Source organism: Deinococcus alpinitundrae, from assembly GCF_009982895.1.
GTDB classification, from domain to species: domain Bacteria; phylum Deinococcota; class Deinococci; order Deinococcales; family Deinococcaceae; genus Deinococcus; species Deinococcus alpinitundrae.
This window is the reverse complement of the sequence record NZ_WXZL01000018.1, coordinates 1-54,777: the sequence shown is the minus strand read 5'-3', so window position 1 is coordinate 54,777 and position 54,777 is coordinate 1. Positions and strand designations below refer to the sequence as shown.

The 54,777-nt window shown below is 66.0% G+C and carries 56 protein-coding genes and 2 pseudogenes (1 of these 58 only partly in view); 25 read left to right on the top strand and 33 right to left on the bottom strand.

Features of this window, described 5'->3' with window-relative positions:
* The 3 genes from GUI70_RS15755 to GUI70_RS15745 all read left to right on the top strand — a co-directional run.
* Window positions 1-257: the 3' portion of a GNAT family N-acetyltransferase gene (locus GUI70_RS15755; RefSeq protein WP_202630501.1), read on the top strand. The gene continues 130 nt to the left of window position 1, outside the view; the window shows 257 of its 387 coding nt (coding positions 131-387); the start codon falls outside the window, past its left edge; it ends in the stop codon at window positions 255-257.
* A gap of 75 nt (window positions 258-332) precedes the next feature.
* Window positions 333-1,094, top strand: a complete 762-nt coding sequence (locus tag GUI70_RS15750; protein ID WP_161883272.1) for an electron transfer flavoprotein subunit beta/FixA family protein — start codon at window positions 333-335, stop codon at window positions 1,092-1,094.
* A complete protein-coding gene (locus GUI70_RS15745; RefSeq protein WP_161883271.1) occupies window positions 1,091-2,041 on the top strand; it encodes an electron transfer flavoprotein subunit alpha/FixB family protein in 951 nt (316 codons plus the stop codon). Before GUI70_RS15750 ends, GUI70_RS15745 begins: the two co-directional genes overlap by 4 nt.
* A gap of 61 nt (window positions 2,042-2,102) precedes the next feature.
* On the opposite strand, the gene GUI70_RS15740 is transcribed toward GUI70_RS15745, so the two are convergent.
* Entirely contained in the window at window positions 2,103-2,720 is a 618-nt protein-coding gene (locus GUI70_RS15740; protein WP_161883270.1) for a dihydrofolate reductase family protein, read from the bottom strand.
* A gap of 191 nt (window positions 2,721-2,911) precedes the next feature.
* On the opposite strand from GUI70_RS15740, the gene GUI70_RS15735 reads away from it, so the two are divergent.
* Window positions 2,912-3,541 (top strand): phospholipase A2, encoded by a 630-nt coding sequence (locus GUI70_RS15735; RefSeq protein ID WP_161883269.1) that lies wholly within the window; start codon window positions 2,912-2,914, stop codon window positions 3,539-3,541.
* 52 nt (window positions 3,542-3,593) lie between these two features.
* Window positions 3,594-3,872: a hypothetical protein gene (locus GUI70_RS15730; RefSeq protein WP_161883268.1), complete on the top strand. Its 279-nt coding sequence runs from the start codon at window positions 3,594-3,596 to the stop codon at window positions 3,870-3,872.
* Here the strand turns inward: GUI70_RS15730 and GUI70_RS15725 are convergent.
* Entirely contained in the window at window positions 3,869-4,588 is a 720-nt protein-coding gene (locus tag GUI70_RS15725; RefSeq protein WP_161883267.1) for a YkgJ family cysteine cluster protein, read from the bottom strand. The genes GUI70_RS15730 and GUI70_RS15725 overlap by 4 nt on opposite strands.
* Window positions 4,589-4,721: 133 nt before the next feature.
* Between GUI70_RS15725 and GUI70_RS15720 the strand changes: the two genes are divergently transcribed.
* From GUI70_RS15720 to GUI70_RS15710, 3 genes are all read left to right on the top strand, one after another.
* Window positions 4,722-5,270 (top strand): RNA polymerase sigma factor, encoded by a 549-nt coding sequence (locus GUI70_RS15720; RefSeq protein WP_161883266.1) that lies wholly within the window; start codon window positions 4,722-4,724, stop codon window positions 5,268-5,270.
* Complete coding sequence (locus GUI70_RS15715; protein ID WP_161883265.1) at window positions 5,267-5,992, top strand: hypothetical protein; 726 nt, start codon at window positions 5,267-5,269, stop codon at window positions 5,990-5,992. The genes GUI70_RS15720 and GUI70_RS15715 overlap by 4 nt, the downstream gene beginning before the upstream one ends.
* An 87-nt stretch (window positions 5,993-6,079) precedes the next feature.
* Window positions 6,080-6,799, top strand: coding sequence for a hypothetical protein (locus GUI70_RS15710; RefSeq protein WP_161883264.1), 720 nt, complete (start codon window positions 6,080-6,082; stop codon window positions 6,797-6,799).
* Between the two features lie 79 nt (window positions 6,800-6,878).
* Here GUI70_RS15710 and GUI70_RS15705 read toward each other — a convergent pair whose 3' ends face one another.
* On the bottom strand, window positions 6,879-7,298 hold the full coding sequence (locus GUI70_RS15705; RefSeq protein ID WP_161883263.1) for a pyridoxamine 5'-phosphate oxidase family protein: 420 nt from the start codon (window positions 7,296-7,298) through the stop codon (window positions 6,879-6,881).
* Window positions 7,299-7,513: 215 nt separating this feature from the next.
* Between GUI70_RS15705 and GUI70_RS15700 the strand changes: the two genes are divergently transcribed.
* Window positions 7,514-8,017 carry a hypothetical protein gene (locus GUI70_RS15700; RefSeq protein WP_161883262.1) on the top strand — a complete coding sequence of 168 codons (504 nt, stop codon included), beginning with the start codon at window positions 7,514-7,516 and terminating at the stop codon, window positions 8,015-8,017.
* A 68-nt stretch (window positions 8,018-8,085) separates the two neighbouring features.
* Here GUI70_RS15700 and infB read toward each other — a convergent pair whose 3' ends face one another.
* From infB to rimP, 4 genes are all read right to left on the bottom strand, one after another.
* Window positions 8,086-9,903, bottom strand: a complete 1,818-nt coding sequence (gene infB / locus GUI70_RS15695) for a translation initiation factor IF-2 (protein WP_161883261.1) — start codon at window positions 9,901-9,903, stop codon at window positions 8,086-8,088.
* Window positions 9,904-9,955: 52 nt separating this feature from the next.
* Window positions 9,956-10,207, bottom strand: a complete 252-nt coding sequence (locus GUI70_RS15690) for a DUF448 domain-containing protein (RefSeq protein WP_272952886.1) — start codon at window positions 10,205-10,207, stop codon at window positions 9,956-9,958.
* Between the two features lie 63 nt (window positions 10,208-10,270).
* A complete protein-coding gene (gene nusA / locus GUI70_RS15685; RefSeq protein ID WP_161883260.1) occupies window positions 10,271-11,464 on the bottom strand; it encodes a transcription termination factor NusA in 1,194 nt (397 codons plus the stop codon).
* A gap of 70 nt (window positions 11,465-11,534) precedes the next feature.
* Window positions 11,535-11,990: a ribosome maturation factor RimP gene (gene rimP, locus GUI70_RS15680; RefSeq protein WP_161883259.1), complete on the bottom strand. Its 456-nt coding sequence runs from the start codon at window positions 11,988-11,990 to the stop codon at window positions 11,535-11,537.
* A gap of 224 nt (window positions 11,991-12,214) precedes the next feature.
* On the opposite strand from rimP, the gene ispG reads away from it, so the two are divergent.
* The 3 genes from ispG (at window position 12,215) to GUI70_RS15665 (ending at window position 14,516) form a co-directional block, all read left to right on the top strand.
* Window positions 12,215-13,456 (top strand): flavodoxin-dependent (E)-4-hydroxy-3-methylbut-2-enyl-diphosphate synthase, encoded by a 1,242-nt coding sequence (gene ispG / locus GUI70_RS15675; RefSeq protein ID WP_161883258.1) that lies wholly within the window; start codon window positions 12,215-12,217, stop codon window positions 13,454-13,456.
* A gap of 172 nt (window positions 13,457-13,628) precedes the next feature.
* Entirely contained in the window at window positions 13,629-14,081 is a 453-nt protein-coding gene (locus GUI70_RS15670; protein ID WP_161883257.1) for a hypothetical protein, read from the top strand.
* Between the two features lie 33 nt (window positions 14,082-14,114).
* Entirely contained in the window at window positions 14,115-14,516 is a 402-nt protein-coding gene (locus GUI70_RS15665; RefSeq protein ID WP_161883256.1) for a DUF4259 domain-containing protein, read from the top strand.
* Window positions 14,517-14,583: 67 nt separating this feature from the next.
* On the opposite strand, the gene msrQ is transcribed toward GUI70_RS15665, so the two are convergent.
* Both msrQ and msrP read right to left on the bottom strand, forming a co-directional pair.
* Window positions 14,584-15,279: a protein-methionine-sulfoxide reductase heme-binding subunit MsrQ gene (gene msrQ, locus GUI70_RS15660; RefSeq protein WP_161883255.1), complete on the bottom strand. Its 696-nt coding sequence runs from the start codon at window positions 15,277-15,279 to the stop codon at window positions 14,584-14,586.
* A gap of 4 nt (window positions 15,280-15,283) precedes the next feature.
* Window positions 15,284-16,267, bottom strand: coding sequence for a protein-methionine-sulfoxide reductase catalytic subunit MsrP (gene msrP / locus GUI70_RS15655; RefSeq protein WP_161883254.1), 984 nt, complete (start codon window positions 16,265-16,267; stop codon window positions 15,284-15,286).
* Window positions 16,268-16,522: 255 nt separating this feature from the next.
* On the opposite strand from msrP, the gene map reads away from it, so the two are divergent.
* A complete protein-coding gene (map, locus tag GUI70_RS15650) occupies window positions 16,523-17,284 on the top strand; it encodes a type I methionyl aminopeptidase (RefSeq protein WP_161883253.1) in 762 nt (253 codons plus the stop codon).
* 79 nt (window positions 17,285-17,363) lie between these two features.
* Here the strand turns inward: map and GUI70_RS15645 are convergent, their stop codons facing one another.
* The 4 genes from GUI70_RS15645 to GUI70_RS15630 all read right to left on the bottom strand — a co-directional run bounded on the left by GUI70_RS15645 (window position 17,364) and on the right by GUI70_RS15630 (window position 22,861).
* The gene (locus GUI70_RS15645) at window positions 17,364-17,969 is read right to left on the bottom strand and encodes a hypothetical protein (RefSeq protein ID WP_161883252.1); all 606 of its coding nucleotides are present in this window, start codon (window positions 17,967-17,969) and stop codon (window positions 17,364-17,366) included.
* On the bottom strand, window positions 17,966-21,163 hold the full coding sequence (uvrA, locus tag GUI70_RS15640; RefSeq protein WP_237724969.1) for an excinuclease ABC subunit UvrA: 3,198 nt from the start codon (window positions 21,161-21,163) through the stop codon (window positions 17,966-17,968). Before uvrA ends, GUI70_RS15645 begins: the two co-directional genes overlap by 4 nt.
* Window positions 21,164-21,366: 203 nt before the next feature.
* On the bottom strand, window positions 21,367-22,203 hold the full coding sequence (locus GUI70_RS15635) for a hypothetical protein (protein WP_161883251.1): 837 nt from the start codon (window positions 22,201-22,203) through the stop codon (window positions 21,367-21,369).
* Window positions 22,204-22,237: 34 nt separating this feature from the next.
* On the bottom strand, window positions 22,238-22,861 hold the full coding sequence (locus GUI70_RS15630) for a winged helix-turn-helix domain-containing protein (protein WP_161883250.1): 624 nt from the start codon (window positions 22,859-22,861) through the stop codon (window positions 22,238-22,240).
* A 74-nt stretch (window positions 22,862-22,935) separates the two neighbouring features.
* Between GUI70_RS15630 and GUI70_RS15625 the strand changes: the two genes are divergently transcribed.
* From GUI70_RS15625 to GUI70_RS15615, 3 genes are all read left to right on the top strand, one after another.
* Window positions 22,936-24,150, top strand: a complete 1,215-nt coding sequence (locus tag GUI70_RS15625) for an MFS transporter (protein ID WP_161883249.1) — start codon at window positions 22,936-22,938, stop codon at window positions 24,148-24,150.
* A gap of 53 nt (window positions 24,151-24,203) precedes the next feature.
* Window positions 24,204-24,998 carry a TrmH family RNA methyltransferase gene (locus GUI70_RS15620; RefSeq protein ID WP_161883248.1) on the top strand — a complete coding sequence of 265 codons (795 nt, stop codon included), beginning with the start codon at window positions 24,204-24,206 and terminating at the stop codon, window positions 24,996-24,998.
* Between the two features lie 64 nt (window positions 24,999-25,062).
* Entirely contained in the window at window positions 25,063-26,202 is a 1,140-nt protein-coding gene (locus GUI70_RS15615; protein ID WP_161883247.1) for a hypothetical protein, read from the top strand.
* 98 nt (window positions 26,203-26,300) lie between these two features.
* On the opposite strand, the gene GUI70_RS15610 is transcribed toward GUI70_RS15615, so the two are convergent.
* The 3 genes from GUI70_RS15610 to rapZ all read right to left on the bottom strand — a co-directional run bounded on the left by GUI70_RS15610 (window position 26,301) and on the right by rapZ (window position 28,877).
* The gene (locus GUI70_RS15610) at window positions 26,301-26,540 is read right to left on the bottom strand and encodes a hypothetical protein (RefSeq protein WP_161883246.1); all 240 of its coding nucleotides are present in this window, start codon (window positions 26,538-26,540) and stop codon (window positions 26,301-26,303) included.
* 73 nt (window positions 26,541-26,613) lie between these two features.
* Window positions 26,614-28,029 carry a gluconeogenesis factor YvcK family protein gene (locus tag GUI70_RS15605; RefSeq protein WP_438503493.1) on the bottom strand — a complete coding sequence of 472 codons (1,416 nt, stop codon included), beginning with the start codon at window positions 28,027-28,029 and terminating at the stop codon, window positions 26,614-26,616.
* A 2-nt stretch (window positions 28,030-28,031) separates the two neighbouring features.
* A complete protein-coding gene (gene rapZ, locus GUI70_RS15600) occupies window positions 28,032-28,877 on the bottom strand; it encodes an RNase adapter RapZ (protein ID WP_161883245.1) in 846 nt (281 codons plus the stop codon).
* Between the two features lie 88 nt (window positions 28,878-28,965).
* Between rapZ and GUI70_RS15595 the strand changes: the two genes are divergently transcribed.
* A complete protein-coding gene (locus GUI70_RS15595; protein ID WP_161883244.1) occupies window positions 28,966-29,865 on the top strand; it encodes an SIS domain-containing protein in 900 nt (299 codons plus the stop codon).
* Between the two features lie 10 nt (window positions 29,866-29,875).
* Here the strand turns inward: GUI70_RS15595 and GUI70_RS15590 are convergent, their stop codons facing one another.
* Window positions 29,876-30,364: a hypothetical protein gene (locus GUI70_RS15590; protein WP_161883243.1), complete on the bottom strand. Its 489-nt coding sequence runs from the start codon at window positions 30,362-30,364 to the stop codon at window positions 29,876-29,878.
* 242 nt (window positions 30,365-30,606) lie between these two features.
* Here GUI70_RS15590 and GUI70_RS15585 point away from each other — a divergent pair, with 242 nt between their 5' ends.
* A complete protein-coding gene (locus GUI70_RS15585; protein ID WP_161883242.1) occupies window positions 30,607-32,613 on the top strand; it encodes a DNA topoisomerase subunit B in 2,007 nt (668 codons plus the stop codon).
* 82 nt (window positions 32,614-32,695) lie between these two features.
* On the opposite strand, the gene GUI70_RS15580 is transcribed toward GUI70_RS15585, so the two are convergent.
* From GUI70_RS15580 to mntE, 7 genes are all read right to left on the bottom strand, one after another.
* Window positions 32,696-33,181, bottom strand: coding sequence for a fasciclin domain-containing protein (locus GUI70_RS15580; protein ID WP_161883241.1), 486 nt, complete (start codon window positions 33,179-33,181; stop codon window positions 32,696-32,698).
* A gap of 277 nt (window positions 33,182-33,458) precedes the next feature.
* Window positions 33,459-34,979 (bottom strand): glycine--tRNA ligase, encoded by a 1,521-nt coding sequence (locus tag GUI70_RS15575; protein WP_161883240.1) that lies wholly within the window; start codon window positions 34,977-34,979, stop codon window positions 33,459-33,461.
* A 288-nt stretch (window positions 34,980-35,267) separates the two neighbouring features.
* Window positions 35,268-35,681, bottom strand: a complete 414-nt coding sequence (locus GUI70_RS15570; RefSeq protein WP_161883239.1) for a hypothetical protein — start codon at window positions 35,679-35,681, stop codon at window positions 35,268-35,270.
* A 271-nt stretch (window positions 35,682-35,952) separates the two neighbouring features.
* Window positions 35,953-36,684 (bottom strand): ethanolamine ammonia-lyase subunit EutC, encoded by a 732-nt coding sequence (eutC, locus tag GUI70_RS15565; RefSeq protein WP_161883238.1) that lies wholly within the window; start codon window positions 36,682-36,684, stop codon window positions 35,953-35,955.
* Complete coding sequence (locus GUI70_RS15560; protein ID WP_161883237.1) at window positions 36,681-38,063, bottom strand: ethanolamine ammonia-lyase subunit EutB; 1,383 nt, start codon at window positions 38,061-38,063, stop codon at window positions 36,681-36,683. The genes eutC and GUI70_RS15560 overlap by 4 nt, the downstream gene beginning before the upstream one ends.
* A 12-nt stretch (window positions 38,064-38,075) precedes the next feature.
* Window positions 38,076-38,756, bottom strand: coding sequence for a DUF6683 family protein (locus GUI70_RS15555; protein WP_161883236.1), 681 nt, complete (start codon window positions 38,754-38,756; stop codon window positions 38,076-38,078).
* A gap of 171 nt (window positions 38,757-38,927) precedes the next feature.
* Window positions 38,928-39,827 (bottom strand): manganese efflux transporter MntE, encoded by a 900-nt coding sequence (gene mntE, locus GUI70_RS15550; protein ID WP_161883235.1) that lies wholly within the window; start codon window positions 39,825-39,827, stop codon window positions 38,928-38,930.
* Window positions 39,828-40,404: 577 nt separating this feature from the next.
* Between mntE and GUI70_RS24035 the strand changes: the two genes are divergently transcribed.
* Together GUI70_RS24035 and GUI70_RS15540 are read left to right on the top strand one after the other, a co-directional pair.
* Window positions 40,405-40,551 (top strand): VOC family protein, encoded by a 147-nt coding sequence (locus GUI70_RS24035; protein WP_202630500.1) that lies wholly within the window; start codon window positions 40,405-40,407, stop codon window positions 40,549-40,551.
* A 50-nt stretch (window positions 40,552-40,601) separates the two neighbouring features.
* Entirely contained in the window at window positions 40,602-42,812 is a 2,211-nt protein-coding gene (locus GUI70_RS15540; protein WP_161883234.1) for an ATP-dependent helicase, read from the top strand.
* Here the strand turns inward: GUI70_RS15540 and GUI70_RS15535 are convergent.
* The 6 genes and pseudogenes from GUI70_RS15535 to GUI70_RS15510 form a co-directional block, all read right to left on the bottom strand.
* Window positions 42,809-43,168, bottom strand: a pseudogene (locus GUI70_RS15535) (NUDIX domain-containing protein); the annotation flags it as partial. The gene GUI70_RS15540 and the pseudogene GUI70_RS15535 overlap by 4 nt on opposite strands.
* A 172-nt stretch (window positions 43,169-43,340) precedes the next feature.
* On the bottom strand, window positions 43,341-43,877 hold the full coding sequence (locus tag GUI70_RS15530; protein WP_161883233.1) for a hypothetical protein: 537 nt from the start codon (window positions 43,875-43,877) through the stop codon (window positions 43,341-43,343).
* 45 nt (window positions 43,878-43,922) lie between these two features.
* Window positions 43,923-45,899, bottom strand: a complete 1,977-nt coding sequence (locus GUI70_RS15525) for an N-acetylmuramoyl-L-alanine amidase family protein (RefSeq protein WP_161883232.1) — start codon at window positions 45,897-45,899, stop codon at window positions 43,923-43,925.
* A 59-nt stretch (window positions 45,900-45,958) separates the two neighbouring features.
* Window positions 45,959-46,453: a hypothetical protein gene (locus tag GUI70_RS15520; protein ID WP_237724968.1), complete on the bottom strand. Its 495-nt coding sequence runs from the start codon at window positions 46,451-46,453 to the stop codon at window positions 45,959-45,961.
* Between the two features lie 51 nt (window positions 46,454-46,504).
* Complete coding sequence (locus GUI70_RS15515; protein ID WP_161883231.1) at window positions 46,505-47,701, bottom strand: amidase; 1,197 nt, start codon at window positions 47,699-47,701, stop codon at window positions 46,505-46,507.
* A complete protein-coding gene (locus GUI70_RS15510; protein ID WP_161883230.1) occupies window positions 47,698-48,207 on the bottom strand; it encodes an LEA/WHy family protein in 510 nt (169 codons plus the stop codon). Before GUI70_RS15510 ends, GUI70_RS15515 begins: the two co-directional genes overlap by 4 nt.
* A gap of 80 nt (window positions 48,208-48,287) precedes the next feature.
* Here GUI70_RS15510 and GUI70_RS15505 point away from each other — a divergent pair, with 80 nt between their 5' ends.
* The 4 genes from GUI70_RS15505 to kynU all read left to right on the top strand — a co-directional run bounded on the left by GUI70_RS15505 (window position 48,288) and on the right by kynU (window position 52,025).
* The gene (locus GUI70_RS15505) at window positions 48,288-49,334 is read left to right on the top strand and encodes a hypothetical protein (RefSeq protein ID WP_161883229.1); all 1,047 of its coding nucleotides are present in this window, start codon (window positions 48,288-48,290) and stop codon (window positions 49,332-49,334) included.
* A gap of 99 nt (window positions 49,335-49,433) precedes the next feature.
* The gene (locus tag GUI70_RS15500; protein ID WP_161883228.1) at window positions 49,434-50,108 is read left to right on the top strand and encodes an outer membrane lipoprotein carrier protein LolA; all 675 of its coding nucleotides are present in this window, start codon (window positions 49,434-49,436) and stop codon (window positions 50,106-50,108) included.
* A 64-nt stretch (window positions 50,109-50,172) separates the two neighbouring features.
* Complete coding sequence (locus tag GUI70_RS15495; RefSeq protein WP_161883227.1) at window positions 50,173-50,820, top strand: cyclase family protein; 648 nt, start codon at window positions 50,173-50,175, stop codon at window positions 50,818-50,820.
* A complete protein-coding gene (gene kynU / locus GUI70_RS15490) occupies window positions 50,817-52,025 on the top strand; it encodes a kynureninase (protein WP_237724967.1) in 1,209 nt (402 codons plus the stop codon). The genes GUI70_RS15495 and kynU overlap by 4 nt, the downstream gene beginning before the upstream one ends.
* Before the next feature lie 35 nt (window positions 52,026-52,060).
* Here kynU and GUI70_RS15485 read toward each other — a convergent pair whose 3' ends face one another.
* Window positions 52,061-52,525: an acyl-CoA thioesterase gene (locus tag GUI70_RS15485; protein ID WP_161883226.1), complete on the bottom strand. Its 465-nt coding sequence runs from the start codon at window positions 52,523-52,525 to the stop codon at window positions 52,061-52,063.
* A gap of 169 nt (window positions 52,526-52,694) precedes the next feature.
* Window positions 52,695-53,033, bottom strand: a complete 339-nt coding sequence (locus tag GUI70_RS15480) for a 4a-hydroxytetrahydrobiopterin dehydratase (RefSeq protein ID WP_161883225.1) — start codon at window positions 53,031-53,033, stop codon at window positions 52,695-52,697.
* Window positions 53,034-53,103: 70 nt separating this feature from the next.
* Between GUI70_RS15480 and gltX the strand changes: the two genes are divergently transcribed.
* The gene (gltX, locus tag GUI70_RS15475) at window positions 53,104-54,618 is read left to right on the top strand and encodes a glutamate--tRNA ligase (protein ID WP_161883224.1); all 1,515 of its coding nucleotides are present in this window, start codon (window positions 53,104-53,106) and stop codon (window positions 54,616-54,618) included.
* A 13-nt stretch (window positions 54,619-54,631) separates the two neighbouring features.
* Here gltX and GUI70_RS15470 read toward each other — a convergent pair.
* A pseudogene (locus tag GUI70_RS15470) lies at window positions 54,632-54,777 on the bottom strand (IS630 family transposase); the annotation flags it as partial.

Sequence of the window (54,777 nt, the reverse complement as noted above, 5' to 3'; positions counted from 1 at the left end):
CCTACGACGCTGCCCGGCTCGTCGGCTTCGTCAATGTGGCCTGGGACGGCGGCGTTCACGCTTTTCTGCTCGATCCCACCGCGCATCCTGAGTACCAACGCCGGGGCCTGGGCCGCGAACTGGTGGGCCGCGCCGCCGAAGAAGCCCGTGAGCGCGGGATGCACTGGCTCCACGTGGACTTCGAAGCCCACCTGACGGGCTTTTACCGTGCCTGCGGTTTCCAGGCGACCGAGGCAGGCCTGATGCGGCTGGCTTGAGAGAAGTCCGCACGAACTGCTAAACTTGGACCCAGTCTAATTTGCGAGAATGAGCGAGAACACCAAGGAGGCACCATGAAAATTCTGACCCTGATCCGGCAGGTGCCGGACGCCGAGGCCCGCGTGCGGCTGAGCGGTAACGCCGTCGACCTGGACGGCACCACCGTCGTGATGGACGGAATGGACGAGTACGGCGTGGAGGAAGCCCTGCGGCTGCGCGAGAGCGGTGCGGGCGTCGAGGAGATCGTCGCGCTGGCGATTGGCCCCAAGCGCAACGAGGACGCCCTCAGAACTGCCCTGGCGATGGGTGCGGACCGGGCGGTGCACGTGGAAACCGACGAGCGGCTCGATGCCGTGTCGCTCAGCCAGGTGGTGGCCCAGCTGGCCCAGACCGAGCAGACCGATCTGATTCTGGTGGGCGGGCAGGAAGCCGACTGGGACTCGCAGGCGCTGGGAGCCGCCACTGCCGAGCGCCTCGGCTGGCCGCAGCTCACCTGGACCAATGAACTTAAGCTCGACGGCGACAAGCTTACTGGCCGCCACGACGTGGACGAGGGCAACGAGAGCTTCGAGGCCAGCTTGCCCGCCGTCGTGACTACCCAGCAGGGCCTCAACGAGCCGCGTTACCCGACGCTGCCCAACATCATGAAGGCCAAGAAAAAAGAACTCCGCAAGGACGATCTGGCGACCTACGGTGCGCAGTCCAGGGTCAAATTCGTCGGCGCGGAAATTCAGACCCGCGCCCGCCTGAACAAGATCATCGACGGCAAGGACCCCCAGGCGGCGGCGGCGCAACTCATCGACCTGCTCAGAAACGAAGCGAAGGTGATCAAGTGATTCTTATCGTTGCGGAATACTCGGGCGGCAAGCTCGCCAAGTCTACCCTGGAAATGGTCACGGCGGCGCGGCAAACGGGCCGCGAGGGGCCCGTCACGGTGCTGGTGCTGGGGCAGAACGTGGCGGGCGTGGCGACCGAGGCCGCCGCCGTCGCCGATCAGGTACTGGTGGCCGACAGCGCCGCACTCTCGACCTACAACGCCGAGACCTGGGCCGCTGCCGCCGCCCAGATCGCCCAGGAGGGTGAGGCGCATACCGTCATTGTCGGGGGGAGCCGCTCGGGGCGCGAGTACGCGCCGCGCGTGGCCGTCAAGCTCGACGCGCCGTACCTCGAAGACGTGATCTCGCTCAGCGGCAGCGGTGAGGGCCTCCAGGCGCAGCGCTACACCTACCTGGCCCGCGTCACCGAGACGGTGGAAGCCCAGGGGCCGGTTATCGTCGTGAGTGCCAAGCCCGGCTCGTTTGCCGCCGCTGCCCCCGCTGCTCAGCCCGGCGAGCAGTACGATGTGGACCTGGAACTGCCCGAAAGCCGCGTGAGCGTGACCGGCAGAAACGTCGAAAAGTCGAGCCGGGTGGCGCTGGCCGAGGCCGACATCATCGTGACCGGCGGGCGCGGGGTGGGCAACGCCGAGAACTTCGGCAAGTACGTGGAGCCGCTGGCCGACAACCTCGGCGCGGGTGTGGGTGCGACGCGGGCCGTGGTGGACGCGGGCTGGCGGCCCTACGCCGAGCAGGTGGGCCAGACCGGCAAGACCGTGCAGCCGGGGGCCTACATTGCCCTGGGCGTCTCGGGCGCGGTGCAGCACCTCTCGGGCATGGGCAAGAGCAAGTACATCGTGGCGATCAACAAGGATGCTGAAGCGCCGATCTTCAAGGTGGCCGACTACGGCATCGTGGGTGACGTGAACGAGATCGTGCCCGCATTGATCGAGGCCAGCAAGCGCTGAGGCACCGATTCCAGAGAAAGGGACGCCCGGATTTGTGCTGGGCGTCCCTTTCTCTGTGGTCTTATTTTCCTGGGTGGTCCACCGCGTAGCAGGCCAGAATGTTGCCTGAACCTTGCCAGGTGCGCGAGGACAGGAGCCTCAGGGACACGGGTGGCCTGCCCACGAACAGCGGCGTTCCCCCTGCGGCGATCAGCGGGAAAATGACCAGATGCAGTTCGTCCACCAGCCCATGCGCCAGCAGGTGATTCCAGAGTGTTCGGCCTGCGAACATGAAGATGTCCCGGCCGGGTTGCTCCTTAAGGGCACGTACTTCCTTCACTGCGTCCGCCGTCCTGACGATGCGGGTGTCGTCCCAGGGAGCCAATTCCTCGCGGGTGAGCTGATCCGAGACGGCGACCTTCTCGGCCCGCGTCTGAAGTTCGGCCATTTCACGCCGGATAGCCGTCGCCTCCGGGTCGTGCGGCAAGCTCGTCCAGTAGTGCATGTTGTCTAAGAAGTTGCTGCGCCCGCTGTAGAGCAGCGTGTCAGCCGCCCGCATTCGCTCGGCCATGTAGTGATCGAAGGTCTGGTCGCCCGCATAGTCCGGGTGAAAGTGCTTGAAGACGGCGTCAAGTTTCCGGTCTTTGCCCTCGTAATAACCGTCCAGCGTGACGAGGTTGCCGACGATGAGCTTGCGCATTTTGCCCCTTTGATTGCTGAATATGTCTATAACGTAAAGCCTAACCTTAATTTCGTCAACTCGCACCTGGCCCAGTTGGGCATGCCAGTGAGGTAAAGTGGAGGGTACAGCCACCCAAAACGCAGCCCCGAAGAAGACCGACCCCACCTTCCCCCTGACTCGATTCGAGCAGGCCGCCCAGGAGTAGTGTCATGCCCAAACACCTCCCGTTTCTTGCTCTCGGCCTCTTTCTGGCAGCCTGCGGTCAGCCCGTCGGGACACAGGTCAATCTGACCTCCGACTACGCCGCCCGCCCTGAACTGCAAGACCCGCAGAGCCGGGCTATCTTGCAGCGCTACGGCGACGATCCGGGCCTGCTTCAGGCGCTGCGGGAAGCCTACGACGAGGTGCCGCGCCCGCTCAGCCTGCCCGCCGCGCCGGCGCTCGGCGGCCTCGATCTGGCTTCGGATCGCCTGAGCTACATCAAGTCGGTGGGCTGGGGCAGCGTGCCCAACTATGACCGCCAGTACGCCGCCCAGGGCAGCGTCAATGCCGTTTATCCGGGCCTCGACTGGAGCCGCGACGGCTGCTCCGCGCCGACTGGACTGGGGCTGGGCTACACTGGAGATTTCCAGCCCGCCTGCAACGTTCACGATTTCGGCTACCGAAACCTCAAGGTCTACCAGCGCACCGATGCCAACCGCCGCACGACCGACGAGGCGTTTTATACCAACATGAAAACCATCTGCAACGCCAAGCCCTGGTACAAGGAACCGCCGTGCTACACCGCCGCCTACGCCTACTATCAGGCGGTGCGGATCGGCGGCAGCGACAGCTTCTAGCGTTAAGTCTTGCGGGCTTGCGCCGCTGCGGCCAGCGGCCCTAGCCTGGGCCATGACTGCCGACGAACTCAACCACGACTGGGCCGATCGACTCGCTACGCCGCACCGTCACGTCTGGGACAAGCTGCGGGCCGAGGGTGTGGCCGCTGCGTGGACCGATGGCGCCGCGCCGCGCTTCGTGGTGAGCAGGCGAGAAGAGGTGCTCGCCACCCACCTCAAGGGCACGCGTCCGGCGGGCGTGGTGGTGGCCGCCGCGCTGTTTGAGGCGGGCCACAAGCTGGAAGTCGGGCAGCCGGGCCTCAGGATTTTGCCGCCGATGGCCTCGCCTTAAGCGAATTCGATCAGTTCGGGGTGTTCCAGCCCGGCCTGCCGCGCTTCTTTCAGGGCCGCGCCCTTGTCGCCGCGCTCGATGGCGGCCATGAAGCCGGGCTGGGCGGCCAGCGTGGTCAGTACCCAGAAGTCGCCCCAGGCTTCCAGGTTCCACGCCCGGCGCATGGCGCGGCTGCAGCGCTCCCAGATCGGCTCGCTCATCTCTTCCAGCGGCGCGATGAAGTGCGTCTCGCCGTCGGTGCCGGGCGTGCGGCGCACCTCGCGCAGGTACTCACGGCGCTCGGGCCTGGTCATGGCGTCCCAGGTGCCTTCCTGGCAGTACACCGCAGGCATGGCGCTGAAGGTGTCGCGGCAGCGGGTGGGGCGCACGGCGTAGCGGGTACAGGCACCGTCCGCGCCCAGCAGCGGGCAGTAGCCCACCTGGGCGCGGTGGCGGCGCACGTACTCGTCCTCGTCCGGCGCGGTGCGGGCGTTGTGCAGCACCTTGCGGGCGTGTTTTTCCACCTTGCGGGCTTCTTCCGGGGTCAGCACGCTGGCGATCAGCGCGGCCTCGGCCAGCGAGAGGCGAATCGGCATGTTGCAGCAGCCAAAGCACCCGGCTCCGCAGTAGACCGGATGGCCCGCCGCCGTGTAGTCCTGTAAAAATTGACCTGCCTCCTGCTCGTAGCGGGCGTAGGCAGCTTTGACGGTTTCGAGCAGGGCGGCAGAGGCAGTCATCGCCCGGCAGCATAGAGCGGTTCGGGGCAGGCAAAAGTAAAGACCGGGCCCGGAAGCGGCCCGGAGAAGTGCCCCAAACTGCCCTGCTGAATCCAACGGGCCTCGCCGCGCGTATCCTTGAATGTAGGCCCTGATGACCGACGACCAGACCAGCCAGGAAAGAACGTTGATGCTGCGCCTCCAGCACCGTGATGAGGCGGCGCTGGCCGAGCTGTATGCCCGGCTGGGCCAGCATGTTCTGGCGCTGGCGTTCCGGCTGCTCTCGGACCGCGAGGAGGCGCAGGAAGTGCTGCAAGATACCTTCGCCCGCCTTGATGCGCGGGCACACCAGTACCGCCCCGAACTCGGTTCGCCGCGCGCCTTCATCTATACGGTGGCCCGCCACGAAGCGCTCAGCCGCCTGCGGGCGCGCGGCGCACGGCCCCTGCTCAGCGGCGGCGACGAGGACCTGCTGGGCGAGCTGTCGGTGCCGGATGCCAGCGGCGATCTCGACACCCGCATGGTGGTGCAGGGGGCGTTGAGTCACCTGCCGGAGCGTGACCGGTTGCTGCTCCACGACGCCTTCTTCGCGGGCTTGAGCCACGCCGAGATCGCTGAGGAGCGGGCGCTGCCGCTGGGTACTGTCAAAACCCGCCTGCGCCGGGCGCTTGAGACGATGCGCCGCTCGCTGGGGGAGACGTGAACCACCCGGCCCCGACGACCCTACAAGCCTACGCGCTGGGCGACCTGCCCGGTCCGGCGCAGCGGCTGACCGAGGCGCACGTCCTGAACTGTTCAGTATGCCGCGCGCAGGTGCTGGCCTGCCGATCCGAACTCGTACGGCAGGTGGAAGCGCTGCCCGCTGCCTTGCCAGTCGAGACGGTGTTGCCGCCGCTGCGCCGCCCGGAAGTCAGCCGCGCTCCGGTTTTGTGGCGGCCGCCTGCTGTGCTTCACTGGCCGTCTCTGGCGCGGGTGGGTGCGCTTTTGCTGGTGGCCGGACTGGACTGGGCTGGACTGAGCTGGGCCGGATTGGGCGGGAGTGGGCGGGAGCGGGCAGCGCAGCAACAGACAGCCGTGCTGGCCGCCGAGCAGCGCCAGGTGGCCCGCTGGCTGGCCCAGCCGGGTGTCAGGTTGCTTAGCCTGACCGACCGTCAGCGGCGGCCCAGTGGTCACCTGCTGCTACTGCCCAGCCGCGAGGTGCTGTTCGTGCTGCCGCCTGCGCCGAGCGGCCAGGTGTATCAGGTGTGGGTGGCGGCCCACTGGAAGCGGGGCGATCCGCTGACCCCGGCGACCCGCAGCGCGCGCGGTCTGCTCTCGGCCCCGGTGGGCGTCAACGATTACGTCTGTGTCAGCCTGGAAGACGCCCGGCGCGACATGACCGGCCAGACCAGACCGACCAAGCTGCTGGGCTGGACCATGCTGTGAGGCAGGCTCCCGAGGCCGGCGGCAGGTGGCCGCGCCAGCAATGAATCCAAAGCCGCCCGCCGTGCGTTTCTCAGAGTGGAGGTTCTTATGCTCAAAACCCACTCTGCCCGCCTGACCGCCCTCACCCTGCTCGCCTGCTCGGCTGTCGCCAGCGCTGCCGCACCGCCACTGGTGCTGCGCCAGGACGCCAAACTCGGCAGTATCCTGACCGCCACCGACGGTATGACCCTGTACCTGTTCACCAAAGACACGCCCGGGGTCAGCAACTGCTACGACAAGTGCGCTGTCGCCTGGCCGCCGCTACTCTCCGAGACGTTGCCCGCACTGCCCAGCGGCATGGAAGGCAAGCTCAGCTTGGTCAAACGCAAGGACGGCGGACAACAGGTGGCCTATAACGGCTGGCCGCTCTACTACTGGGTCAACGACAAGAAGGCGGGCGACACCACCGGGCAGGACGTGGGTAAGGTCTGGTACGCGGTCGACCCTGGCCCGGTCATCGGCACGTCCAAGGCGGGCGATCTGGGCGAGCATCTGGTGGACGCCAGCGGCATGACCCTGTACCTGTTTACCAAAGACGACAAGAACGTGAGCAACTGCTACGACAAGTGTGCCGTCGCCTGGCCGCCGCTGCTGAGCGCGTACCTGCCGGAGAGCAAGGACAGCAAACTCGGCACGACCAAGCGCAAGGACGGCGCGCTGCAGGTGACTTACGCCGGGCAGCCGCTCTACTACTGGGTCAACGACAAGAAACCCGGCGACATGACCGGGCAGAATGTTGGCAAGGTGTGGTTCGTCGTCAAGCCGTAAGACACCGGCAGTAAACGCAAACGCAAGCCAGTCGCTCCCACATTCCGGGTGACTGCCTTGCGTTTTTGTCCGGTGCCGATCAGTTCAGCTTGACTTCCCCGCTGTCCTCGCCGTCCCAGTAATGCACGCGGGTGGCGTCCACCTGGATCATCACCAGGCCCTCGGTGTCGAGACCGTCCTTGAACCACTGGTCCAGATCAGGCGTCCAGTGGTCTTGCATGGCCGCCTTGTCGCGGATAAGCGAGGCCTGACCCTCCACGGCGACCTGAAACGACTTCCTGCCCTGAAAGGCGAGGGCGACCTTGGCATTGGAATCGATATCGCTGACGGTGCGCGACTGCTCGTAGGTGAAGTAGTACGAGGTGCCGTCGTACTCGACCTGGCCGTTGTTGCTCATGGGCCGCCCAGCGATCTCGCCGCCCGCGCTATGGGTGGAGAGCATGGCGATGTCGATGGCCTTCATCGATTTGGCGAGGTCGGACAGACTTTTGCTGGGCATCTTCAAACTCCTTGAACGAATGAGTGGCTGTGGGGGAAAGCGTGGATGGGGCCGACCAGGGCAGTCTGCAAGGCGGGTGGCCGTGAAAGGCGTGCAGCGACATGAACACGGGTTTAGAGTTGCTCCAGACCGTAGCCGCAGACACTCAAAACGCGTCATGTTCCGAGCGGCTCCGGTGTTTTTCTCGGCGGTCGTTTTTCGCTAGACTACCCAGTATGAAAAAATTCTCTTTGATGGCGGCGTTGCCCCTGGCCTGGCTGGGCAGTGCGCTCGGTGTCGCGGTGGCCGCCGCGTTGCCCGTTCAGAATGCGCCGCTGGTCGGCTGCGTCGGTCAGCCCCTGGAGAACGGCGTGTGGCGCTTCATCGTCACCGGGCAGCAGGCGGGCGTCGGTGGCCGCGAGGGCTTCTGGTTGGTGAATCTGGAAGCCACCAACCTCACGCCGCAGGTGCAAGACAGCGTGAATATCATCGACGAGAGCCGCATCGCCGTGACGGATAGTGCAGGCCAGGTCGTCCGGGACGGCGCACTGGTGGCCATCGGCGGTGACGCCGCCCGCCTGCGGCTGTCTCCCGGCGAGACCGGTACGTTCACACTGATGTCGCGCGTGGGGGCTGCCAAGACGCCTTGGACGAAAATCATCGTGCCGATGAAGTCCGGCAATCCCAACCTGCCGTTCGTGGCCGCGCCGGACCTGACCATCGGCCTGAACTGTCCGTAAGCAAGGCAGCAAAGTGGGCCGCCTCCATCGCTGGAGTGCGGCCCACTTGAGTTCGGCTCAGGCTTGGTTTACTGCTCGACTTCCACCATCTCGCTGGCCTCGATGATGTCGCCCACGGCCACCTCATCCCAGTCGAGGTTGATCCCGCACTCGTAGCCGGTCTGCACCTCGCGAACGTCGTCCTTGAAGCGCTTGAGGCCCACGACGGTGCCCTCATAGACGACCTGCTTGCCGCGCGTGACCTTGGCTTTGGCGTTGCGCTTGAACGAGCCGTCGGTGATGTACGACCCGGCGATGTTGCCGCTGCGAGGGTGACTGATGACCATGCGGACCTCGGCGCGGCCCAGGTACTTCTCCTCGAAGACCGGCTCGACGTTGCCCTTGATCAGGCGGTCGACCTCGTCGATGAGCTCGTAGATGATCCTGAAGCTCTTGAGATCGACGTTCTTCTGATCGGCGACCTTCTTGACGCTGCCCGAAGGTGTGACGCTGAAGCACAAAATGGTCGCCTCGGCAGTGGAGGCCAGCAGCACGTCGCCCTCGGTGGGCGCGCCGATGCCCGAGAGCATCACGTTGAGTTTGACGTCGTCGCTTTCCTTGCGGGCCAGAATGCCCTGCAAGGCTTCCAGGCTGCCCTGGGTGTCGGCCCGCAGCACCAGATTGACAGTGCGGATCTCGCCGAGCGGCCCCATCATCTCTTCGAGGGTCATCTTGCGGCGCTTGCCCTGCTCCTCGTCGTCGCGGCGCTTTTGTACACGCGCGGCGATGATCTCGCGGGCGGCGTGCTCATTTCCGGCGCTCTGCACCTTGTCGCCGCTGCTGGGGTTGTCGGAGAAGCCCAGCACCTGCACCGGGGTGGACGGCCCGGCGGCCTTGATGCGCTCGCCGAGCGTATCGGTCATGGCCTTGATCTTGCCGTAGTTCTCGCCCACCACCAGAAAGTCGCTGACGTGCAGCGTGCCTTCCTGCACCATCACGGTGGCCAGCACCCCGGCCTGCTTGTCGACCTTGCTCTCGATGATCACGCCGGCAAACTCGCCTTTCGGATCGGCGCGCAGGTCTTCGAGTTCAGCTGTCAGGCTGATGTATTCGAGCAGGTCCTCGACGCCCTCGCCGGTCTTGGCGCTCACCGGCACGACCACCGTGTCGCCGCCGTATTCTTCCGGCACCAGGTTGAGCTGGGTCAGATCGGTCTTGACCCGCTCGATGTCGGCCTGCGGCAAGTCGATCTTGTTGATGGCGACGATCAAAGGAATCTTGGCGGCCTGGGCGTGCGCCACCGCCTCGCGGGTCTGCGGCATGATCGAGTCGTCGGCGGCCACTACGATGATGGCGATGTCGGCCACGTTCGCGCCGCGCGCCCGGATGGTGGTGAACGCCTCGTGACCCGGTGTGTCGATGAAGACGATCTTGCCCTTGCTGGTCTGGGCCTCGAAGGCCCCGACGTGCTGGGTGATGCCGCCGGCTTCCTTGGCCGCCACCTTGGTCTTGCGGATGTAGTCGAGCAGCGAGGTTTTGCCGTGATCGACGTGGCCCATGATGGTCACGACCGGGGCGCGGTGGGGTGGGCCGGAGTCGGCTTCATTGGAAGACTCCTCGCTTGCTGCGGGCCGCTCAGCTACCGCCACAGGTGCAGGCGACGCGTTGCTTTCCCGCTGGGACTGCTCCGTCTGGGGCCGGCCCGCCTCGGCCAGCTGGCTCTCGGAGCCGCCCCCCGTCTGGCCCTGCTCCTCGGCGACCAGGCCTTTGATGGTCTCGACAATGTCTTCTTCGAGGGTGCTGCTGACACTCTTGTACTGCACGCCCAGATCGTCGAGCATGGCCAGCATTCTGTGGTTGTCCACGTTGAGATCTTTGGCAAGGGTATAAATTCTGACTTTTGACATGGCCTCACCTCCGGGTGAGTCGGCGGCCTCTGCCTTGAGCGTTGAAAGCGGCTCAGGACAGGGCAGCGGAGATAGAAAGGGAAGAAGTTAATGCATAACGCTCTTGAAGTTGTGAAGAGAGTGAAGCGGCCTGTGAGCCGAAAGCCCGCCTGAGTTTTTTCTCGGTCCAGCAGCTTGGGCTCTCCAAGCAGAGATACGCGCCCCGGCCCCCCGCCTGCTGGCCCCGCCCCGCCAGCGTCCAGCCCGACGCGGTGCGAACGAGCCGCACGAACTGCGCCTGGGGACGCTTTGTACGGCAGGCCACGCAACTGCGCTCCGGCACATGCCGTGCTGAGGAAGCGGGAGAAGCACTCAGGTCAGGCACGCCTTACTCTCCGAGGTTGGCGTCGTCGGGCGAGGCAGTGGCCACCGATTTGCTGTCGCGAAACAGCGCGTCGAAGGCGGCCTGCTGGCTGCTCGAGACCTCGCGGCCCGCTTCGCCCTCCTGCATGGCCTGCTGCATGGCGGCGTCGAGGTCACTGACCGCCTGCGTTTCGCGCAGATCGATCTTGAAGCCGGTGAGCTTGGCGGCCAGCCGCACGTTCTGCCCGCCCTTGCCGATGGCCAGCGAGAGCTGATCCGGCGTCACGGTGACGGTGGCCTCACCCCGGTCGCTGCTGATCTCGATCAGGCCGACCTTGGCGGGCGACAGGGCGTTGCGGATAAATTCGCGCGGGGTCGCGTCCCACAAGATCACGTCCACCCGCTCGCGCCCGAGTTCGCCGGTCACGGCCTGAATCCGGTTGCCCCGGTGCCCGATGCACGCGCCGATGGGGTCGACGTTGGAATTGGTGCTGTAGACGGCCACCTTGCTGCGCTGCCCGGCCTCGCGGGCAATCGCCTTAACTTCCACGATGCCGTTGGAAACCTCGGGGATTTCCTGCCTGAGCAGGTAATCGAGCAGGCGCTCGTCGGCGCGGCTGGCCAGGATGGTCGGTCCCTTGGGCGTCTTGCGAACTTCCTTGAGGTAGACCTTGACGCGGTTGCCGTTGAGCAGCCGCTCGCCGGGAATCTGCTCGCGCGGCGGCATGATCGCCTCGCCCGAGCCGAGTTCGACGAAATAGTTTTGCTTGTTGTCCATCCGGACCACGGTGGCGTTGATGACCTGGCCTTCCTTGTCCTTGTACTCGTTGTACACGACGTTGCGCTCGGTTTCGCGCATCTTCTGGGTCAGGGTCTGCTTGGCGGCTTGCAGGGCAATGCGCGAGAACTGCTCACGGTCCACCGGGAACTCCATTTCCATGCCGAGTTCCACGTCGGGATCGAGCTCCAGGGCGTCGGCCAGCGAGATTTGCAGGTTCTCGTCCTCGACCTTTTCGACCACTTCGCGCACGATCAGCACTTCCAAGTCACCGGAATCCGGGTCGAGGTGCACCTCGATGCGCTTGTCGGGTTCGACGTTGCGGGTGTAGGCCTGAGCCAGCGACTGCTCGAAAGCCTCGATCAGTTGCAACTCGTTGATGTTGCGGGCCGCCGCCACATCGCGCAGCGCCTCGGCAAAATTGACTTCGGGTTGGGTCATCTTACTTCCTTTGTCTGGGTTGTCGGTGGTGGGTTCTGGGGTGCGGAAAGCACGAAGTCGGGAACCGCGCTCACCGGTGTTCCGGCGGAAACTCGGCCAGGTTGCCCTGGAACTGCCCGGCGGTCAGGGTGATGTCCTGGCCCAGCACATCGAAGGTCACCTGCTCGCCGTCGACGGCCTTGATCGGGGCGGTGAAGGCGTGACCCTCTCCGCGCACGCGGGCCAGCAGCCCCAGCATCCGCTCAAAGTGACGGGCGCGGGTCAGCGGTCGCTTGCTGCCGGGAGATTCCAGCTCCAAGCGGTACTCTTCCTTGATGGGGTCGAGCGCGTCGAGTTCTGCGCCGAAGGCGCGGCTGGCGGCTTCCAAGTCCTCGACGCCCACGGGCTGTTCGTCAAGTCGGTCGATGCGGACCAGCAGGGTGGGATGGCGGCCCGGATTCTGGAGTTGCACGTCCAGCACTTCGAGGCCCAGGGGAGTCAGCACGCGGCTGGCAATGGTGGTCAGGTTGTCGGTTTTGGTTGTCATAAGTTGTTCCCACCTCACGCGGCGGGCGATTCACCACCTCTCTCACAGGCAAGGGGTGGGTCACCTCACCCACCCCCGCCGACGAGGACTTTACAAAGAGCAGTATAGCCCACCGCCGCTCCCGGGGCATGGGGCAGCGTCACCTTCACGGCCTGTGGTGGACTAGTGACCCAGGTAAGGTCGCCTGCCATTTGCCCTGACGGTTGCGGCCTAAACTGGAAGGCATGACGCTCCTTGCTCCCGCCCGCCGCCGCACTGTGACCGCCAACGTGGGCGGCGTCCTGATCGGTTCCCAGCACCCGGTGGTGGTGCAGAGCATGACCAACACCGACACCGCCAACGCCGAGGCGACGGCCATTCAGGTGGCGCAACTCGCCCGCGCCGGGTCGGAACTGGTGCGCGTGACGGTCAACACCCGTGAGGCCGCCGCCGCCCTGCCGGAGATCGTGGCCCGCCTGGCAGAAGTGGGCCTGAGCGTGCCGATCGTAGGCGACTTTCACTACAACGGCCACATTCTGCTGCGCGAGTTTCCTGAGGCGGCCCGGTTGCTGGCCAAGTACCGCATCAACCCCGGCAACGTGGGGGCCGGGCAGCACCACGACGCCAACTTCGCCACCATGATCGAGGTCGCCAGGGAGTTCGGCAAGCCGGTGCGGATCGGGGTCAACTGGGGCAGCCTCGATCAGCAGGTGCTGGCCCGCCTGATGGACGCCAATGCCGCCAAGGGCAGCCCCAAGTCCGCCACCGACGTGATGATCGACGCGATGGTGGTCTCGGCCCTGGAGAGTGCCCGCTACGCCGAGGAACTGGGACTGGCCCACGACAAGATCCTGATCTCGGTGAAGGTGTCGAGCGCCCCGGAACTCTGGCAGGTCTACCGCCAGCTGGCCGCCGAGTGTGACTACCCGCTTCACCTGGGCCTCACCGAGGCGGGCATGGGCATGAAGGGCATGGTGGCGAGCAGCGTGGCCCTCGCGCCGCTGCTGACCGAGGGCATCGGCGACACCATCCGGGTCTCACTCACGCCGGAGCCGGGGGCCTCGCGCAAGCTGGAAGTCGAGGTGGCCCAGCAGATCCTCCAGAGTCTGGGCATCCGGCAGTTCTCGCCGCAGGTGACGAGTTGCCCCGGCTGCGGGCGCACCACCAGCGTCTTCTTTCAGGAACTGGCCCAGAAGATTCAGGACTACATCAGAGACAGCATGCCCGACTGGAAGGCCCGCTACCCCGGCGTGGAGGAGATGCAGGTGGCCGTCATGGGCTGCGTCGTCAACGGCCCTGGCGAGAGCAAACACGCCAACATCGGCATCTCGCTGCCCGGCACCGGCGAGGACCCCCGCGCCCCGGTCTACCAGGACGGCAAACTGCTCACCACCCTGCGCGGTCCCCGCATCGCCGAGGACTTTCAGGAGCTGATGGAAACCTACGTGGAGCGGCGCTACGGCACGAACGAGAAGGCGGGCGTTTAAAGCAAACAGACCGTTGACAGTGCTCGTCTGCTTGAGTTGGTCGTCATTATTCAAATCCCTGTACGTGTGTTGCGTGTCGCGATTTCATAAACAGGCGCAGGCACAAGCGCACCCCGTTCTCATGTTTTCTCTCTTAAGCTGAGCCTCACCTTATCGGCTCAAGGAGAACATCATGAATCGTTTGATACTGATCGCTGCCCTGACTGCTCTGGGGACCTCTGCCGCAAGCGCTCAATGCAACACCCGGCCCGCCTTCAGCTTCAATGGACAAGTGAAGGTGCCTTACCCAAAAGGGGGCGGCGGCGCTTCTGTCACTCAGTTTTGTGACGCTGGCGCGCAACGCTTCAAACAGGACTTCCTGATGCAGAGCAAGAAAGCCGGTTACAACGTGAAATGGGTCGAGTATTACCGGGTCGTCAACTGGGTTTCGGCGTTTCACGACACTATTTACCAGACCCGTGCCCTGGGCTTTCAGCAGCAGAACTTCAAGCAGTTCACGGTTCAGGACTGGCACGATATGGAAACCGTGGTCTACGGCAACCGCAGCGGCAAATATGTCGGGATGATTTCGAGAACCGTGCCGGGCACCAGAAACACCAGCGAATTCGTGCTGTACGGCAACTGAACACCCGGCGGCCACTTGGGTTACCCTGAAGCCATGAACACCTGGGGCACGGCCGCCTTCGACAACGACGCCGCCAAAATGTTTGTGCAGGAAGTGCTGGAAGACGGCGCATTCGCTCTGCAAGAAGCCTTTGAGGTCGTCTTGGACCCCGACATCGACTTCGTGGCCGAGGAGGAGGGCGCGCGGGCCGTGGCTGCCGCCGAGATTCTGGCCGCGCACCTCACCGGCGACACCGAAGCGATTTTCGACGCCGCCCTGCGCGACTGGCTGGAACAGCTGGAGGCGGGCGAGCTGGAGCCGATGCGCGAGCTGGCGGGTGAAGCGCTGGAACGGACAGCGGGGCCAGGTTCCGACTTGCCAGAGTTCTGGGCCGAGAGCGAGGACGGCGAAGTGTGGACGGGGAACGTGGCGCGGCTACGAGAAGTACTGGGCTGAAGAGGCTTCAAGAAAAAGAGAAGGCGGCGCAGGCGAATAGCCTCGCGCCGCCTGAACATTCTGGACGTCAGGGCGTGGCTGGTTTCCCCGCGCTCCTGACTTTCTTCTTGCTGCGGAAGTCCTTGAAAATGACCCGCAGCGCCAGCAGCAGGGCCGCGATCAGGCCGTAGATCAGCGGCTCGGTATGGTCCTTCTTGACCCCCCACCAGTAATGCACCACGCCCAGCGCCACGATCAGATAGACCAGCTTGTGCAGCAGCGTCCAGCGCTCGAAGCCGAGCTTCTTGACCGAGGACTTGAAACTGGTGAGCGCCAGTGGAATGAGCAGCAACCAGGCCACGAAGCCCACCGTGATGAAGGGCCGCTTGACCACGTCGTCCAGCACCGTCGCCAGCCCGAAGTCGCTGATGAGAATGCCCTTGTCGACCAGGTACACCAGGACATGCAGGGTGGCATACAGAAACCCCAGCAGCCCCAGGGCCTTGCGCACGCGGGCAGGCCAGGTCCAGCCGGTCACGAGCCGCAGTGGGGTGGCGGCCAGCGAGATGAGCAGCAGGGCCAGCGCGAGAATGCCGGTCTGGAGTTGCAGGCGCTGCACCGGGTTCGCGCCCAGCGCGCCGGTCTTGGCGTCCCACAGCATCACGGCCATCGGCACCAGGCCGCCCACCACGATGCCGGGGCCGAGACCACCGAACGTGTTGGCCCTACGTTTCGGCGCGCTTTTGGCCGCGCTGGCCGCCGGGGAGGGGGAGGCTTTGGACATGGGCCTAGAAGTTCTTCTTTAGGTCCATGCCCGAATACAGCGAGGCGACCTGATCGGCGTAGCCGTTGAACATCAAAGTGGGCCGCCGTCCCAGGTCACCGATGCGCCGCTCGGTGGCCTGGCTCCAGCGCGGGTGATCGACTTTGGGGTTCACGTTGGCATAAAAGCCGTACTCGTCGGGCGCGGCGATGCTCCAGGTGGTCTTGGGCTGCTTGTCCGTCAGGGTGATGCGCACGATCGACTTGATGCCCTTGAAGCCGTACTTCCACGGCACCACCAGCCGCAACGGCGCGCCGTTCTGGCCCGGCAGCACCCGGCCTGCCAGTCCCACCGCCATGAAGGCCAGCGGGTTGAGCGCCTCGTCGAGCCGCAGACCCTCCACATACGGCCAGGTCAGCACATTGGAGCGCTGGCCGGGAAACTGCTTGGGGTCGAGCAGCGACGTGAACTGCACGTATTTGGCCTTGCTGGTGGGGTTGAGGCGGCGAATCAGGCCCGCCAGCGGAAAGCCCAGCCATGGCATGACCATCGACCAGCCCTCCACGCAGCGCATCCGGTAGATGCGGTCTTCGAGCGGGAACCAGGACTGGAGGGTGTCGATGTCGACCGTCATCGGCTTTTTGACCTCGCCGTCGATCTTGATGGTCCAGGGGCGTGGCTTGAGGGTGGCGGCCATGCGGGCCGGGTCGGCCTTGTCGGTGCCGAACTCGTAGAAGTTGTTGTAGGTGGTGGCCTGCTGGTAGGGCGTGACCGGGTCGGACACGTCATACGGCCCCAGCGGGCGCTTGGCCTGACCCACCAGACCGGGCGTGACACTCTCGGCCACCGCGCCGGGTCTGCGGCTGAGCAACTCCAGGCCGCCGCCGAGGGCTGCCACCGTGCCGGTAAACAGCCCGGCGCTGCGCAGAAATTCGCGGCGAGGATTGACGATTCTGGAGGCTTCGGGCTTGGCGGCGCTCTGGTCGGGCTCGGGGGGTAACTTGGTCATGGACTCTCCTTGGATGGCCTCAATGGGGGAGGCGGGGTCGGGGCTGGTTCTTCTACCTTGATATACGCAGGTTACGCGGGTATGGATTTAATTTTGCCGCGAGCGAAGACTGGAGCCGCCGCAAGACTATTCAGCCTATGCCCATTGACCGGAGCGAACTTCACGGAGACTTACGGTTGGGCCGGGTCGGGTCTGCGCCGCGAAGGTGAAGACGCTCCCGCTCTGCTGACAGCCGCGTGCTAGCCTGACGCCGAGATGAGCAGAGCAACCCTGAAAAGCGCCCGCGAAATCGAACTCATGCGCCGTGCGGGGGCGCTGGTGGCCGAGACCTTCCGGCTGCTCGATCCTTACGTCGTGCCGGGAGTCAGCATCCAGGAACTCGACAAGATCGCCGAGGATTTTATCCGCTCGCGCGGCGCGGTCCCGGCCTACATCGGCTACGGCCCGCGCAACAATCCCTTCCCAGCGACCATCTGCGCCTCGGTCAACGAGGTGATCTGTCACGGCATTCCCAGTCCGCGCAAACTGCGCGAGGGCGACATCATCGGCGTCGATATCGGCGTCAAGCTCGGCGGCGTCTACGGTGACGCTTGCTACACCTACACGGTGGGCGCGGTGGCTCCCCAGGTGCAGAAACTGGTGGACGCCACGCGGGCCAGTCTGGAGGCGGCGCTGGAAACGGTTCGGCCCGGTGCGTACCTGGGCGACATCGGCGCGGCGATTCAGGCCACTGCCCAGCCGCGCGGCTTCTCGGTGGTGCGTGAGTACACGGGCCACGGCATCGGCCACAACCTCCACGAAGACCCCACCGTCTCGCATGTGGGCCGCGCCGGAACCGGCATGAAGCTCGCGGCAGGCCTGGTCTTTACCATCGAGCCGATGATCAATCTGGGCCGCGCCGAAACCAAGCTGCTGCCCGACGGCTGGACGGTGGTGACGGCGGACGGCAAGCCCAGCGCCCAGTTCGAGCACACCCTGGTCGTGACCGACAAGGGCTACGATTTGCTAACGCTCTGAGGCGTGCTTTTAAAGGCACCGACCTGAACCGAAAACGGCCCCATACCTTTGAGGATGGGGCCGTTTCCAGTGCTGAGGCTCAGCTGTCTTTAGTCAGCGAAACGGGTGCGGCTGGCGTGAGTGGCTCCAGCCTCGGCGTCCGTGCGGGCTGGTTCGCGCGCGCCCTGACCATCGCGGCCACCACCTGACGAATCAGGCTGATGAGCAGGCCGATGCCTGCGGCGATGAAGGCCAGCTTCTGAAACTGGGGATTGGCCGGAAACTTCATGCTGGCGTCGAGAAGGGGCGCCGCTTTGGCCGCCGCGAGGATCGGCACGGCAAACAGCACGGCGGCCAACGGCAGCACGAAGGGGCCGCCCGCGTGCTTCATGGCCAGGGCAGCGCTCAGCGCCCCGGCGATCAGCGGAAAGATAATCCACCACTGCTCCGGCACCGCGCTGACTGGCAAAAACGGCAGCGCCCCCAGCGTGATGATGCCGAGCGGCACGGCGCTGTAGCCGAACCAGTTGCCCGCCTCGTCGGCGATGAAGGTGAGCAAGATCCACACGACCAGCTTTTGCTGCCAGTCGAGCGGTAGGGTCATGGCATAGGCCAGCACGCCCAGCGCAGCCAGCCCCAGCACCCACATCGACGCCACGAAGGTGGCGTGCTTGCCCTGCGCGCCCATCCCGCGCGCCGCGCTCACGCCGTCCTCTTGCCGGGCGTGCCCACGGCCATCAGCTCGGCGTCCTCATTATCGAGCAGTTCGTCGTCCATCAAATCGTCCAGCGCCTCGATCTGCTTCTTGCCGCGCTTGGACGGTGCTTTGGGCTTGGCCTTCTTCACGGCTGTGGTGGCCTCCAGTTCGCCCGCGTTCGTCAAGCCGTCCGGATCCACGCCGGGGCGCTCGTCCTCGGTCAGCGGTTCCGGTGTCGCCTTGACCAGCGGCTGACTGCTCGGCACGATGCCCGGGACCCGCTTGAGAAACTCGCCGGTGTAGCTCGTCGGGTGGGCGGCGAGTTGTTCGGGCGTGCCGGTGGCGACGATGGTGCCGCCGCGCACGCCGCCTTCCGGCCCCAGGTCCACGATCCAGTCGGCGCACTTCATCACGTCCAGATTATGCTCGATGACGATGAGGGTGTTGCCGCCCTCAACCAGTCGCTCCAGCACTTCCATCAGCTTGCGGACGTCCTCGAAGTGCAGCCCGGTGGTGGGTTCGTCGAGGATGTAGATGGTCTTGCCGGTGGCGCGCTTGCTGAGTTCGGCCGCCAGCTTGATGCGCTGCGCCTCGCCGCCCGAGAGCGTGGTGCTGGGCTGCCCGATCTTCATGTAGCCGAGGCCCACGTCACGGAGAAGCTGCATCTTGCGCTCGATGGTCGGAATTGGCTCGAAGAAGGCGTGGGCGTCCTCCACCGTCATGTCCAGCACGTCGGCGATGGTCTTGCCGTTGTATTTGACTTCCAGCGTCTCGCGGTTGTAACGCGCCCCTTTGCAGACCTCGCACGGCACGTAGATGTCGGGCAGGAAGTTCATCTCGATCTTCATGACGCCGTCACCCTTGCAGTGCTCGCAGCGGCCGCCCTTGACGTTGAACGAGAAGCGCCCGGCCAGGTAGCCGCGCCGCCGCGCCTCGGGGGTGCGGGTAAACAGATCGCGCACCTCGGTAAAGACCCCGGTGTAGGTGGCCGGGTTGCTGCGCGGCGTGCGGCCAATCGGTGACTGATCGATCTCGATGACCTTGTCGAGATACTCGATGCCGGTGATCGCGTCGGCCTTGCCGGGGGTGGTTTTGGCTCCGTTGAGGTCGCGGGCCAGCGTGGCGTGCAGGATGTCGTGAATCAGGGTGCTCTTGCCCGAGCCGCTCGGCCCGGTGATGACCGTCATGGTGCCTAGCGGCACGTCGAGCGTCACGTTCTGGAGGTTGTGCTCGCGCGCGCCGATCACCTTGAGGCGCTTGCCGTTGCCGCGCCGCCGCTTGGTGGGCACCTCGATTTTCAGTTCGCCGCGCAGGTACTTGCCGGTGAGGCTCTCGGGGTTGGCCTTGATCTCGGCTGGCGTGCCGACGGCCACCACCTCGCCGCCGTGGACGCCCGCGCCCGGTCCCATGTCGACCACGTAGTCCGAGGCCATCATGGTGTCCTCGTCATGCTCGACGACCAGCAGGGTATTGCCCAAATCACGCAGACGCTTGAGGGTCTCGATCAGTCGCCCGTTATCCTTGGGGTGCAGCCCGATGCTGGGTTCGTCGAGCACATACAGCACCCCGGTCAGGCCGCTGCCCACCTGGGTCGCCAGCCGGATGCGCTGCGCCTCGCCGCCCGATAAGGTGTTGGCCGTTCTGTCCAAGCTCAGGTAATCGAGGCCCACGTCGACCAGAAAAGTCAGCCGGGTGCGGATGGCGCGCAGAATCGGAGCCGCCACCGCCGTGCCGAAGGTGTTTAAGCTGTACTCGTAGTGGCGGGGCCGGGCGACCTTCGCTGCCCCGCCGTCGTGCTGGCCCAGGTAGGGCGCGATGACCTCGTGGTTGACTGCGCCGCCTTGAAGCTCCGCGAAGAACTGATCGGCGTCGAGCACGCTCATGCCGCTGGCCTGCGAGATGTTGAGGCCGCCCACCCGCACCGCCAGGATCTCGGGCTTGTAACGGGTGCCGCCGCAGGTGGGGCAGGGCTGCAGCTCCATCATCTCTTCGAGTTTTTCGCGCATGTACTCGGATTCGGTCTCGGCGTATCGGCGCTCCAGATTGACCAGCACGCCCTCGAACTCGGTCATGAAGCGCATGGTTTCCTTGCCGCCGCGCCGGTAGACGACCTCGAAGGCCTCGCCGGGGCCTTGCAGAATGGCGTTCTGCGCCGCTTTGGAAAGGTCGCGCCAGGGCGTCTTGAGGTCGAAACTCAGGTGCTCGGAGAGGGCCTTGAGTTTGTCCCAGTAGTACACGCCGCCACCGGTGCCTTTCTTGCTCCAGGGCAAAATGGCTCCCTCGGCGATGCTCAGCGTGTCGTCGATAATCAGATCCGGCGAGAACTCGCGCTTGCTGCCCAGGCCCGCGCAGTCGGGGCAGGCACCGTAGGGGTTGTTGAAGCTGAACGACCTCGGTTCCAGCTCCTCCAGCACGCTGCCGTGCTCGGGGCAGGCGAACTTCTCGGAGTAGAGTTCCTCCTCGCTTTCCCCGTTGGGCCCGCCATCGGGAAACAGCACCCGGAGTAAGCCCTCGCCGCGCCGCAGCCCCAGTTCTACGCTCTCGGCCAAGCGGGAGCGGTCGGATTCGCGCACCGTCATCCGGTCGATGACCACGTCCACGTCGTGCTTCTCGAACTTTTCGAGCTTGAGCTTCTCGGCCTCGTCGAGTTCGTACAGCACGCCGTCGACCCGCACACGGGCGTAGCCCTCGCGGCGAATGTCGGCAAACAGCTTGCGGTACTCGCCCTTGCGTCCGCGCACCAGCGGGGCCAGCAAAATGGCCCGCTTGTCCCCGAACCCGGCCAGCAACTTGTCGGTGATCTCGGTGGGACTCTGGCGCTCGATCTTGCGTCCGCAGACGGGGCAGTAGGGCGTGCCGGTGCGGGCATAGAGCAGTCTCAGGTAATCGTGAATCTCGGTGACGGTGCCCACCGTGCTGCGCGGGTTGTGCGAGGTGGTCTTCTGGTCGATGGAGATGGCCGGAGACAGCCCCTCGATGCTCTCCACATCGGGCTTTTCCATCAGTCCCAGGAACTGGCGTGCGTAGGCCGAGAGCGACTCGACGTATCTTCGCTGGCCCTCGGCGTAGATGGTGTCGAAGGCCAGGGTGCTCTTGCCGCTGCCCGACACCCCGGTGATCACGATGAATTTGTCGCGCGGCAACTCGACCGTCACGTTCTTGAGGTTGTGTTCTCTGGCACCGCGCACAATCAGGTTTTGCAAACCGGGAACCTTCCTTTTGGGGCGGCTTTCCCGCACTCTGCCGGGTCGCCGCGTGTATGTTGGGGGCAGAAGCAGGGGGAGCGCTTCTGGGTAAACATCGTATTCTACACCGTCAGGCAGCCTGGGTGTCGGGGTGTTGTGACAGACAGGCGCACCGGTCAGGCATGAAGTGGCGGGGCGGCAGGGGAAAGCCTTTTACTGGGCTATCGACTGGTTTCTTGGGCATTCTGCCCCGCGCGTTTCAGCGGCTGATCGGGGTTCAGATCGGCCAGTTCGACTTCGTGTCCCGCCGTAACCGCAAGCAGTTTTCCTGCGCGGGCGTAAACCAGGCGGCCCTGCTGGTCGATGTCGGCCCATGACGCACCCTCCAGCCCCGGCGCAGGCTGCGGCTTATGCCACAGGTAGGTCTTGTGCACTTTGTACTCAAACTTCGACAGCCGAAGTTCCAAGGCACCTTTATGGAGGGTGAGCGGCAACGAGTCACCGACAGAGGAGGAGGCGCTGGGCTGGATGCCCTGCCAGCCGCTGCGCTGCATTGAGGCCAGCAGGATCGGTGGCTGGCTCTCGGCTTTTCCCAGCCTCACCGTGAAGCCGCCCGGCTGAATGGGTGTTTCGGCGCTGCTGTAGATGTTGTACAACCAGACTGTGCGGTTTTTGTCAAAGACGCCGCCCCCTGTGAACCCGCCGCTGACCCGCCAAAGACCAACCGCTTTGACCCAGGGCGGGCGACATAAAGCGGTCCAGGTGTCGAATCTGTCCACGCCAAATCTGACTTTTGCCGCACGCTGTCGCCCCAGCGATTCGTTGCGGGCGAAGTAGAGCAGGTGCTCGCCGTCGGGGGAGAGATCGCTCATGGCTTCGTACAGCTGACCCTCGAACCATGACCCCGGCGTGATCTCGTCGGTTCTGGTGTTCCAGAGATACAGCCGGGTCCATCTCGACGGCCCGCGCCGGAAGATCACGGCGGTGCTGGCCTCACTTGCCAGCAGCACCCAGATGCGGGCGGGCGGCAGCGGCGGAGGCGACTTGGGCGGCCTCACCGCTCGGTCCGTGAGCCTGCGCCGCTGACTGGCTTCACCCCACGCCGCCGCGCACCAGCATCAGGGCAAAGCTGTACTGGTCGGCCTCGGGCGAGTTCTGCTCTTCCAGCGCATCGATCACGGCGCTCAGACGGCGTTTGAGGTTCTCGGCGTCGGCGCGGGTCAGGCGGATATCGCCGATGTTGAGAATGAGCGGCTCCACGCCGGTAAAGAGATCGTGGGCCGCGCCTGCGGCGTCACCGATGCTGAGGCTGCTGCCGAGCGGCCCGAGTTCGAGCCAGGCTCCCCAGTCGGGCTGCTGGCGCTGCAAGACCTCCACGCCGAGGGCCACGAAGCGCTCCATGCGCGGCATGATCTGGTCGGCCAGAAAAGCGTGCAGGGTCTCCGAGCGCGTGACCTCGTAGGGAATGAACCAGCGTGGAGCCACGCGGTAGCGTTTGCGCCGGTGTTCGCTCACGACCTCGGCGATGTCTGCCCGCTCCAGCTTGCGCAGCAGGTAATAGGCCCGCTGGATATCCACATCCAGAGACTCTGCCAACTGCTGCGCCGAACTGGGGCCAGTCATCAGCAGCGAGAACACCGGACGCAGCGTGACGTCCAGTAGCAGCCGGGCCTGCTCGGCGTCGGCAAGGCGGGGGGCGGTGTTCAGCTTGCTCACAGCTCCAGCTTAAAGAACCGGGCCTTGAAAAAGGCCGTGTCCTTTCAAGAACCGGCGCTTGCAGACTAACGGACATGAACACCCGACTCTGGAACCGCAGTTTCACCCTCTGGCTGCTCGGCTCGGCGCAGTCGCGGCTGGGCGCGGCACTGGCCTCGATTGCCCTGAGCTTTCTGGTGCTGCACCAGACTGGCTCGGCGGGCCGCATGGCGCAGACGCTGGCGCTGAGCCTGCTGCCCAATCTGCCGCTGGCGGGCACGCTGGTCGACCGCTGGCCGCTCAAGCTGCCGCTGATCGCCGCGAGTCTGGTGCAGGGCTTCCTGCAGCTCACGGTGGGCGGGCTGGCGCTGGCCTGGGGCGAGGTGCCGCTGTGGGCCATCAACGTGGCGGCGCTGCTGGGCGGGCTGGCCGCCGCCTTCGAAGGGCCAGCCAGCGGCGCGGCGTTGCCTGCCCTGGTGCCGGAAACCGAACTCACCCGCGCCAATGGGTTGACCAGTGGGCTGAACCAGGCCATGACGCTGCTCGGCACCCTGGCCGGGGGCGTGCTGGTGGCACACTGGTCGCCGGCTGGAGCGATGGCGCTCGACGGCCTGAGCTTTCTGGTGTTCTCGGTCTTGCTGATCGGGGTCAGGCTGCCGCCCTTGCCCCCGGTCCAGGACCAGGCCAGCTTGTGGGCCGACTTCAGGTCGGGTGTGGCCCTGATGCGCCGCTCGCCGCTGCTGAGCATGATCCCGGTGCTGGCGCTGCTGCTCAACGGCAGCCTGGCCCCGGTCCTGGTGGTGCTGCCCAGATTGATGACCACGCTTGGCCCCGGCGCGCAGGGCTACAGTTTGTACCTGGCCCTGGAGAGCGGCGGCCTGCTGCTGGCCGGGGGGCTGTGCGCCTGGCTGGGCAACCGGCTGGCGCTGCGCCGGACCATGAGCGCCGGCTTCGTGCTGACGGCCCTGGCTTACCTGGGGATGTGGCTGGCCCCAGTGGTGCCGGTGCTGCTGGGCTGCGCGCTGGTACTGGGCCTCGGCTTCGGCCTGATCAACGTGCCGGCGGTGGCGCTGATCCAGCAGCTCGTTCCGGCAGGCTATCTGGGCCGGATCTTTGCGGTGCTGAACGCGGCGGGCGCGCTGGGCATGCCGCTGGTGCTCGCCGCCATCTCGCCGTTCGTGGACCGGCTGCCGCTGGGTATGTGGTTTCTCGTTTCCGGAACGGCGCAGGGCCTGGGGCTGCTGGGCTGGTGGTGGGTGCAGCGCCGGGAAGCGGGAAGTGCGGCGCACCAGCAACCCCGCGCCGTCTGACTTCATTTCTCGGTGTGCCGCTCAATCCGGCCTGACCGCGCCATAATGCCCCGGTGAGCCGTGAACCGATTCTTTCGCTGCAAAATACCCAGCTCAAGCGCCTGATCCGGCTGCGTGAGCGCCGCGAGCGCCTGCGAGACGGGGTGTATCTGATCGAGGGCGCGCGCGAACTCTCCCGCGCCCTCTCAGCGGGCGTACCGATTGAGACGGTCTACACCTGCCCCGAATTGTTCAGCAGCGGCGCCCACACCCTGCCCTGGGCCGATCTGCCCACCACTGAGCTGGGCCGCGCCGCCTTCGAGAAAGTCAGCCTCCGCGAAGGCCCCGACGGGGTGCTGGCGCTGGCCCGCTGGGAGGCCCGCCCGCTGCCCGAACCGCCCGAACAGGCCACGGTGCTCGTGCTCGACGGCCTGGAAAAGCCCGGCAACGTCGGCGCGCTGCTCAGAACCGCTGACGGTGCGGGCGCGCACGCCACCCTGCTGGTCGGCGACGGCCTCGACCTGGGCAACCCCAACCTGATCCGTGCCTCGCAGGGCAGCGTGTTTACCCAGCCCACCGCTGTGCTGCCGGGCCAAGACGCGCTCGACTGGCTGCGCGCACGCCAGTTCACCCTGCTGGCCTGCACCCCCCAGGCCACCCGCACCTACTGGGACGCGCCGCTCGCGGGCCGGGTGGCTTTGCTGCTGGGCACCGAGCACGCGGGCCTGGGTTCCTTCTGGCAGGCCGCCGCCGATGTTCAGGTGTCAATTCCCATGCGCGGCGCGGCCGACAGCCTGAACGTGGCGACGGCGGGCGCGCTGGTGCTGTATGAAGCCCTGCGCCAGCGCGCTTCTCTCGGCGGCCCCTAGAATGAGGCCCGCTGCTGAAGCTGCCTTTGCTTTACCATCACCGCCGCACTCCCGAGGACTTTGAATGAACGATCCCTACCGTGAATGGCTGAGAAGCCAGCTGGCCGCCGAGATGGGCGTTCGTGAAGCCGAGCAGGTCATCGAGAGCGCGGTGGTGCGCCGGGGCTGGCCCGCCATCCGCCCACTCGGGTCGCGTGACGTGGTGGCAGTCTTGCAAGACGTCTACACCATTTTCCGTAGCAATATGGGCGATGCCCGCGCCGACCGCTGGCTGGAGGGCGCGACCACCGCCCTGGCCTCGTTCGCCGAATCGACGCCCAGCCCCGCGCCGCCCAGCACCGGCACCATCGCGCCCGCGCCGGGGCCGGTGCGCTGGGGCAGACGTGCCCACGATCTGCCGCTGCTGCTGGCCCGCGCCCACACCGAGATCGCCGCGCGCAGCCTGGAAGGCATCCGGGCCAATCCGGACCTCAAGAATCTGGAACGTGCCGCCGAGTGGGATGTGCAGGCCACCCAGGCCGAGGTGCGGCGCTGGGAAACCGAGGAACTGCTCGGCAACCTGCGTGCCGAGCACGCCCGCATCGAGGTGGCCGATCAGGTTCGCAGCGCCCGTGCCCAGCGCGAGGTGCTGCGCCTGACCGTTGAAGAGGTCGAGGGCGAGGCGCGGGCCGGGCGGAAGGTGGGGCCGCAACTGGCCCACAACAAGCTGATGCTCTCGCAGACCGCCGCCTTTCTCGACGCCTTTTCACCCTTGATCGACGAGACGGTGGCCGAGGACGATCCCGAGACGCCCAGCGTCAGTCTGGAAACCTCGCGCTTCGCGCTGGCGGTGCCGATGCACCCCAACGTGCTGCGTGCCCGCCATCAGCTTAACTACGCCGAGTGGCAGGCGGGTGACGCCAACGACGCCCGGGTGCAGGGTGCCCGCACCGCGCTGGTTCAGGCCGAGCAAGAGGCCGCCGCCCAGATGGAAAACACCCTGGGAGCCGCCCGCGCCCACCAGGCGGCCTTTCAGCAGATGCTGCACCGCTACCGCGACGCCAAGCTGGGTGAGGAGCAGCTGCGCCGCTCGGGGGCCGACGCCCTGACCCTGTCGCGCCACGCCTTCGACGCCGAGCAGGCCCGGCTGGCCGCCCGCGTGCAGGCCCACCGCCTCACCGAAGCGCTGCGGCTGCTCAGCGCGCTGACCGGTGACGCCGATTGAGGAGCTGGGGGTGGCGTCAGGCGAGGACTGGAGCCCAAAAACCTCGTCCAGGACAAACACTTGATGCCTGGTTCCAACCTTACCCTGGGATGCTCGGCTTACAATTCGATGTCGAATACCGGCGGCGGCAGCGGCTCGCGGCGAATCCGGCTGGCATCGGGCTTGGGCGGCGTCGAAGCGGGCGTGACGGCCAGCGGGCCAGCGGGCTTGGGCATGGCGGCGCGCAAAATGGCGTCCACCTCGGCGGCACTGATCAGGCCCTTGTGCTGCAAGGTGCTGAGAATGCCCAGCGCCACCTTGCGGGTAAATTCGGCGTCCTGGGTTGGAGGGGAGGTCATGGCCTCACGTTAGAGCATTCGTCCGCTGCGCGGATGTGTCGCCAGACCACCAGCGTTTCTGCGCCGCGCTGCCCTAGGCACGCCGGGACCGGGCACGCCCGTGGTCTGCGGTCAGCAGGTCGGTCAGGGCGCTGGCGAGCAGATGCGGGTCGTGGTGGGCCTGACCGGCCAGCAGCATCGGCACGTGGCGCAGCCGCAGCTTGAGGGCAGCGTCGACGCTGTGCGGCGCAATTAGGGTGGCCCCGGCGGCGCGGTAGCGCGCCTGCACGGCGCTGGGCACCGCCGCACTGTTGACCAGCACCACGTCGGGCACCCGGCCCAGATGGCGGTCGATCATCCGCACGTGGTCGCTCAAGGTCAGGTCATCGGTTTCGCCAGGTTCGGTCATGATGCTGGCCACGTACACCAGCGGCGCGCCCGATGCCCGGATGGCCGCCTGAATGTCAGGCACCAGCAGCGCCGGAATGATCGAGGTAAACAAGCTGCCCGGCCCCAGTACGATCAGCTCGGCGTTGCTGATGGCGGCCACCACCGCCGGAAGGGTCGGCGGCTGCGGCGGGTCGAGCCGCACCTCCTGAATGCCGATGGCCCCTGCGCCCACGCCGCCCGCGCTGGCCAGGTGGCTCTCGCCGCGCACGTCCTGGCCGTTTCTGAGCCGCGCGATCAGTGTCACCGGCTGGGTGGTCGCCGGATACACTGCGCCGCAGACGTTGAGCACCTCGTGGATGTCCTGCATCGCGCCGCCCAACCCGCCCTGCTCCTCGGACAGGGTCGCCAGCAGCAGGTTGCCGAAGGTGTGGCCCTCGAGGCCCTCACCGCGCTCAAAGCGGTGCAGCAGCAGCCGGGCCAGCACCGGACTGTCCGACAGGGCCGCGTAGCAGTCAGTGAGGTCGCCGGGCGCGATCATGCCCAGCGCCTCGCGCAGCCGCCCGCTGCTGCCGCCGTCGTCGGCCACCGTCACGACAGCCGTGAGGTTCGACGAGTGGCGCTTGAGGCCCGACAAGACGTTTGATAAGCCGGTGCCGCCGCCCAGCGCCACGATCCTGGGGCCGCGTGCCAGGGTGGTGCGTGAATAGATCACGTTGACCGCCTCGCTGGGATCGGTGCCCACAGACCGGAGCACCGAGCGGTTGAGCATGGTCATGGCCGTCAGCGCGCCGATCAGGGCCAGCGCCATCACGACCACGCCGACCACCCACAGCGGCAGCACCTCGGGTTTGGTGAAGTTGTTGAGCCACAAGATCCAGGCGGTGGCGGTGAAGTGCAGCGGCCCAGTCCAGGTAAAGTGCAAAAACCCCACCGCGCCGACGAAGGTGCAGACGCCGAACAGCGCAAACCAGCGCTTGATGCCCATGCCGGGAGTCAGCCAGCGCTTGGCCCGGCGGCCATGGTTGGCCGATTTGAAATTGCTCAGTCGCCGCGACCAGCGTCCAGCCTGCGCGGCGGGGTTGGGAAAGGTGGGGGGCGAGGGCTTATGGGTCTTTTGCACCTTCACTCGCCTCCGGCACCCGGCAGATCGCGGTGGTCGATCACACGGGCACTGAGATCCTGCAAATCGCGCTCCAGACGCACGGCCACCGCCACGCTGCGGTGCTGGCCGCCGGTGCAGCCGATGGCCACGTTGTAGCTGTGGCGTCCGCTGTCGCGCGCGCGCGCGGCCACATCGCGCAGAAACTGGCGGGTGTGCTGATAAAACGCCTCGCTCTCGGGATTCTGAAAGACGTAGGCGGCCACGTCGTCGTCCAAGCCGGTGCGGGAGCGCAGTTCCGGATCGTAGTAGGGGTTGGGCAGGGTGCGCATGTCCAGCACCAGGTCCACGTCGCGCGGCGGGGTGTTCTTGAAGCCAAAGGTAAACAGCCGCAGATCGAAGCTGCTCAGCACACCCAGCCAGTCGAGCAGGCGCTTGCTGAGATCGGCGGCACTGAGGTGGGTGGTGTCGATGACCGTGTCGGCCAGCGCCCGCAGCGAGGCCAGCAGCTCGCGCTCGCGCCGGAAGTCGATCATCAAGCTGGGGTCGCCCAGCGGGTGCTCGCGGCGGGTCAGGTTGTAGCGTTTGAGCAGCACCTCGGCGTCGGCTTCCAGAAACAGCACCCGCACGTCGCTGCGCCGCGCCTTGAGCTGGGTCAGGCTGCTGCCCGCCGCCGCCAGGAAGTCGCGGGTGCGGGCGTCGGTGGTCACGGCGATCCGGTCCAGGCTGCGTGCCCGCGCCAGATCGCCCAGGGCGTTCCAGAGTTCCGGCGGCAGGTTGTCGGTGGTGAAGTAATCGGTGTCTTCCAGCGTTCTGAGAGCGGTGCTCTTGCCGCTGCCCGACAGTCCGGAGATCACGATAAACGTCATGGTTGTAGTGTAAAGGCTGGCGGCTCTGTACGCTGGAGTGTGCCCGCGTGCTTTGCTTCCAGGTGGTGCGGCGTGGCACGCTAGAGGGATGCTGATGACTGACCTGCTGACCCTGCCCGCTTCCTACCAGGGGCCGACCCGCGCCCTGGCCGCACCCTACGGCGTGCTGGGTGTGGGGGCCGGGGAGATGGCCGCCTCGCTGCTGGACACCCTCTCGGAGCGCCGCCTGACCCGTGAGGGCACCCAGCTCATCTTGGAGAGTGCCGATGCTGGCCGCGCCGCGCGCGACTACGCCGGACTGGCCGAGGTCAGCGGCGCGGCGGTAGTGCGCGCGGGCGTGCAGGCCGAGGGCATGTCGACCCGCGACCTCAATTTTCTGGCCCCGGCGGGTGTGGCGGCGACCTACCATCTGGCCCAGTTCGCCGCCTACGCCACCGGCCACGCCGAGCAAGCCCAGCAGGCCGAGGTGTTGCTGACCGCGCTGGCCGCCAAGTGCGCTCCCGAAATCGAGGAAGGCAACCCCGCGCGCGATCTGGCCTGGAGTTTGTGGCAGCGCACGCCGCTGCTGCTGGCCGCGCCCGAGGACACCGCCCTGGTCCATATCTGGCAGCACCTGCTGGCTCGTGTGGGCAAGGTGCTGAGCATCGCCTTCGAGCTGGAGCCGCTCTACGTGCTGACCGGGGCCTTCGAGGCCCAGCACGAGAAGGGAGACAGCAAGGTGGCGCTGATTCTCGGCGACGAGACGCCCGAGCTGACCCTGGCCCGCGAGGTGCTGGAGACCCGCATCGACGAGGTGGTGCACCTGCCGTTTCCGGACGGCGAGGGCGGCTACCCCGGCGCGCTGGCGCTGTGGTACTTCGGCGCGTGGGTGGCCGCCTACCTGGCCGAGCGCCACGGCGCGAGCACTGAGGACAGCCCGGCTCTGCGGGAAGTCCTCAAGGTGCTGAGTGAGGAAGAGGAAGCCCAGGAACGCGGGCTGGACGCCTGAACTTGCCGCTCTACTGACCCGCCGGCTGCTCGCCCGGAAAGATCGCCACCCGTCCGATCATGTATGCGCAGCCCCACAAGAACAGCGTCACCACCGGCAGAAAGTACAGTCCCTTGCGGCGGTCGATCAGCTTCCCGGCGATCAGCACCTCGATGAAATACAGGCTGGCCAGCGCGAAGATGGTGTACATCCAGTGCTCGAGGTTGCGCTTGGGGTCGGGCGAAAAGCCGTACTTGGTGACCTCTTTGCCTGCCTCGGCCACGGCGCTGGCGACCTTCAGGCCTGAGGCGGCCAGCAGCATGCCGCTGAGGCCGTAGAGAAAGAAGATGGCCCAGGTCAGGCGGGTCAGCAGTATAAATCCCCGGTCGACCACCCCGCGCAGGGCCACCGGGATGCTCCAGATGAGCAGCAGGAGGCAGGCCAGCGTGAACAGATTGGGAAAGAGCTTGGCCAGCGAGGTGTTGAACGAAAAATCGTGCAGGGCGCGCAGCAGGTCCATGTCCACAGCCTAGAGCGAAATCAGTGGGGCAGATGCCGCAGGAGACCCGCCAGACCGCGCCCAGACGGCCAAAACAGCGTTCTGAAACCATTGCCGGGCTTTTCGCTCACAACGTAATTTTCTTGACCCGGATGGGGCGAAGTGCTACACTGAGGAGCACACCAGAAGCGTGTCCAGTCGCGAGAAATTCGCCGCACGCGATGTCTACGAAAAGCTACGCCTGGAACAGAAAAAGGAGCTTCATGACCTCATCTGATTTACCCAAGACCAACACCACCCCGGAAGTTCAGGAATACGACGCCAGCCAGATCAGCGTCCTAAAAGGTCTGGAAGCGGTTCGCAAGCGCCCCGGCATGTACGTGCAGGGCGGCACCGGCATCGACGGCTACCACCAGCTTCTGACCGAAATCATCGATAACGCCATCGACGAGGGCCTGGCGGGTTTTGCCGACGAAGTGCATATCATCATGCACGAGAACGGCGCGGCCACCGTCACCGACAACGGGCGCGGCATCCCGGTCGACATCATGCAGTCCGAGGGCCGCAGCGCCATTGAAGTCATCTTCACCGAGTTGCACGCCGGGGGCAAGTTCGGCCAGGGAGCCTACAAGGTGTCCGGCGGCCTGCACGGCGTCGGCAGTAGCGTGGTCAACGCCCTGAGCACCTACCTCGACGTGACCGTCAACAAGCACGGTCAGCTCTACCACATCCGTTTCGAGCGCGGCGACGTCACCACCCCGCTGGAGGTGACGGGCGACACGCCCTCCGACGTGACGTGGGCCACCAAGGTCAGCTTTCAGCCGGACGCCGAGGTGTTCAGCGAGTTCGACAACAGCTTCAACTACGACCGCATCCGGGGCCGTCTGCGGGAACTGGCCTACCTGACCGGCCTCAAGATCGTGCTGCGTGACGAGCGTATCGCGCTGCACGGCGACCAGATCAAGGAAGAGACCTTCTTCGAGCAGGGCGGCATCGCCAACTTCGCCCGCGCGCTGGTCATCGACGACACCAAACTGCTCTACGACCAGCCGATCGTGATGCGCGGTACCCACAGCGGCGTGGAGGTCGAGGTGGCGTTCATTCACGCCAATACCTATTCCTCCGACAACATCCTGACCTACGCCAACATGATCCGCACCCGCGACGGCGGCACCCCGCTGACCGGCTTCAAAACCGCCTATACCCGCATTCTCAACAAGTACGCCCGCGACAAGAACATGATCAAGTCCGGGAACCCCATTCCCGGCGGCGACGACCTCCTGGAAGGCATCTACTGCGTGGTGTCGGTCAAGCTGGGCGAACCGCAGTTCGAGTCGCAGGCGAAAGTCAAGCTGCTCAACTCCGAGGCGCAGACCGCTGTGAACGCCGTGGTCGGTGACAAGTTCGCCGAGTTCCTGGAAGAGAATCCCAAGATCGGCAAGACCATCGTGGAGAAGGCCGCCGAGGCCGCCCGCGCCCGCGAAGCGGCTCGCAAGGCCCGCGACATCATCCGCCGCAGCAATCCGCTGGAGAACGACGATCTGCCCGGTAAGCTGGCCGACTGCTCCTCGCAGGACCCGGCCGAGAGCGAGCTGTTTATCGTGGAAGGCAACTCGGCAGGCGGTTCGGCCAAGGGCGGCCGCGAGCGCCGCTTCCAGGCGATTTTGCCGCTGCGCGGCAAGATCCTGAACGTGGAGAAGGCCGAACTCAACAAGATTCTCAAGAACGCCGAGATCCGCTCCTTGATTGGCGCGATCGGTGCGGGTGTGGAAGGTACCGGCGACAACGTGCACTTCGACCTCTCCAACCTGCGCTACCACAAGATCATCATCATGACCGACGCGGACATGGACGGCGGGCACATCACCACGCTGCTGCTGACCTTCTTCTTCCGGTACATGCGCCCGATCGTCGAGCAGGGTCACCTCTACATTGCCCAGCCGCCGCTCTACCGCATCATGGTGGGCCGCCAGACCAGCGCCAACAAGGGCACCTACCTCTACGCCGAGGACCAGCTGAAAAAGCACGTGGCGCAGGCCAACCGCGAGGGCAAGAAGTACGAGATTCAGCGCTTCAAGGGCCTGGGCGAGATGAACGCCGACCAGCTCTGGGACACCACCATGAACCCGGAAGGGCGGGTCTTGAAGCGCGTCAGCATCGAGGACCTGATCATCGCCAACGAAGTCTTCGAGGCCTTGATGGGCACCGATGTGGGGCCGCGCAAGGAGTTCATTCGCGAGAACGCGAGGTTCGCGGAGATCAGTATTTGAGTTGATGACAAAGAAAAGCGCCGCACCTGTCAGAAGGGTGCGGCGCTTTTCTTTGTCTGGGGTTTACCCGGTCCGGCCTGCCTCAGTTGGGCGGCATCAGTACGGTGTCGATTACGTGAATCACACCGTTGCTCGCCGCAATGTCGGTCGCGGTGACGGTGGCGTCATTGACCATCACGGTGCTGCCGTTGACCATGATGTTGAGCGGGGCACCTTGCAGGCTCGTGGCACTGGTCATGGTCACCACGTCCGCCGCCATGACTTTCCCTGACACGACGTGGTAGAGCAGTACGGCCTTGAGTTTGACCGGATCATTGAGCAAAGCTGTGAGCTGATCAGTCGGGATTTTGGCGAAGGCGGCGTTGGTCGGCGCAAACACCGTGAAGGGGCCGTAGCCGTTGAGTGTTTCCGTCAGACCGGCTGCCTGCACTGCTGCCAGCAGCGTGCTGAAATCGGGATTGCTGACCACGATTCCGGCGATGCTGTTGTTGGGCAGCGTAGAGGTCTGGGCGAACGCCGAGGGAGCGAGAACCATGGCTGTCGTCAAAAGCAAGGTCTTCTTGAACATAAGCGGCTCCTTTTAAGTGACAGGGCAGATTTAGGCTCTCGGATCAGCACTCTTTAGAAAGAGCGCAGACGCCGTTGCGAATTTGGGCTTTTTGAAAACCCATCTCCCCTGACTTGTTGCCAGCTTAAGGAACCTCTCGCCTCTGCTCGGTACGAGGCCATACAATGAGATTGGCGCGATATGAAGCCGGAGGCCCAATCGTCTGAATGGAAACGCAACGTGGCAGGTTGGGGTTGTCGCCCCGACCTGCCAGTTCAGGAGTTCGGTTGTCAGCGCTTTACTTCAGCTTCGCCTGAAGCCAGCCGCTCAAATCGCTGATCGCCACACGCTGCTGCTGCAAGGTGTCGCGGTCACGGATGGTCACGGTGCCTTTGAGGTCCGCATTCTCGCCTTCGTTTTGCCCGATGGTGTCGAAATCCACCGTGACGCAGTAGGGCGTGCCCACCTCGTCGTGGCGGCGGTAAGCCTTGCCGATGTTGCCGCTGTCTTCCAGCAGGATGCGGCCCAGGCCCAGCTGTTGCAGGTCGGACTTGATCTGCCGGGCCAGTTCGACGAGTTCGGGCTTGTTGCGCGCCAGCGGAATGACCGCCACTTTGATGGGTGCGAGGTGCGGCCTGAACTTGAGCACGATGCGCTCGTTGCCGTTTTCCAGTGTCTCCTTGGTAAACGCCTCACTCAGCACGGCCAGCAGTGCCCGGTCCACGCCCGCCGACGGCTCGATCACGAACGGCACGACCGGCTTGTTGGTGTCGGGGTGCGGAATGGTCAGCTTGGCAATCGAGTCGTTGTTCTCAGTCACGCTGGCCACCAGGTTCAGCTCCGACTGCGACTTGGTGTGCGAGCCGAGGTCGTAGTCGCTGCGGTTGGCGATGCCCTCGATCTCCTCGTGGCCGAGCGTGGGGTAGTCGTACATCAGATCGTAGGTGCGCTTGGAGTAGTGGGCCAAGTCCTCTTTCGGCACATCCAAAATCTCGATTTTGCTGCGCGGCACCCCCTGGGCCTCCCACCAACTCAGGCGCTTTTCTAACCAGTGCGCGTGCCAGTCTTCGTCGGTACCAGGGGTGCAGAAAAATTCGATTTCCATCTGTTCGAGTTCGCGCACCCGGAAGATGAAGTTGCGCGGCGTGATCTCGTTGCGAAAGGCCTTGCCGATCTGGGCGATGCCGAACGGCAACCTCCGCGAGGTGGAGTCCACCACATTCTTGAAGTTGGTAAAGATGCCCTGGGCAGTTTCCGGGCGCAGGTAGCCGTAGCTCTCCTCGTCGGCCACCGGGCCGATGGTCGTCTTGAACATCATGTTGAAGGGCTTCGGCTCGGTCCAGTCGCCCACCTCGCCGGAAAAGGCGTCGCGCACGCCCGAGGCGCGCAGGGCTTCGCTGGCCTTGGCGGGGTCGGCGTTCAGGGCGGCGACCAGCGCGGGGAAGTTCTCCGGGTCTGCGCCCATGTGCGCGGCGACCTTGGCGATCACATCCGCCTTCTGATCCTTCACCAAGTGGTCGAGGCGGTAGCGCTTGTTGTTCTTCTTGTTGTCGACCATCGGGTCGGAAAAGGTCGCCTCGTGGCCCGAGTGGCGCAGCACCAGCCGGTGCATGATGATGGAGGAATCCAGGCCCTCCATGTCGTCGCGCTCGTAAACGTTGGCACGCCACCAGGCGGCCTTGATGTTGTTTTTGAGTTCGACACCCAGTGGGCCGTAATCGTAGAAGCCTTGCAGGCCACCGTAGATCTCCGATCCCTGAAAAATAAAGCCCCGGCGTTTACACAGGCTGACGAGTTCTTCCATCGAGGTCGCGGGCATGTTTCTCTCCTTGTTGCCTGCCGCCCCAGCAAAGCAAAGCGCCCGGCGACAGGTCGCCTGGGGGCGCAAAAAACTCGCGCGGTTCCACCCCAGTTCCCCGGGACGCTGCCCGGAGCACTCTGGAAAAGTTGTCGGACTGACTGAGAAGCCGGTCCGCGCTCCCCGCTGCCTTTCGTGCCGCTCTGCCCGCCTGACTTCCACCGTCTCAGGCTCGCTCGTGGGCAGGGTCTTCGGCCTACTCCTGCGGATCGACGCTGCGCCCAGTCTGGCGCACCGCACCGCAGAGGGTCAAGTGGGCGGCAGGCCCGGCATCACGAACTCCCGCCGCGCGCCCTGCGAATTCAGCGCTTCCAGATCGTAAACCGCACCCAGAAAGCGTGCTCGCTGCTGCCAGTCGAGCAGATCGGCGTGCCGGGCAGCGAACACTTCCCAGGTCTGTCCTGGCTCGCGGCGCTCCAGCACCAGAAAGAAGAAGGCGGTGGTCAATGTGGCGTTGTATTTGTCGGTGAGGTCGAGCCGCGCCGCCAGCGCTTTCAACCCCGCGTCGAAGATCGCCAGGGCTTCCAGGGCCGGGTGCTCTTTCAGCAAGAGCCAGGCCAGATGCAGGTGGGCCGGATGGCCGAAGCGCCCGTGCTCGGTCACGCAGTGCTGAAAGAGGGTGTCGAAATGGGCCTGGGGAGATGACGGGGCCTGGACAGTCATCCGGTCAGTTTAGAGCAGCGGTCAGAAAAGCAGCGTTTTTTCGACCGGGCAGGCCCGGAAGGTGCCGTTGTGCCCAGGAACCCACGGGAGTAAAACAGGGTGCGCAGTTGGCTGGAGGAATGACTGTGCCAGCAGCACGCACAGTCATTCCTCCAGCCAACTGCGTCAGCCTGAAGAGAATTGGCCGATTGTTATCTCTCAGTTTGACGCTCGCTCAGCTTTGATCCGGCGGGACGAAATCCACGTGATGAACCCAGCCGTGTCCATTTGCTCATTCCAGCAGCTCAGCGCTCTCGCCTTTCAGTTCAACCCCGCTCAGACCGCGCCGCAAGCTCGCGCGCAGCAGGGAGGCCGTGCGCCGCGCCGCTTCCGGCAGCTCCAGGCCGCCGGGCCGGATGTTGGACACGCAGTTGCGCTCGCTGTCGAGCCTGCCGACGCGCGGCGCAAAGGTCAGGTACGCGCCCAGGCTATCGAAGCTGCTCAGGCCGGGGCGCTCGCCCAGCAGAATCAGGCTGACCCCGGCTCCCAGCAGTTCGCCCGCCTCATCGGCCAGCGCCACCCGGCACTGGTGGACCAGCAGCAGGCGGACAGACAGGCCGTCCAGCAGCGGCAACAGTTCGCACAGCAGGGCCGGGGCATGTCTCAGGGCGGCGGCGCTCAGGCCGTCACCGACGACGATCAGCACGTCTGGGGCGGAGGCAGCAAGCGGTTCCAGCACGGCTGCCGAGTCCGGATGCAACCGGCGGCCCAGGTCCGGGCGGCGCAGGTACTCGGCCCGGCCCTCTGCCCGTGAGCGAAGTTCCAGAGCGTCGGGCCATGCCTCCAGCAGCGGCCCGAAGTCGGCGGGCGTCCACACCGCGTCCTGGGCGGCGGCGTGGGCCTGGGCGAACTTCAGCACCTCACGGGTGGGCAGCGAGACTCCGGCCCGGCCCAGCGCGAGGCGGGCGTGAGTAAAGGCGCGCAGGCCTTGCCAGGGAGCCGTTTCGGTGAGGTCGTCGGTCATGCTCCGGCCCCCAATTGCTTCAGCGCTTCCCTGAGCGGCGTTCCGGCTCCCGGCAGGCTCAGCTCGCCCCGTGCCGTCAGGCCCACGCGCTCCAGCCAGGCGGCGAACTCCGGCGCGGGCGGGCGGTGCAGCAACTCACGCACATACCAGGCGTCATGAAAGCTGGTGCTCTGATAATTGAGCATGATGTCGTCCGCACCCGGCACGCCCATCACGAAATTGACGCCGGACGCCGCCAGCAAGGTCAGCAGCACGTCCATATCGTCCTGATCGGCCTCGGCGTGGTTGGTGTAGCACACGTCCACGCCCATTGGCAGCCCCATCAGCTTGCCCGCACAGTGGTCTTCCAGGCCCGCCCGGATGATCTGTTTGCCGTCATAGAGGTACTCGGGGCCGATAAAACCCACCACCGTATTGACCAGCAGCGGAGCGTAGCGCCGCGCCACCGCGTAGGCCCGCACCTCACAAGTCTGCTGGTCCACCCCGTGATGGGCGTCGGCGCTCAGGGCACTGCCTTGCCCGGTCTCGAAGTACATGACGTTATGCCCGAGACTGCCCCGGTTCAAGCTGAGTGCGGCGGCGTGCGCCTCGTCCAGCAGCGCCAGGTCGATGCCGAAGCCCCGGTTGGCGCGCTGCGTTCCGGCGATGCTCTGAAACACCAGGTCCACCGGAGCGCCGCCGTCGATGGCCTGCAAGGTGTTGGTCACGTGGGTCAGCACGCAGGTCTGGGTGGGAATATCAAGTGTCTGTCGCAGGTCGTCGAGCAGGTGCAGCAGCCCCGTGCACGAGTCCACGCTATCGAGCGCCGGGTTGAGGCCGATCACCGCGTCGCCCGCACCGAACATCAGGCCGTCCAGGCAGGATGCCAGCACGCCGCGCGGATCGTCGGTGGGGTGGTTGGGTTGCAGCCGGGTGGAAAAGTGCCCGCGCAGTCCCAGGGTGTTGCGAAAACGGGTCACGACCTCGCAGCGGCTGGCGACGAGCATCAGGTCCTGGCTACGCATCAGCTTGCACACCGCCGACACCATCTCGGGAGTCAGGCCGCCGCGCACCCCTGCCAGTTGTTCCGGCGCGCTCGAGAGCAGCCAGTCGCGCAGCTCGCCTACAGTCAGACTGCTGATCGGCGCAAAGGCGTGGGCGTCGTGGCCGTCCACGATCAGGCGGGTGATCTCGTCGGTTTCGTAGGGAATCAGCGGCTGGTCCAGCAGCGTTTGCAGCGGCACATCGGCCAGCAGGCTGCGGGCCGCCTCGCGCTCCCCAGCGCTTCTGGCGGCGAGTCCGGCCAGCTCGTCGCCGGACTTTCGCGCCGAGGCGCGGCCCAGGAGCTCGCGCAGGTCGGCGAAGGTGTAGGCGATGTGGCCGAGCCGGGTCTGGAACATCGTTGCTAGAGTCTAGTTCACCTTCATGCCCTTGAGGACAATCGCGGCCAGCGTCTTGGCGGTGTCGGTCATTTCGGCGTTGCCGGCTTCCGCACCGTTCTGGGCGATTCCGGCGATCAGTGCACCGGTCATCACCGAGGTCTCGTACATGGCCTGAAGGTCGCTGGCCCGGCCCTTCATCACGCCCGAGTCGACCAGTAAATCGTTCAGGCCGCGCACCAGGACGTCGGTTTCGGTCCCGCTCAATTCGGTGCCGGTCTGCACCTCAAGGCTGACGCTGAGCAAGAGGGCTAGGCCAGCAGCCAGATTGTTCCTGCGAAGGTCTGGAATCTGCTGAGCTGCCTTAAAGAGCTGGAGACACACTTCGGCCATCTGCTTTTGATCGGCAGGTTTTTGTACCATTACGGCGCAGTTTTTCTGCTGGCTGGGCTGGCCCTTGAAGGCGAAATCCGTTTTGGAGAGGTCGTACTTGTACTTGACCGGTGTGGCCGGAGGCTTGAGGGCCTGCTGCACCGCCTTGGCCGTGAAGTCGGGCTGGACGGTGGCCGCTACGAAGCCCACGGAAGCCTGAGCGAAGCTCTTGTAATTCTGAAACGAGGGCGTGAAAAACTGGGCCTGGGCGCTGCCCAGCAACAACACCGCCATAACCGTCAGCCTGCTCCCGCAATCGGCTCCAGCCTGAACCTTTTCCATGTCGTCTCCCCAACGCCGTGTTCCGCTGGAAGAGTGCCAGCGACGGTCCCTCTAAACGGTCTTGCCCAACGCCCGTTGAAATCCGAGCGTAACGGATTCTTCATTCCTTTTCAATGAACAAGGGTCAGTTCTGCTGGCGTGGGTCTGACGCCTGGGGATCACGTCCACGCTTCACAGCACCAGCACGCCGTGGTGCTTGGCCTTTTCCTGCGGCTCCACATGAATGGTCACGTTCGCGCCCTCTACCGCCAGCCGCAGGGCGTCTTCCAGCCGGTCGCAGATGGCGTGGGCCACTTCCACCGTCATATCGCCCGGCACCACCAGATGAAATTCCACGAAAGTCACGGCCCCGGCGTGGCGGGTGCGCAGGTCGTGGGCTTCCAGGGCACCCTCAGCCTCGGTGCTGATGGCCTGGCGAATCAGTTTCTCGGTATCGGGGTCCACGGCGGCGTCCATCAACCCGCCCACGCTGTCGCGCACCAGGCCGTAGCCGCTCCAGAGGATGTTGAGCGCCACCAGTGAGGCCAGCAGCGGGTCGAGGATGGACAGGCCGCTGTATTTGGCGATGAGCACGCCGCCCAGCACGCCCGCGCTGGTCACCACGTCCGACATCACGTGCCGCCCGTCGGCGATCAAGGCCGGGGAGCGCCTGGCCCGCCCGGTTCGCAGCAGCACGCCAGCCCAGACGAAATTGATGATGCTGGCTCCGGCGCTGATGCCCAGGCCAAGCAGCGGCGCGTCCACCTCGCGCGGGTGAAACAGCAGCGGGTAAGCGGTCCAGAGAATGCTCAGGGCCGCCAGCACAATCAATACGCCCTCGGCCACCGCCGAGAAATACTCGGCCTTGCTGTGGCCGTAGGGGTGGCCCGCATCGGCGGGGCGGGCGCTGACCCGCAGCGCCAGGTACGCGCCGCCCGCTGCCGCCACGTTGATGATGCTCTCCAACGCGTCGGAATACAGCGCCACGCTGCCAGTCAGTCCGTAAGCCAGGTATTTGAGGCCCAGCACCAGCAAGGCCACCAGAACGCTTTGCAGCGCGGTGCGAATGGCGGTGGCCGTGGGCGAAAGCATTGGCCCAGAGTACAAGATGGAGGCGCGTCGGCGTGCCGCAACTCAAGTCTGCCGGTGCCCAGCGCGCCGCTCACACAGCTCGGCATGCCGCTGCCACTTCCCGATGCTGCGCCGGGCAGCTTTATCCGGTGAGGTGCCTGGGCCCAGGCTGTCGGCGTTCGAGCGCTCTGAAGCTGCGCGTCTGGAAGGAAGGTCCAGCTGGCGTGGTGGGGGAGTGGTGGTCTGAGGAAACCCGTCTCTAGACCGGGGCCTGTCGGTTGATGCTGTGAACGTGTGTCTGCACAACAAAGCGGCGACCAAACTGGCCGGATGACAGATTCAAACGCCTCCTACGTTTCCATGACCGAATGGGCCGCCCTGGTGCCGGAACTGGATGTCGGCGACCTGCCGCGCAGGCTGGACGTGTACACCCACTTGTTCGGCTTTACTGTCAACGACACCCGTCCCGGCTTCGCCTCTCTCAGCCTGGGCCGGGTTCAGTGGATGCTCTCGCAGATTCGTCCTGGCGGCCCGTGGCAGACTGGAGCGCTGGAGTATCCGCTGGGGCGCGGCATCAACTTCCAGATCAGTGTGCCGGATGCTGTACGCACCGCTGGGAGCCGAGGCGTACCCCATCTTCGTGCCGCTGAAGACCTCAATGCATCTGGAAGACGGCACCGAGCACCACCAGCGCGAGTTTCTGGTGCTCGATCCCGACGGGGATCTGCTGCGCTTCACCGACTGAGCGCTTCTGCCCACAGCGTAATTACTGCGCCGCCGCGCTAGACTCTGCGGATGACTGTGCGCGATCTCCTCTCCGAACTCAACCCCAACCAGGCCGAGGCTGCCGCCCACTTCGAAGGCCCGGCGCTGGTCATTGCGGGTGCGGGCAGCGGCAAGACCCGCACCCTGATCTACCGCATCGCCCACCTGATTGAGGCTCAACGTGTCGATCCGGGACAGATTCTGGCCGTCACCTTTACCAACAAGGCCGCCGCCGAGATGCGCGAGCGGGCCTCGCACTTGATTGCCGGCGCGGACCGGCTGTGGATGAGCACCTTTCACTCGGCGGGCGTCAGGATTTTGCGGGCTTACGGCGAGTACATCGGCCTCAAGCGCGGTTTTGTCATTTACGACGACGACGATCAGCTCGACATCCTCAAAGAGATCATGGGCAGCATTCCCGGCATCGGCCCCGACACCCATCCGCGCGTGCTGAGAAGCATCATCGACAAGGCCAAGAGCAACCTGCGCTCACCCAGTGACCTCGACAAGTGGCCCGAGCCGTATATCAGCGGCCTGCCGCGTGACGCCGCCGCCGAGGCGTTCCGGCGCTACGAATCGCGCAAGAAAGCCCAGAACGCCATCGATTTCGGCGATTTGATTACCGAAACAGTGCGGCTCTTTCAGGAAGTGCCGGGCGTGCTGGCGAAAGTGCAGGACCGGGCCAGGTTCATTCACGTGGACGAGTATCAAGACACCAACAAAGCGCAGTATGAATTGACGCGCCTGCTGGCTTCAAGAGACCGGAATTTACTGGTGGTGGGTGACCCAGATCAGTCGATTTACAAGTTTCGCGGCGCAGACATTCAGAACATTCTCGATTTTCAGAAAGACTACCAGGACGCCAAAGTATATGTGCTGGAACATAACTACCGCTCCAGCGCCCGTGTGCTGGGCCTCGCCAACAAACTGATCGAGAACAATACCGAGCGTTTAGAGAAGACTCTGCTGGCGGTCAAGGGAGACGGTATGCCGGTGGTCTTTCACCGCGCCAACGACCACCGGGGCGAGGGCGACTTTGTGGCCGAGTGGGTGACCCGTCTGCATGCCGAGGGCCAACCGTTCGCCAAGATGGCGATTCTCTACCGCACCAACGCCCAGTCGCGCGTGATCGAGGAGTCACTGCGGCGCGTCAGCATTCCGGCCAAGATCGTCGGCGGGGTGGGCTTTTATGACCGGCGTGAGATCAGAGACATCCTGGCCTACGCCCGGCTGAGCATCAATCCAGTGGACGACGTGGCCCTGCGGCGCATCATCGGGCGGCCCAAGCGCGGCATCGGCGACACGGCCCTGGAAAAGATGCTGACCTGGGCGCAGATCAACGGCACGTCGCTGCTCACGGCCTGCGCCAATGCCGAGAGCATTCTCGACCGGGGAGCCAGCAAGCCCGTGGAGTTCGCCAAGCTGATGGAGGCCTTCTCTCAGGCCGCCGACAACTACTCGCCGGGCAGCTTCCTCAAGTACCTGATCGAATCGAGCGGCTACCTCGATCTGCTACGCCAGGAAGGGCAGGAAGGCCAGGTGCGGCTGGAGAACCTGGAAGAACTGGTCAGCGCTGCCGAGGAGTGGAACGAGGAGAACGAGGGCGGGATCGCCGAGTTTCTGGACGACGCCGCACTCCTGTCGAGCGTGGACGATATGCGGACCAAGATCGAGAACAAGGATCAGCCCGAGGACGCCGTCACGCTGATGACCATGCACAACGCCAAGGGCCTGGAGTTTCCCAGCGTGTTCATCGTGGGTGTGGAGGAAGGGCTGCTGCCCAGCCGCAACAGCCTGAACGAGGCGGGCGGCATCGAGGAGGAGCGGCGGCTGTTTTATGTGGGCATCACGCGGGCGATGGACCGGCTGTTTCTGAGCGCGGCACAAAACCGGATGCAGTACGGTCAGACCAAGAGCGCCGAGGACAGCCGATTTCTGGAAGAACTCGGCGGTGGCTTCGACAGCATCGACGGCTACGGGCGGGTCATCGACTACCGGCAGAAGACCTGGCGTGATTTCAATCCCACGGCTCAGCCCGCGCCGAGTGCGGTGAAAAATACCAGCCCATTGACCGCCGAGATGGCCTACCGGGGCGGCGAGAAGGTAAAGCACCCTAAGTTTGGTGAGGGACAGGTGCTGGCGGTGGCGGGCGTGGGTGAGAAGCAGGAAGTCACGGTGCATTTCGGCGCGGCAGGCACCAAGAAGCTGATCGTCAAGTTTGCCAATCTGAGCAAACTCTAGCGCCGCGACACCAGATGCCGCACGCCCTCGCCCGGCAGGTCCAGCACGGCTGAGCGTAGAAACGGCGGCACCAACCCGGCTTCGTCCAGCGCGTCCAGGCTGACCCACTCGAACCAGTGGCCCTCGGCGCTGCGATTGGCGAATGCCCCAGCGGGGAAGCTGGGCGACGACTCGGCGAGGTAGTAAAAGGCGATGCCCTGATAGGGTCCGCTGGCCGACCCGAAGAACTCCTCGCAGATCAGTGTCAGGCGCAGCGGTCCCACGTCCTGCCCGGTTTCCTCCAGCAGTTCGCGCCGCGCCGCCGCGAGGCTGTCCTCGCCCGCCTGAATGCGCCCGCCGGGGAGGTAAGCACACGTCCAGGCCGGGTTCGCGGCAGACCAGCAGCGCGCCGCCGCGAATGACGATCACGGCGGCGCGCAGGGAAAAGCGGAAGGTGGGGAGCTGAAAATCCAAATCGGGGGCCAGATCAGGAGCAGTCATGCGCTCAGTCTTCTTCGGGCGGCCTGAGCACTGCGTCCGCCGAATGGCTCACTTCACGCTGATGCGGACCGGCTGGGCGCTCACCTTGACCAGTTGCCCGGCTTTTCCAGCGAAGCCCTGAAACCAGCCCTCGATCATGTACTCGCCTGCGGGCAGCGTCAAGGTGCGGGTAAAGGTGGCGCTGCCACTGGCCGGGGCTGTCTTCATCTGCTGCTCCTGGGTACAGATGCGTTTGTCGCCGGTGGGGTAAACGACCACTCGCGTGCCGACTTGCAGCACCCGCACCAGCGGAGCCGCCGCACAGTTCTGCTCGCTGTCGCGCCCGGTACTGAACTCCAGCGCTGCCGCCTGGTTGTTGGTCAGGGCCAGGCTCAGTGTGAATTCGCCGCTGACGGTGCGCGATGCGCTGAGGGTCGCGCCCACCTTGTCGAGCAGGATGGGCGTGGGAACAGTCTGGGCCGGAACGGGGAGCGGCTGACTGGACGGTGACGGGTTGACGGGCGAAATCTCCGGCAGGGCCGTTTGCGCGTGTGCGGCAGGCAGCGACAGAACGCCCAGCAGCAGCAGGGACAGCACTTTGTTCATGCGCCCAGTCTAAATGCCCGGCGTGACGCGGCGCTGATCTGCTCTTTAAGGTTGGCCACCAGGGTCGTTTGGCAGGCCAGGCGGGCTTGCGGGCACGTCCGGCAGGCTGGGAACAGCGGGCACGGGCGTCGGCACCAGCGGCGCGTCAGGTTGCGGCGGGCGCGGCAGCGGCGTGAGTTCGGGCAAGGCGGGAGCGAGCGTCGGAGCGAGCCGAGCCTGGGCGGCGTAATCGTCGGCGATGCCCTGCGCGATGCCCTGGGCGATGGCCTCGCGGCCCGCCGGGTTCATCAGCAAACGCAAATCGTCCGGCTGGGTCAGGTAAGCGGTCTCGATCAGCACACTGCGCTGCGAGGTGGGCCGGGTCAGCGCCAGATTACCGATTCGCAGGCCCGGAAGCGTGAGCGGCGGTGCATTGACAACGGGCAGGTTCGTCGCCGCCGTGACACTTTTGATCAGCGCTCCGGCCAGCCCCCAGGTCATCGGGTGGAAGGTGTAGACCTCCAGGCCGCGCCGTGCTCTGGGATCTGCGCCGTCCGGCAGGGCGTTGGCGTGAATGCTGATCAGCAGGTCGGCGTGCAGCTTCTCGGCCAACAGTGGGCGGTCGTACAGCGGCACGCGCACGTCGCTCTCACGGGTCAATCGGGCATCGGCGCCCTGGGCGCGCAGCAGCTCGGCCACCCGCACGGCAATCGGCAGCGTGATGTTCTTTTCCGGCTGGCCCAGGCTGCCCGCGCCGCCGAGTTCCGGGCCGCCGTGACCGGGATCGAGCAGAATCACTCGGTTTTTCAGGGGCTGCGACGGGTCGAGCGCGGGCGCTTTGCGCAAATGCAGCAGCAGCGCCCCTGGCAGGTAGTTCACGAAGTAGCCCCAGTGCTGAGCCTGCGGCAGGCTCACGGCGAGGTTCAGCGTGAAACCAGCTGAGGCCCAGCTCAAACCCGGCGTGCTGGGGGTGGCGGCCAGCGAACCGGGAGCGCGGGCCGCGTCCGAGAGGTGCAGGATCAGCCCCGCCGAGCCCCCCGTCTGGCTTTCTTCAAGGCTGAACGGCGTGCGCTGGGTGATGGGCAGGCGCACCTGCCATTCGTCCGGCGTGCTGGAGAGTTGCGGCGTGCCCGCTCCGGCAGCGGGCGGTGGGGTGCCGACAGGCAGCAGCTTCAGGACCGATTTGAGGGCTGTCGCCAGGCCGCCGGGTCCTTGCACCAGATACGCCTCACCCAGATCGCCCAGCACGGCCAGCCGCTGCGCCTGTCTGGGAAACAGCAGATCGGTGGTGCCTAGTCCCGTCGTCAGGGCGCTGGGGCTGGGGTTGACGCCCTCGCCCACGTCCGCCGCGATGATCTCGCCCACCCGCGCCGCGCCCGCCGGGGTCGACGTGAGCCGACCCGGTGCCGTGGCGATGACCGTGGTGCCGTCCCTGCCGGTCAGGCTCACCTTGAGGGCGGCCCCGCTGAGCGGCAGATTGTCCGGCAAGGTCAAAGTTGTCTGATACCATCCGGCGGCCAGGGGCGGGCGGGCGCTGGCGGGCTGCTCCATCAGCGCGAAGCGGCCCAGCCCCGTCACGCTGACGCTGGCCCGTCCACCTGGAGATCCCTGAAATGCCACCGTGAGGGTGCGCCCCCCAGCAGGAACACGGGTATACAGGTTCAGCGCCCGGTTCGGCGTCAATGTTCCGGCCCGAATGGCGGTGGGCCGGGCAGCCAGGGCAAGCGGCGGGTTGAAACTCACGTTGAAGGTGACGGCGCGGCGCTGACTGCCCAGCACGCTCAGCAGTTTGAGCGCGTTCTTGCCCACCTTGAGCGGCAGCCATTCCATGAACAGCCCGTCCGTGCCCACGTTGAGCGCCCGCCCATTGAGACTTAGATTCGCGCCGGGGGTCACGTGACCCTCGAAGATGACATGGTCGTAGGGCACGCTGGTGTTGGCCGGTGGGTAGGCCACCACGATCTCCGGGGCGCGCGTGGCGGCCTGGGCGGTGGCGAGAAAAGCAGTGAGCAGTAACGTCAGGGCAGGGCCGCAGGAGCGCATGCGTCAACCTAGCGTCTGGATGTCTGGGTGGGGGTGAGCCGTGTGCCCGGCGGAGTGGTTCAGAAGCGGAACTCCAGCCCGGCCCCGGCGCTGATCCCCGACTTGGTATCGGTCTTGACACTCACGCGCCAGCCGAGCGGCCCGGCGAGTGGTCCGCGTGCGCCGCCTTCCAGGTACACGCCCACGCCGGAGTTGCCGGTGCCTGCGGTGTGGTAGGCCAGTCCGCCGCTGAGAAAGCCGTCGGTTCTGGTAAACGGCAAATTCAGATCGCGCAGGGTGCCGCCCACCCGCACCTCGCTCAGCCCGCCCGCGCCGCTGCTGGTGGTCGCGCCTGCCTCGACGCCCACCGTGCCGATCAGCGGCACCGGCAACAGGGCGCTCCCCGCGTGGCCGTCCAGACCGTTGGTTCGCAGGTCTGCGCCCACCCATAGGGCCGCAGCCTGCGCCGGAGCCAGGCTGGCCGCGCCGAGAGCCAGGGCGGGCACCAGGGCAAGTCGGGCCGTGAGTCGGGAGAAAGGGTGCCGGGAGAGCGGGGGCTTGGTGGGCTGTGTCATCTCTTCAAGGTAAGCGGCCAGCATGAAGGCTGTCTGACGCCGGAAGCGGCTTCAGCTCAGGGCCGCTTCCAGACTCAGCGCCAAGCCCAGCAGCTCGGCGTCCGTGTTCCAGGTCCCCACCAGTTGCAGGCCCACGCTGAGCGCTCCGGCGGGGCAGGGGAGGCTGACCACCGGCACGCCCAGCAAACTGAACGGCACGGTGAGGCGCAGCACCGCCACCCGCAGCGGCGTCCGTGTTGAATTCAGCTGGCCTTCCGGCAAGGCCAATTCCTCCTGCCCGCTCAGCGGCGCGACGCCCGGCACGGCGGGGGCCAGCAGCACGTCGAACTGGGTGAACAGGTCTTCCAGGCGGGCGCGGTAGCCGTCGCGCCTGGCTCTGGCCGCCCGCACCTCCTCGTGGGGCCGCGCCGCACCCAGCCGCAGCAAGGCCTCGGTGCCTGCGCTGAAGCCGGTGGGCGAGTCGCCGAGCGCCGCCGCGTGAAGGATCGCCGCCTCGCTCTGCACGATGGGACTGTAGGCGTCCAGCATGTCGGGCAGCAGCACTTCCTTGAAGGTCGCCCCCAGACCCTCGGCGGTTTCCCGCGCACCGTCGAGTGCTGCCAGCGCTTCCGGTTGCAGCCACGCCTCGGGCCGCCACAGGCCCACCCGCAGGCCGTTCCAGCTTCGTGCCACGACCGTCTCACCACCCAATGCGGCGTGGAGGCGGGCCGCCATTGCCACGCCCCTGGTCAGAGGTCCGGGGTGGTCGCAGGTCTGGCTCAGCGGCAGGAGGCCGGTCGTGGGCCAGGCGGGGTGGTCCTTGGTCGGCTTGAAGCCCACCACCCCGCACCAGGCTGCCGGAACCCGGATGCTGCCGCCGGTATCGGTGCCCAGCGCGAAGTCCACTTCAGCGCGCGCCACCGTGATGGCCGCGCCGCTGCTCGATCCGCCCGGTACCCGCGCCGGGTCGAGCGGATTGCGCCCCGGCGTGACGGGATTGGCCCCGGTGATGCCCAGAGCGATCTCGTGCAGGTGGGTCTTGCCCGTCAGGGTCGCGCCGAGTTCGAGCAGCCGCGTCACCAGCGGGCTGGGCACGACCGGCGGCAAGCTGGCCTGGGTGGAGGCGCGCAGCGGCCAGCCCTCTACACCGTAGAGGTCCTTGACGTTGAAGGTCAGGTCCGACAGGGGGCCGCCTGCTGCGCCGGGGAGAGGCTGCGGCGGCTGGTAGGCCCAGGCACCGAACGCGTTGGACGGGTCGGGCCGGGTCACGGTAAGATCGCGGGCTGCTGAAAGAGGCCCTGGGCCAGCGTGTACGGCCCGAAGCTTGGCTGGCCCAGCGCTCCGAAGTCGGCGGTGAATGTGCCGTCTACCCGGTAGGGCATCTCACGGCCCCGCGCCACCTGAAGCCAGATGGCGGTGGTCTGGAAGCTGACCGGAATCTCCAGCAGGGCGTCTTGCAGGGCGCTGCCTCGTGCCGGAACGTTGATGTTCGGCAAATTGACCGTGCCCACGTCCGCGCCGTTGAGGTAAAAGTGTCCGTTGATGTTGGCCAGCCGCGCCGCGACCGGATTAGGGTTGTCGATCCGCAGCTTGAGGGTCACGCGGGCGGTGGCCGGAGACCCCAGCGCCAGCCCGGTCAGGCGGGTTTGCTGCACGGTAAAGGTGGGCACCTTGATGACCCGGCTGAGCGCGGGCGCGCAACTGCTCAGGCCCAGGAGGCTGCCCAGCAGCGCGGCGGTGAGCAGAACCGGAAACGGCGGGCGGGGCAAGATCATGCTGCTGAGTCTAGCGGCTCGGCGTGCGCCTGTCTGAAAGGCTGAGCCACTGGGCCGCCGCGCTGGTTAGACTGCTGGCTATGACTGCCCCGACGCTCCGCCTTCGCCTGCCGGTGCTTCTCAAAGCACTGCTGCTCGGCCCGGCCCTGTTTGGCACCACCCTGTTCAGTCGTGCGCAGGCTGTGACCTACGACTTCTCCACTTCGGCGGTTTCGGGCGGCAGTCAGCCGTTCACGGTGCGCGCAGGTGTTTCGGACGTGCTGCTGGGCGGCAACCGCTTCTCGCTGGCCGTGTCCAACCGCGCCGCCGAGGTGGGGGCCGTCCGCAACCAGCCGCTCTTGACCATCGGCACCGTGAACCTGAACCTGAACGCTGCGTATGTATTCGCGCAGCCGGGGGTGCGCCTCGCCGCTGGGGCGGGCGGCACGCTGGGGCCGGTGGCGCTGAGTGCGTCGGGGGAGTTCTGGAGCACGCCGGCAGCGGACCAGGAACCGCTCTCGGTGTGGAATCTGGTGGCCCCCGCCGTGAGTCCGCTCGGGGCGCAGGCCAATCTGGAAGCCAGATACCGGGTGTCGCGCACCCTGATCGCTACCCTCAGCGGCGAACTGGGCGCGCAGAGCCGCGTCTCGCTCAGCGGCGAGTGGCGCTCGGGCGATCTCAGCTACCGCCTCGGCGCGGCGGGCGGCGTGAATGTGCTGGGCGCGCTGGCCGGGGTGACCTACCGGGCCGACGCCTTTACCTTCAGTGCCGACGCCCTGCTGGGCCGCACTTCCGGCGGCACCCTGAGTCTGGACGCTCCGGCGCTGATCGCCCTGAACGACGAGCAGGCCATCGACCTGAGCGCTTACCTGACCTACGAGCCGTGGCGCAGCGCTGCCCTGCCCCTGCGCTACGGTCTGGACGCGGATGTGCCGCTGGGTCAGGTGGTCGACGGCCACCTCAAGCTCGGTCTGCGCGGCGGCAGTGGCGGCCTGGGCGTCCGTGCCGGGTACACCTTCACGCCGGGGGCAGCAACACAGACGCCGGAGCCGGAACCCGTCGACCCGCCCGCTGAGCCGTCGCCCACCGACCAGCCGACGACCCCAGCGACGACCCAGCCGACAACTGAGCCACCCGCCCAGCCCTGAGGTTTTCCCAGTGCCCCGCAGACCGGCCAATTTCCATCACCCAACCATCCGTCAGCCAGCCTCGCGGCTTCTCATGAGAGCGGACGCGATACTTCGGGCATGCGTATTTTCCCCTCGCTCGCCGTGCTGGGCGTCCTCGGTGCCCTCTCCCTCTCGGTGGCACAGGCCCAGACCGCCGACGACATCCTCAACAACCTCGCCAGTGCCCAGAAGTCCGCCAAGGACATCAGCTTCCGTATCTCCGGCAGCGCCGATCAGGGCGGAGGTGTCCAGAAGCTCGACCTCAATGTGCAGACCATCCCGGCGTCCAATCTGGCCCGCCTGGTCTTCAACGCGCCCGACGCCCTGGCCGACAACGTGGTCATTCTCGACAACAAGGAAGTCCGCAACTACCTCTACCTCACCAACCAGGTCACGGTGACGAGCACCAGCAAGGCGGCGGGCGGTCAGGACCTCGGTGGCCTCGACCTCTCGCAGCTCAGCAATCTGGTGACGGCCCTCAAGACCCGTTACGACGTGAAGTTGATCGGCACCAGCGGCGCGGCCCCCAACCGGGTCTACCAGCTGGAAGCCAGCCCCAAGACCGGGGTGCAGGGCGGCAAGACCCGCGTGTTCGTCGGCGAGAACGGCTGGCGGCCCACCCGCTTTCAGCTGATCGACGGCGGCGGCAAGAACGTGGCCGATCTGAACGTCAGCGAGTACAAGGTCAACAGCGGCCTGAGTGTGGCCCGGCTGCGTCAGTTGCCCAAAGACGCCCAGATCATCCGGCAGTAAGCACTCAATTTCATGCGGGCCGCTCCGGTGACGGGTGCGGCCCGCTTTGCCGTACCCTGGAGCTATGCCCGATCTGCCCGCCGGTTTTCTCGACGTCACCCGCAGCTTGCCTAATTTTCACCCCAACTGGCCCGGCGACCCGCCCTTCACGGTGACGCCGGGCGCGCGCATGGCACAGGGCGACACGGTCAACACCGGGGTCATCCACACCAGCACCCACACCGGGACCCACGTGGACGCCCCCTGGCACTACGGCGACGATGCGCCCAAGCTCGGCCAGGTGCCGCTGGAGCGCTACCTCGGCGAGTGCCGGGTGGTGCATACGCCGCCCGGTGCGTTCGTGACGGCTGAGCTGCTCGATCAGTTGCCCGACCCGCTGCCGCCCAGGTTGCTGCTCTACACCGGCCAGCCCGCCCACTGGCTCACCTTTCCCGAGGACTTCACGGCGCTCAACCCGGCTTTCGTGTACGCGGCGGCGCGGCGCGGGGTGCGGCTGATCGGCACCGACAGCCCCAGCGTGGACCCGCTGACCAGCAAGACGCTCGACGCTCACCACGCTTTTCTGGACACCGGCATCCTCATTCTGGAAGGCTTGAACCTCGCAGGCGTCGAGCCGGGCGATTACACCCTGATCTGCCTGCCGCTGCCGCTGAGCGAGGCCGACGGCGCACCGGCCCGCGCCGTACTGCTGCCTGCTGGACTGCTGCCGTGACGGCGGCTCCGGGTACCCTCTGGCCGCGCCGCGAACTGTTCGCCATGCCGGGTGGCATTTACCTCGACGGCAACAGCCTCGGCCTGATGCCGCTGAGCGCCCACCAAGCGGTGCTGCGCCGCCTGGGTGAGTGGCAGACGCAGGCAGTCTCCGGCTGGGACGAGTGGTTCGGGCTGGCCGAGTCGCTCTCGCCCACCCTGGCGCGTCTGGTGGGTGCGGCGCCGCGTGAGGTGATCGCCACCGGCAGCATCACGGCCAATTTGCATGCGCTGCTGGCAACGTTGTACCGGCCCCAGGGTCAGCGCAAGCACCTGCTGGCCACCGCCCTCGACTTTCCCACCGATCTCTACGCCCTGCAGAGCTGGGCGGCCCTGCGCGGCGCGGAGCTGAAAATCATTCCGAGCCGTGACGCTCAGACCATCCACGAGGATGACGTGCGCGCCGCGCTGGGGCCCGACATCGCTCTGGTGCTGCTGCCCACGGTGCTCTACCGCAGTGGGCAACTGCTCGACGTGGCCGGGCTGACCCGGCTGGCCCACCGATCGGGCGCGCTGATCGGCTGGGACGCGGCCCACAGCATCGGGGCCATGCCGCACGACTTTCACGATGCGGGAGCCGACTTCGCGGTGTGGTGCAGCTATAAGTACCTCAACGCGGGCCCCGGCGCGCCCGGTGGGCTGTTTTTACATCAGCGTCACCACCAGCTCGCCCCGGCCTTGAGCGGCTGGTGGGGCAACGACAAGGCCAGTCAGTTCGAGATGACGTCCCAGTTTCGCCCGGCTCCTGGCGCGGCGGCCTACCAGCAGGGTACTCCCCCGGTGCTGGCGCTGGCGGCACTCGAAGGCGCGCTGGAGGTCTTCGAGCACGCCGATCTGCAGGCGGTGCGGGCGCGCAGCCTGATGCTCACCGATCTGCTGATCGAGCTGGCCGACCAGCACCTGCTGGAGATGCGGGTCATCACGCCGCGCGACCATGCCCGGCGCGGCGGCCACGTGTCGCTGCTGCATCCTGAAGCCCGCGCCCTCTCGGCGGCGCTGCGCGCGCGCGGCATCATTCCCGATTACCGCTCGCCTGACGTGCTGCGCCTTGCGCCGATTGCCTTTTACACCACCGAGGACGAACTGCGCGAGGTGGTGCGGGTGCTGCGCGATCTCCTCGACAGCGGTGCGCACAAGAGTATGGACGTGTCGGGCGCGGTGCCCTGAGCACACCAGTGTCACGAGTCAACCAGTCGGAGCCGTCAGAAGCCGAAGGCAGCCAGAATCTCTGCCGCCGGGCGCTTGGGGCGGCCCGAGACCGGATCGACCCACACCCAGTCGGTGACGCACTCGGCCAGGCGCTTGTGGTCCGACACGCGGGTCAGAGTGTACTCGCGCCGCGCCCGGATGCCCCGGCTGGAGACCAGGTTGGTGCAGACCTCCACCTCGTCGCCCAGCAGCGCCGGAATGTGATAGGTGATGTCGTGCCGCCGCGCCACCGCCACCGTGCCGAGTTCGAACAGCCTCGGCAGGGTCATGCCCACCCGGTCCGAATGGGCGCGGGCCACCAGTTCGCACCAGGTCAGATACACCACGTTGTTGACGTGACCCAGGTCGTCGATGTCTTCCGGCTGCACCCAGACGTGCAGGGTATGGGTGCGGGCAGCGATCTCGGCCTGGCTGGGTGCGGACTGGCCCGGCTCGGGTGCGGAAACCGACAGGCTCATGCGGGAACCGGTTGAATCACGGCACGAAAACGGTTTGGTTCGGTCAAGCGGGCAGGCCCTATACAGGTGCCGCTGTGCCCCAGAAGGGGGAGCAGAGAGAGACGAGGTGCGCGGGACGGCGACCGCCCCGCCGCGTTCTCGGAGGGTTGGGTATGAAGCGCACTCCGGTTCACCCCTCGCCCGACAACACTTCGCTGGGCAGCTCGAAAATGCTGTTGACCGCTTCCGCTCCGCGCAGATCGAGTTCGGTCACGCCGCCGACAATGCTGCCGGTCTCGTAGGTCACGTACTCGACGTGGACTTTTTTGTACTTTAGGGTGATGTCGGGGTGGTGGTCCTGGGCCTCGGCGAGTTCGGCCACCCGCACCGCGAAGTCCAAGCCCTGGCGGTAGCTGTCGAATTTGAAGAGCCGAAACAGCTTGCCGTCGTCGCCCCACCAACCCTGGGGTTTGCGGTCCTGTACGTCGCCGTCGGTGAGGCGCTCGCGTCCTGCCACGTTCTCGGTCATGCCTTCAGGGTAGCGTACCGTCCCCGGACGAAGATCTTACACGGGCCGTCCAGGCGTTATCCTGCGGTTTATGTCTGCGCCTCAAGTCGTGACCAGAATTGCCCCCAGCCCCACCGGTGACCCGCACGTCGGTACCGCCTACCAGGCCCTCTTCAATTCGGTGTTCGCCCGCCAGCACGACGGCAAGTTCGTGGTGCGGCTCGAAGATACCGACCGCAGCCGCTACAACGCCGCTTCCGAGGGCCGCATTCTGGATATGCTCGATTGGCTCGGCACGGTTTGGGACGGCCTGAAGCCCGACGCCAGCCCCCGGCGCGAGGACGAGTTCGGTCCCTACACCCAGTCTGAGCGCGCGGGCCTGCACCGCCAGTATGCCGAGCAGTTGCTGGAGAGCGGCGCGGCGTACCGGGCTTTCGACACGCCGGAAGAATTGGGCGAACGCCGCAAGGCCGCCGAGGACCGCAAAGACAGCTACCTGGGCTATGACCGCCGCGACCGCACGCTCAGCCGCGAGGAATCGGATGGGCGGGCGGCGGCGGGCGAGGCGTTCGTGATCCGGCTGGCCGCGCCCCTGGAAGGTCAGACCACCGTGCGTGACCGGCTGCGCGGCGACGTGGTGTTCAGCAATGCCGAACTCGACGACAAGGTGCTGCTCAAGCGCGACGGTTTTCCGACCTACCACCTCGCGGCGATGGTGGACGATCACCTGATGGGCGTCACCCACGTCATCCGTGCCGAGGAGTGGTTGACCAGCACCCCCATTCACCAGCTGATCTTGCAGGGCCTGGGCTGGGCTGAGCCGGAGTGGATTCACACGCCCTGGCTGCTCTCGAAAGGCGGCAAGAAGTACAGCAAGCGCCGGGGCGACCCCTCGGTGGAGGATTTCCGCAAGATGGGCATCTTGCCGGAAGCGCTGCTCAATTACCTCGGCATGATGGGCTGGAGCATGCCCAGTGGCGACGACGGTGCGGCGCAGGAAGTCTTCTCGCCGGCCGAGATGGTGGAGCACTTCACCTGGGAGCGCGTCAGCCTGGGCGGGTCCACCTTCGACGTGGAGAAACTCAGGTGGCTCAACGGCAAATACATCCGCGAGGTGCTGAGTCTGGACGATGTGGTGAACCGCGTTCACGCCTTCGGGGCCGAGCAGGGGTACGCCGAGGGCATCGGCAAGAATGAGTACTTCCGCGCCGTCGTTGCCATGATGCTGCCGCGCTTCGAGACGCTGGCCGAGTTCTGGGAGAAGACGACGTACTTCTTTAGCGAGGACTACAGCATCAACGACAAGGCCGCCAAGCTCATCGAAGGCGGGCGCGAGCTGTTGCCCAAGCTGCACACCACCCTGGCTGCCCTGCCTGATTTCGCCCATGACACCACTGAGGCCGCCCTGCGTCAGCTGGCCGAGGCTGAGGGTGTCAAACCCGGCAAGGTGATGCAGCCGCTGAGGGCCGCCATTGCAGGCACCAGCGAAAGCCCCGGCATGTTCGAGATGTTGGAAGCGATGGGGCAGGGAAGGGTGCTGGAGAGGGTAGCGCGAGTTCTGAATGCAGAGATGCCTCTGGGTGGGCAGGATTCCCCGGTTTATTGATCTCGGCTGAAGTTCACGATGGGAGGTAGCTGTACAGGAGGCAATCAGGGAGGCGCACATATCGGACGCGCTGCCACCCGACCTTCCGGCGTGCCTTGAGTTCCTTCAACGTCCGCGCGCAGAAATTCCCCAGCACATTCCGCTTGATGTAGGCCCACA

Excerpts from the sequence above, each read along its gene's own strand:
- GUI70_RS15750 (WP_161883272.1), top strand. The coding sequence starts at position 333 with ATGAAAATTCTGACCCTGATCCGGCAGGTGCCGGACGCCGAGGCCCGC.
- GUI70_RS15740 (WP_161883270.1), bottom strand. The coding sequence starts at position 2,720 with ATGCGCAAGCTCATCGTCGGCAACCTCGTCACGCTGGACGGTTATTAC.
- GUI70_RS15735 (WP_161883269.1), top strand. The coding sequence starts at position 2,912 with ATGCCCAAACACCTCCCGTTTCTTGCTCTCGGCCTCTTTCTGGCAGCC.
- GUI70_RS15730 (WP_161883268.1), top strand. The coding sequence starts at position 3,594 with ATGACTGCCGACGAACTCAACCACGACTGGGCCGATCGACTCGCTACG.
- GUI70_RS15725 (WP_161883267.1), bottom strand. The coding sequence starts at position 4,588 with ATGACTGCCTCTGCCGCCCTGCTCGAAACCGTCAAAGCTGCCTACGCC.
- GUI70_RS15720 (WP_161883266.1), top strand. The coding sequence starts at position 4,722 with ATGACCGACGACCAGACCAGCCAGGAAAGAACGTTGATGCTGCGCCTC.
- GUI70_RS15710 (WP_161883264.1), top strand. The coding sequence starts at position 6,080 with ATGCTCAAAACCCACTCTGCCCGCCTGACCGCCCTCACCCTGCTCGCC.
- GUI70_RS15705 (WP_161883263.1), bottom strand. The coding sequence starts at position 7,298 with ATGCCCAGCAAAAGTCTGTCCGACCTCGCCAAATCGATGAAGGCCATC.
- GUI70_RS15700 (WP_161883262.1), top strand. The coding sequence starts at position 7,514 with ATGAAAAAATTCTCTTTGATGGCGGCGTTGCCCCTGGCCTGGCTGGGC.
- infB (WP_161883261.1), bottom strand. The coding sequence starts at position 9,903 with ATGTCAAAAGTCAGAATTTATACCCTTGCCAAAGATCTCAACGTGGAC.
- nusA (WP_161883260.1), bottom strand. The coding sequence starts at position 11,464 with ATGACCCAACCCGAAGTCAATTTTGCCGAGGCGCTGCGCGATGTGGCG.
- rimP (WP_161883259.1), bottom strand. The coding sequence starts at position 11,990 with ATGACAACCAAAACCGACAACCTGACCACCATTGCCAGCCGCGTGCTG.
- ispG (WP_161883258.1), top strand. The coding sequence starts at position 12,215 with ATGACGCTCCTTGCTCCCGCCCGCCGCCGCACTGTGACCGCCAACGTG.
- GUI70_RS15670 (WP_161883257.1), top strand. The coding sequence starts at position 13,629 with ATGAATCGTTTGATACTGATCGCTGCCCTGACTGCTCTGGGGACCTCT.
- GUI70_RS15665 (WP_161883256.1), top strand. The coding sequence starts at position 14,115 with ATGAACACCTGGGGCACGGCCGCCTTCGACAACGACGCCGCCAAAATG.
- msrQ (WP_161883255.1), bottom strand. The coding sequence starts at position 15,279 with ATGTCCAAAGCCTCCCCCTCCCCGGCGGCCAGCGCGGCCAAAAGCGCG.
- msrP (WP_161883254.1), bottom strand. The coding sequence starts at position 16,267 with ATGACCAAGTTACCCCCCGAGCCCGACCAGAGCGCCGCCAAGCCCGAA.
- map (WP_161883253.1), top strand. The coding sequence starts at position 16,523 with ATGAGCAGAGCAACCCTGAAAAGCGCCCGCGAAATCGAACTCATGCGC.
- GUI70_RS15625 (WP_161883249.1), top strand. The coding sequence starts at position 22,936 with ATGAACACCCGACTCTGGAACCGCAGTTTCACCCTCTGGCTGCTCGGC.
- GUI70_RS15615 (WP_161883247.1), top strand. The coding sequence starts at position 25,063 with ATGAACGATCCCTACCGTGAATGGCTGAGAAGCCAGCTGGCCGCCGAG.
- GUI70_RS15610 (WP_161883246.1), bottom strand. The coding sequence starts at position 26,540 with ATGACCTCCCCTCCAACCCAGGACGCCGAATTTACCCGCAAGGTGGCG.
- rapZ (WP_161883245.1), bottom strand. The coding sequence starts at position 28,877 with ATGACGTTTATCGTGATCTCCGGACTGTCGGGCAGCGGCAAGAGCACC.
- GUI70_RS15595 (WP_161883244.1), top strand. The coding sequence starts at position 28,966 with ATGCTGATGACTGACCTGCTGACCCTGCCCGCTTCCTACCAGGGGCCG.
- GUI70_RS15590 (WP_161883243.1), bottom strand. The coding sequence starts at position 30,364 with ATGGACCTGCTGCGCGCCCTGCACGATTTTTCGTTCAACACCTCGCTG.
- GUI70_RS15585 (WP_161883242.1), top strand. The coding sequence starts at position 30,607 with ATGACCTCATCTGATTTACCCAAGACCAACACCACCCCGGAAGTTCAG.
- GUI70_RS15580 (WP_161883241.1), bottom strand. The coding sequence starts at position 33,181 with ATGTTCAAGAAGACCTTGCTTTTGACGACAGCCATGGTTCTCGCTCCC.
- GUI70_RS15575 (WP_161883240.1), bottom strand. The coding sequence starts at position 34,979 with ATGCCCGCGACCTCGATGGAAGAACTCGTCAGCCTGTGTAAACGCCGG.
- GUI70_RS15570 (WP_161883239.1), bottom strand. The coding sequence starts at position 35,681 with ATGACTGTCCAGGCCCCGTCATCTCCCCAGGCCCATTTCGACACCCTC.
- eutC (WP_161883238.1), bottom strand. The coding sequence starts at position 36,684 with ATGACCGACGACCTCACCGAAACGGCTCCCTGGCAAGGCCTGCGCGCC.
- GUI70_RS15560 (WP_161883237.1), bottom strand. The coding sequence starts at position 38,063 with ATGTTCCAGACCCGGCTCGGCCACATCGCCTACACCTTCGCCGACCTG.
- GUI70_RS15555 (WP_161883236.1), bottom strand. The coding sequence starts at position 38,756 with ATGGAAAAGGTTCAGGCTGGAGCCGATTGCGGGAGCAGGCTGACGGTT.
- mntE (WP_161883235.1), bottom strand. The coding sequence starts at position 39,827 with ATGCTTTCGCCCACGGCCACCGCCATTCGCACCGCGCTGCAAAGCGTT.
- GUI70_RS24035 (WP_202630500.1), top strand. The coding sequence starts at position 40,405 with ATGCTGTACGCACCGCTGGGAGCCGAGGCGTACCCCATCTTCGTGCCG.
- GUI70_RS15540 (WP_161883234.1), top strand. The coding sequence starts at position 40,602 with ATGACTGTGCGCGATCTCCTCTCCGAACTCAACCCCAACCAGGCCGAG.
- GUI70_RS15530 (WP_161883233.1), bottom strand. The coding sequence starts at position 43,877 with ATGAACAAAGTGCTGTCCCTGCTGCTGCTGGGCGTTCTGTCGCTGCCT.
- GUI70_RS15525 (WP_161883232.1), bottom strand. The coding sequence starts at position 45,899 with ATGCGCTCCTGCGGCCCTGCCCTGACGTTACTGCTCACTGCTTTTCTC.
- GUI70_RS15520 (WP_237724968.1), bottom strand. The coding sequence starts at position 46,453 with ATGACACAGCCCACCAAGCCCCCGCTCTCCCGGCACCCTTTCTCCCGA.
- GUI70_RS15510 (WP_161883230.1), bottom strand. The coding sequence starts at position 48,207 with ATGATCTTGCCCCGCCCGCCGTTTCCGGTTCTGCTCACCGCCGCGCTG.
- GUI70_RS15505 (WP_161883229.1), top strand. The coding sequence starts at position 48,288 with ATGACTGCCCCGACGCTCCGCCTTCGCCTGCCGGTGCTTCTCAAAGCA.
- GUI70_RS15500 (WP_161883228.1), top strand. The coding sequence starts at position 49,434 with ATGCGTATTTTCCCCTCGCTCGCCGTGCTGGGCGTCCTCGGTGCCCTC.
- GUI70_RS15495 (WP_161883227.1), top strand. The coding sequence starts at position 50,173 with ATGCCCGATCTGCCCGCCGGTTTTCTCGACGTCACCCGCAGCTTGCCT.
- GUI70_RS15485 (WP_161883226.1), bottom strand. The coding sequence starts at position 52,525 with ATGAGCCTGTCGGTTTCCGCACCCGAGCCGGGCCAGTCCGCACCCAGC.
- GUI70_RS15480 (WP_161883225.1), bottom strand. The coding sequence starts at position 53,033 with ATGACCGAGAACGTGGCAGGACGCGAGCGCCTCACCGACGGCGACGTA.
- gltX (WP_161883224.1), top strand. The coding sequence starts at position 53,104 with ATGTCTGCGCCTCAAGTCGTGACCAGAATTGCCCCCAGCCCCACCGGT.